At 63.3% G+C, this 49,987-nt stretch carries 37 protein-coding genes and 1 pseudogene; 19 read left to right on the top strand and 19 right to left on the bottom strand.

Annotated elements, in window-relative coordinates; translation table 11 throughout:
* Positions 1-180: 180 nt before the first annotated feature.
* The 4 genes from ACVOMF_RS07930 to hflK all read right to left on the bottom strand — a co-directional run bounded on the left by ACVOMF_RS07930 (position 181) and on the right by hflK (position 4,060).
* A complete protein-coding gene (locus ACVOMF_RS07930) occupies positions 181-1,473 on the bottom strand; it encodes an adenylosuccinate synthase (RefSeq protein ID WP_481508789.1) in 1,293 nt (430 codons plus the stop codon).
* A gap of 245 nt (positions 1,474-1,718) precedes the next feature.
* The gene (locus ACVOMF_RS07925; RefSeq protein WP_282273391.1) at positions 1,719-1,904 is read right to left on the bottom strand and encodes a DUF2065 domain-containing protein; all 186 of its coding nucleotides are present in this window, start codon (positions 1,902-1,904) and stop codon (positions 1,719-1,721) included.
* Between the two features lie 189 nt (positions 1,905-2,093).
* A complete protein-coding gene (gene hflC, locus ACVOMF_RS07920) occupies positions 2,094-2,957 on the bottom strand; it encodes a protease modulator HflC (protein WP_481508788.1) in 864 nt (287 codons plus the stop codon).
* The gene (gene hflK, locus ACVOMF_RS07915) at positions 2,954-4,060 is read right to left on the bottom strand and encodes an FtsH protease activity modulator HflK (RefSeq protein ID WP_481508787.1); all 1,107 of its coding nucleotides are present in this window, start codon (positions 4,058-4,060) and stop codon (positions 2,954-2,956) included. The genes hflC and hflK overlap by 4 nt, the downstream gene beginning before the upstream one ends.
* A gap of 296 nt (positions 4,061-4,356) precedes the next feature.
* On the opposite strand from hflK, the gene ACVOMF_RS07910 reads away from it, so the two are divergent.
* Complete coding sequence (locus ACVOMF_RS07910) at positions 4,357-5,352, top strand: oxidoreductase (RefSeq protein WP_481508786.1); 996 nt, start codon at positions 4,357-4,359, stop codon at positions 5,350-5,352.
* Positions 5,353-5,442: 90 nt separating this feature from the next.
* Positions 5,443-5,826 (top strand): twitching motility response regulator PilH, encoded by a 384-nt coding sequence (gene pilH / locus ACVOMF_RS07905; RefSeq protein WP_062166594.1) that lies wholly within the window; start codon positions 5,443-5,445, stop codon positions 5,824-5,826.
* A 293-nt stretch (positions 5,827-6,119) separates the two neighbouring features.
* On the opposite strand, the gene ACVOMF_RS07900 is transcribed toward pilH, so the two are convergent.
* Together ACVOMF_RS07900 and ACVOMF_RS07895 are read right to left on the bottom strand one after the other, a co-directional pair.
* Complete coding sequence (locus ACVOMF_RS07900; RefSeq protein WP_481508785.1) at positions 6,120-7,019, bottom strand: DnaJ C-terminal domain-containing protein; 900 nt, start codon at positions 7,017-7,019, stop codon at positions 6,120-6,122.
* A gap of 126 nt (positions 7,020-7,145) precedes the next feature.
* Positions 7,146-7,583, bottom strand: coding sequence for an Hsp20/alpha crystallin family protein (locus tag ACVOMF_RS07895; RefSeq protein WP_481508784.1), 438 nt, complete (start codon positions 7,581-7,583; stop codon positions 7,146-7,148).
* A gap of 151 nt (positions 7,584-7,734) precedes the next feature.
* Here ACVOMF_RS07895 and ACVOMF_RS07890 point away from each other — a divergent pair, with 151 nt between their 5' ends.
* Positions 7,735-8,217: a redoxin family protein gene (locus ACVOMF_RS07890; protein WP_481508783.1), complete on the top strand. Its 483-nt coding sequence runs from the start codon at positions 7,735-7,737 to the stop codon at positions 8,215-8,217.
* A gap of 157 nt (positions 8,218-8,374) precedes the next feature.
* Here the strand turns inward: ACVOMF_RS07890 and pbpC are convergent, their stop codons facing one another.
* The 3 genes from pbpC to prpF all read right to left on the bottom strand — a co-directional run bounded on the left by pbpC (position 8,375) and on the right by prpF (position 17,356).
* Positions 8,375-10,738 carry a penicillin-binding protein 1C gene (gene pbpC, locus ACVOMF_RS07885; protein ID WP_481508792.1) on the bottom strand — a complete coding sequence of 788 codons (2,364 nt, stop codon included), beginning with the start codon at positions 10,736-10,738 and terminating at the stop codon, positions 8,375-8,377.
* A 255-nt stretch (positions 10,739-10,993) separates the two neighbouring features.
* Positions 10,994-15,901, bottom strand: coding sequence for an alpha-2-macroglobulin family protein (locus tag ACVOMF_RS07880; protein WP_481508782.1), 4,908 nt, complete (start codon positions 15,899-15,901; stop codon positions 10,994-10,996).
* A gap of 225 nt (positions 15,902-16,126) precedes the next feature.
* Positions 16,127-17,356, bottom strand: a complete 1,230-nt coding sequence (prpF, locus tag ACVOMF_RS07875) for a 2-methylaconitate cis-trans isomerase PrpF (RefSeq protein ID WP_481508781.1) — start codon at positions 17,354-17,356, stop codon at positions 16,127-16,129.
* 85 nt (positions 17,357-17,441) lie between these two features.
* On the opposite strand from prpF, the gene ACVOMF_RS07870 reads away from it, so the two are divergent.
* From ACVOMF_RS07870 to ACVOMF_RS07845, 6 genes are all read left to right on the top strand, one after another.
* Complete coding sequence (locus ACVOMF_RS07870; protein ID WP_481508780.1) at positions 17,442-18,680, top strand: UDP-N-acetylglucosamine 2-epimerase; 1,239 nt, start codon at positions 17,442-17,444, stop codon at positions 18,678-18,680.
* Between the two features lie 482 nt (positions 18,681-19,162).
* Positions 19,163-19,639, top strand: coding sequence for a hypothetical protein (locus ACVOMF_RS07865; protein WP_481508779.1), 477 nt, complete (start codon positions 19,163-19,165; stop codon positions 19,637-19,639).
* Complete coding sequence (locus ACVOMF_RS07860; protein WP_481508778.1) at positions 19,636-21,063, top strand: radical SAM/SPASM domain-containing protein; 1,428 nt, start codon at positions 19,636-19,638, stop codon at positions 21,061-21,063. The genes ACVOMF_RS07865 and ACVOMF_RS07860 overlap by 4 nt, the downstream gene beginning before the upstream one ends.
* Positions 21,060-23,105, top strand: coding sequence for a glycosyltransferase (locus ACVOMF_RS07855; RefSeq protein WP_481508777.1), 2,046 nt, complete (start codon positions 21,060-21,062; stop codon positions 23,103-23,105). Before ACVOMF_RS07860 ends, ACVOMF_RS07855 begins: the two co-directional genes overlap by 4 nt.
* Positions 23,102-23,836, top strand: a complete 735-nt coding sequence (locus tag ACVOMF_RS07850; protein ID WP_481508776.1) for a class I SAM-dependent DNA methyltransferase — start codon at positions 23,102-23,104, stop codon at positions 23,834-23,836. The genes ACVOMF_RS07855 and ACVOMF_RS07850 overlap by 4 nt, the downstream gene beginning before the upstream one ends.
* 507 nt (positions 23,837-24,343) lie before the next feature.
* Positions 24,344-25,312 (top strand): IS5 family transposase, encoded by a 969-nt coding sequence (locus ACVOMF_RS07845; protein WP_481508775.1) that lies wholly within the window; start codon positions 24,344-24,346, stop codon positions 25,310-25,312.
* Positions 25,313-25,544: 232 nt separating this feature from the next.
* On the opposite strand, the gene acnD is transcribed toward ACVOMF_RS07845, so the two are convergent.
* From acnD to prpB, 3 genes are all read right to left on the bottom strand, one after another.
* Positions 25,545-28,160: a Fe/S-dependent 2-methylisocitrate dehydratase AcnD gene (acnD, locus tag ACVOMF_RS07840; protein ID WP_481508774.1), complete on the bottom strand. Its 2,616-nt coding sequence runs from the start codon at positions 28,158-28,160 to the stop codon at positions 25,545-25,547.
* Between the two features lie 296 nt (positions 28,161-28,456).
* Positions 28,457-29,614, bottom strand: a complete 1,158-nt coding sequence (prpC, locus tag ACVOMF_RS07835; protein WP_481508773.1) for a bifunctional 2-methylcitrate synthase/citrate synthase — start codon at positions 29,612-29,614, stop codon at positions 28,457-28,459.
* Between the two features lie 149 nt (positions 29,615-29,763).
* A complete protein-coding gene (gene prpB / locus ACVOMF_RS07830; RefSeq protein WP_481508772.1) occupies positions 29,764-30,648 on the bottom strand; it encodes a methylisocitrate lyase in 885 nt (294 codons plus the stop codon).
* Positions 30,649-30,770: 122 nt separating this feature from the next.
* Here prpB and ACVOMF_RS07825 point away from each other — a divergent pair, with 122 nt between their 5' ends.
* Positions 30,771-31,994, top strand: a complete 1,224-nt coding sequence (locus ACVOMF_RS07825) for a citrate/2-methylcitrate synthase (protein WP_481508771.1) — start codon at positions 30,771-30,773, stop codon at positions 31,992-31,994.
* 161 nt (positions 31,995-32,155) lie between these two features.
* Here the strand turns inward: ACVOMF_RS07825 and ACVOMF_RS07820 are convergent, their stop codons facing one another.
* The 4 genes from ACVOMF_RS07820 to pdxH are packed head-to-tail and all read right to left on the bottom strand — an operon-like array spanning position 32,156 to position 34,360.
* On the bottom strand, positions 32,156-32,959 hold the full coding sequence (locus ACVOMF_RS07820; protein WP_481508791.1) for a cobalamin-binding protein: 804 nt from the start codon (positions 32,957-32,959) through the stop codon (positions 32,156-32,158).
* Positions 32,959-33,303, bottom strand: a complete 345-nt coding sequence (locus ACVOMF_RS07815; protein WP_481508770.1) for a YqfO family protein — start codon at positions 33,301-33,303, stop codon at positions 32,959-32,961. The genes ACVOMF_RS07820 and ACVOMF_RS07815 overlap by 1 nt, the downstream gene beginning before the upstream one ends.
* Complete coding sequence (aac(6'), locus tag ACVOMF_RS07810; protein ID WP_481508769.1) at positions 33,303-33,764, bottom strand: aminoglycoside 6'-N-acetyltransferase; 462 nt, start codon at positions 33,762-33,764, stop codon at positions 33,303-33,305. Before aac(6') ends, ACVOMF_RS07815 begins: the two co-directional genes overlap by 1 nt.
* Complete coding sequence (pdxH, locus tag ACVOMF_RS07805) at positions 33,761-34,360, bottom strand: pyridoxamine 5'-phosphate oxidase (RefSeq protein WP_481508768.1); 600 nt, start codon at positions 34,358-34,360, stop codon at positions 33,761-33,763. Before pdxH ends, aac(6') begins: the two co-directional genes overlap by 4 nt.
* 42 nt (positions 34,361-34,402) lie before the next feature.
* On the opposite strand from pdxH, the gene ACVOMF_RS07800 reads away from it, so the two are divergent.
* On the top strand, positions 34,403-35,236 hold the full coding sequence (locus ACVOMF_RS07800; RefSeq protein WP_481508767.1) for a kinase: 834 nt from the start codon (positions 34,403-34,405) through the stop codon (positions 35,234-35,236).
* A 128-nt stretch (positions 35,237-35,364) separates the two neighbouring features.
* Here ACVOMF_RS07800 and ACVOMF_RS07795 read toward each other — a convergent pair whose 3' ends face one another.
* Complete coding sequence (locus ACVOMF_RS07795) at positions 35,365-35,568, bottom strand: dodecin family protein (protein ID WP_282265844.1); 204 nt, start codon at positions 35,566-35,568, stop codon at positions 35,365-35,367.
* A gap of 99 nt (positions 35,569-35,667) precedes the next feature.
* Between ACVOMF_RS07795 and ACVOMF_RS07790 the strand changes: the two are divergent.
* From ACVOMF_RS07790 to mdtD, 5 genes and pseudogenes are all read left to right on the top strand, one after another.
* A pseudogene (locus tag ACVOMF_RS07790) lies at positions 35,668-36,192 on the top strand (shikimate kinase); the annotation flags it as partial.
* Positions 36,193-36,207: 15 nt separating this feature from the next.
* Positions 36,208-37,317 carry a 3-dehydroquinate synthase gene (gene aroB / locus ACVOMF_RS07785; RefSeq protein WP_481508790.1) on the top strand — a complete coding sequence of 370 codons (1,110 nt, stop codon included), beginning with the start codon at positions 36,208-36,210 and terminating at the stop codon, positions 37,315-37,317.
* Positions 37,318-37,600: 283 nt separating this feature from the next.
* Complete coding sequence (locus ACVOMF_RS07780; protein ID WP_293716036.1) at positions 37,601-37,852, top strand: WGR domain-containing protein; 252 nt, start codon at positions 37,601-37,603, stop codon at positions 37,850-37,852.
* 62 nt (positions 37,853-37,914) lie between these two features.
* On the top strand, positions 37,915-38,988 hold the full coding sequence (gene hemE, locus ACVOMF_RS07775) for a uroporphyrinogen decarboxylase (RefSeq protein ID WP_481508766.1): 1,074 nt from the start codon (positions 37,915-37,917) through the stop codon (positions 38,986-38,988).
* Positions 38,989-39,220: 232 nt separating this feature from the next.
* The gene (gene mdtD, locus ACVOMF_RS07770) at positions 39,221-40,642 is read left to right on the top strand and encodes a multidrug transporter subunit MdtD (protein WP_481508765.1); all 1,422 of its coding nucleotides are present in this window, start codon (positions 39,221-39,223) and stop codon (positions 40,640-40,642) included.
* A 9-nt stretch (positions 40,643-40,651) separates the two neighbouring features.
* Here mdtD and ACVOMF_RS07765 read toward each other — a convergent pair whose 3' ends face one another.
* On the bottom strand, positions 40,652-44,203 hold the full coding sequence (locus tag ACVOMF_RS07765) for a hybrid sensor histidine kinase/response regulator (protein ID WP_481508764.1): 3,552 nt from the start codon (positions 44,201-44,203) through the stop codon (positions 40,652-40,654).
* A gap of 46 nt (positions 44,204-44,249) precedes the next feature.
* The gene (locus ACVOMF_RS07760; protein WP_481508763.1) at positions 44,250-47,786 is read right to left on the bottom strand and encodes a hybrid sensor histidine kinase/response regulator; all 3,537 of its coding nucleotides are present in this window, start codon (positions 47,784-47,786) and stop codon (positions 44,250-44,252) included.
* A 183-nt stretch (positions 47,787-47,969) separates the two neighbouring features.
* Here ACVOMF_RS07760 and ACVOMF_RS07755 point away from each other — a divergent pair, with 183 nt between their 5' ends.
* The 3 genes from ACVOMF_RS07755 to ACVOMF_RS07745 are packed head-to-tail and all read left to right on the top strand — an operon-like array spanning position 47,970 to position 49,800.
* Positions 47,970-48,656 (top strand): YceI family protein, encoded by a 687-nt coding sequence (locus ACVOMF_RS07755; RefSeq protein ID WP_481508762.1) that lies wholly within the window; start codon positions 47,970-47,972, stop codon positions 48,654-48,656.
* Complete coding sequence (locus tag ACVOMF_RS07750) at positions 48,653-49,231, top strand: cytochrome b (protein ID WP_481508761.1); 579 nt, start codon at positions 48,653-48,655, stop codon at positions 49,229-49,231. The genes ACVOMF_RS07755 and ACVOMF_RS07750 overlap by 4 nt, the downstream gene beginning before the upstream one ends.
* Complete coding sequence (locus tag ACVOMF_RS07745; protein ID WP_481508760.1) at positions 49,228-49,800, top strand: YceI family protein; 573 nt, start codon at positions 49,228-49,230, stop codon at positions 49,798-49,800. Before ACVOMF_RS07750 ends, ACVOMF_RS07745 begins: the two co-directional genes overlap by 4 nt.
* Positions 49,801-49,987 lie beyond the last annotated feature (187 nt).

Raw genomic sequence — 49,987 nt, 5'->3', positions numbered from 1 at the left:
GCATTGGGCGCTACCGGTAATGCACCTGCCGACCATGGGTCGGCACTACAGGTTTGGCTTTATCGGTAATGCCCCTGCCGACCATGGGTCGGCACTACGGGTTTGGGCTTGTCGGTAATGCCCCACAACGACAACGCCCCGCTTTCGCGGGGCGTTGGCTGTTACATCACGGCGCGGCTATCAGCCCCACGGATCCTGCAGGATCATGGTGTGGTCGCGGTCCGGGCCGGTCGAGACGATCGACACCGGGCAGCCCGCCAGTTCTTCCAGCGAACGCAGGTAGGCGCGCGCGGCCGGCGGCAGCTTGTCCCACTCGGTGATGCCGTGGGTGTTTTCGCTCCAGCCCGGGAACTCCAGGTACACGGGGGTGCATTCTTCCCAGCCCTGGGCGTCCAGCGGGGCGTATTCCGAACGCTTGCCACGGTATTCATAAGCGATACAGACCTTCAGCTTTTCCATGCCATCGAGCACGTCGAGCTTGGTGATGCACAGGCCGGAGATACCGTTGATGGCCACGGCGCGCTTCAGCGCGACGATGTCCATCCAGCCACAGCGACGCGGACGGCCGGTCGATGCGCCGTACTCGGCGCCACGGTCACGGATGCCCTGGCCGATTTCATCGTCCAGCTCGGTCGGGAACGGGCCGCCGCCAACGCGGGTCGCGTAGGCCTTGGCGATACCCAGCACGTAGTCGATGGCATCGGCGCCAACGCCGGCACCTGCCAGTGCACCACCGACGGTGGTGTTGGAGCTGGTGACGTACGGGTAGGTGCCGTGGTCAATGTCGAGCAGTGCGCCCTGCGCGCCTTCAAACAGCACGCGCTTGCCCTGCTTGCGCAGGTCATGGCAGATGCCGGCAACATCCGACTTCATCGGCTCGACGTATTCGCCGAAAGCCAGGGCTTCCTGATACACGGTGTCGAAATCCACCGGCTCCACGCCCAGGTACTTGGTCAACACGAAGTTGTGGTAATCCAGCGCGGTACGCAGCTTTTCAGCCAGCTGTTCCGGGTAATGCAGGTCGGCGATGCGGATGCCGCGACGTGCAACCTTGTCTTCATAGGCCGGGCCGATGCCGCGACCGGTGGTGCCGATGGCCTTGCCACCAGCGGCCTTCTCACGCGCCTGGTCCAGGGCGATGTGGTACGGCATGATCAGCGGTGCCGCGGGCGATATCTTCAGGCGCGAACGGACTTCGACGCCAGCGGTTTCCAGCTCTTCGATTTCCTTGCGCAGGGCGGCCGGGGAAATCACCACGCCATTGCCGATCAGGCACAGCGCGTCATCGCGCAGGATGCCGGACGGAATCAGGTGCAGGACGGTCTTCTTGCCGTTGATGACCAAGGTATGGCCGGCGTTGTGACCACCCTGGAAACGAACAACTGCGCCGATTTCTTCGGTCAGCAGATCGACGATCTTGCCCTTGCCTTCATCGCCCCACTGGGCGCCGAGAACAACAACTGATTGACCCATGACGGGTAACTCCTGAATTTGCTGCGGCCGTCGGGGCCGCGGAGGGGGCCGTGCGTTGCGCTGCGGTCCGCCATCAGGGACGCCCCATCGGGGAGCATCCGGCAAACACCAGGGCCATACACGGAAAAAGCCGAACGGGGCACTCCATGAGGAGTAAGCCCGACCGGCTTTTGTGGATTATCCGGGTTTTGACTGACAGCTACCACCCCCGAGACGCCAGGTTGGTATGAGCGTCAGGGTTTGGTTCAGTGGCGGACCCACCAAAGGACCGCCAGGCCGATGAACAGTGCCGCGGCACCCATTCCGCGCAGGGATGCAGCGGGCTGCTCCAACATCTGCGCGGCCATCCGCTTCCACGCCAGCGGCGCGATGAACAGGAACAGGCCTTCGATGATGGCCACCAGGCAAAGGGCGGAAAAGAGGTCTTGCATGCGCTATCGCCATTGCCTTCTCCCCGCGGGAGAAGGTGCCCGTAGGGCGGATGAGGGTGTGGGCGAAGCCCATCGAATGAGGGGCATCAGGGGCGCTCCGCCCCTTGCCCTCAGCACAGAAGCTGCCCTCACCCCACCCCCTCTCCCGCAAGCGGGAGAGGGGCTTAAGCAAAGACTAGAGCGCTGAGATCAGCGATCGCTCTTCATGTACTGCAGGAACGGGTCGTTCTTGTCGAGCACGATCACGCCGTTGCCGTCGGTCATCGAGGCGCGGTAGGCCTCCAGGCTGCGGTAGAAGGCGTAGAACGACGGGTCGGCCGAACCGGCCTTGCCGTAGATCGACGCGGCCTGGGCATCGCCCTCACCGCGCAGCTGCTGCGCATCACGTTCGGCTTCGGCCACGATCACGGTGCTTTCGCGGTCGGCCTGGGCGCGGATGGTCAGCGACTGCTCCTCGCCCTCGGCACGTAGCTTGGCGGCCTCCTGCTTACGCTGGGCGCGCATGCGCTCATAGACGTCGGCAATCACCTGGCTGTCGGTCGGCAGGTCGATCTGCTTGATACGCAGGTCGATGATCTCCATGCCCAAGGCAGCAATCGCCTCGTTGATCGACTTCAGCTGGCCGGCAATCAGCTCGCCACGGTCACCGGATACCAGCGCCTGCAAGGTGCGCGAGTTGATCTGGTTACGCAGCGAGTCGGTGATGATCGGCGCAAGGCGGGCATTGACGATCTTGCTGTCGCCGCCGGTAGCGCGGTAATAGGCGCGCACGTCGGAGATCCTGCCAATGGCGAAGAAGTCGACGCTGACGTCCTTCTGCTCGGCGGTGAAGTAACGCGCCGGGGCGGTATCCAACACCTGGAAGCGGCGGTCGAACACGCGCACGGTCTCAACCAGCGGCACCTTGAAGTGCAGGCCCGGCTTGATGTCGGCACGCACTACCTTGCCCAGGTTGAGCACCATCGCAGTCTGGTCTTCACGCACCACATAGACCGAGCCCAGCAGGCCCAGCAACACTGCGACGACTACGCCGATAACGACTGAATTTTTCATCGGCCGGCCTCCTCACGCGATGCCGAGCGCGAGACCGAACGGTCCGCGTTGCGAATGCTGTCGGTCGCCGCCGGGAAGGCCGGCGCCACCATTTCCGGGGTCAGCTGCGGGGCGTTGCCGGTCTTGCTGGCATCGGCCGGCATCGGCACGTAGATCAGCTGGCGGCCGTCGCCACCGATGACCTTGCGGTTCTCGGCCAGCACCTGCTGCACGGTTTCCAGCCACAGGCGCTTGCGGGTGACTTCCGGCGCGTTCTTGTACTCACCTTGCAACAGGGTGAAGCGGCGGGCGTCACCTTCGGCGCGGGCGACGATGGCCTGCTTGTAACCTTCGGCGGTGGTACGGGCACGTGAAGCCTGGCCGCGCGCTTCCGGTACAACCTTGGCGGCGTATGCCTGGGCTTCGTTGATCAGACGTTCCTTGACCTGCTGGGCACCGTTGACCTCGTCGAACGCCGGCTTCACTTCTTCCGGCGGACGTGCGTCGGGCAGGGTCAGGCCGGTCACGCTGAGGCCGGTTTTATAGGCTTTCAGCGAGGCCTGCAGGCGCTGCTCGGCAACCACGGCCAGCGGCCCACGGTTGTTCAGAACGGTGTTCAGGTCGGCGCGACCAACCTGTTCACGCACGGCGCTCTGTGCGGACTGTTCCAGCATCTGGTCGGCATCAACCGTACCGAACAGGTACTCGCGCGGGTCGTCCACGCGGTACTGCACGTTGACCGACACATTGACGATGTTCTCGTCCCGGGTCAGCACCGGCACGTTGCTGCTGAAGGTCTTGATCTGGGTCGCATTGACCTTGACCACCGATTCCAGCGGCCACGGCAGCTTGAAGTTGGGGCCCGGCTGCAGGATGCGCGAGTACTCGCCGAAGCGCAGGACCACGCCGCGCTGCTGTTCGCCGATCAGCTGGAAGCTGGAGAACAGCAACAGCAGACCCACCGCGACCAGCACCCAGCGCCAGATACCGCCATCAAACAGGTCGCGCAGCGGTCCGGGCAGTCCACCACCCCAACCTCCGCCATTGCCGCCACGTGGCGTACGCGGCGCGCGGTTGTTGTCCGCACCACCACCGCTGTTGCCGCCGGGTGTATTCCAGGCCATGCATGCTCCATCTGTAAGGGCCAGGCTGCGGGGGCTCCCGCCGAGGACCTGACCATCTATCGAATCCCGATTCTAACAAGGCAGACTCTGAACAGGTTCGGGGCTAGCTGAACCAACAAGGTTTGCCTGCAGATCATTCCCCAGGTGACTGATCCCGCAGCACGGGTCCAAGCCGAAGCCGGTCCCGCGGTATACCTGCAGGCCCTGCCAGCACCCAGTTTGAATAGGAATAAGGGCAGACCAGCCATTTCACAACAGTTATGGTTGCACTCCCCCGTTCCAATGCAGGCCTACCGATGTCCCCTACCGCCCCGTTTACCGCCTTCCGTATCCACAACGACGACGCCGGCTACCGCAGCGGGCCTGAACAAGTGGCTCTGGACCAGCTGAGCCCTGGCGAGGTGGTGATCCGCGCCCGGTGGTCCTCGGTCAACTACAAGGATGCGCTGGCTGGCACCGGCAAGGGCAAGATCCTGCGTCGCTTCCCGCTGGTCGGCGGTATCGACGTGGCCGGCGAGGTTGTCGCCTCCAGCGACCCGGCCTTCCGTGAAGGCGACCAGGTGCTGACCACCGGCTGCGGCCTGAGCGAAACCCGTGACGGCGGCTACAGCCAGTACGTGCGGCTGGAATCCAAGTGGCTGATCCCGCTGCCAGCCCAGCTCAGCCTGCGCGAGGCCATGGTGCTGGGCACGGCCGGCTTCACCGCCGCGCTGGCACTGCTGCGCATGACCGACAACCGGCAGACGCCGGCCCACGGCCCGCTGGCTGTCACCGGCGCTACCGGCGGGGTCGGCTCGCTGGCGGTGGATATCTTCAGCCAGGCCGGTTACGAGGTACACGCGATCAGCGGCAAGGCCGAGGCGGCGGACTATCTGACTGCCATCGGTGCCAGCCAGATCCTCGGTCGCGATGCCCTGGCCACCACCCGGCCGATGGAATCGGCGCGCTTTGGCGGTGGCCTGGACAACGTCGGCGGCAGCATGCTGACCAGCCTGCTGGCGCAGACCAGCCCCTACGGCAACGTGGCGTCGGCCGGTCTGGCCGCCTCCGGCGAGCTGGACATGACGGTGATGCCCTTCATCATCCGCGGCGTCTCGCTGCTTGGCGTGGCCTCGGCCGGCACCGCCCGCGACATCCGCGAGCAAGTCTGGCAGCGGCTGGGCAGCGACTGGAAGCCGCGCCACCTCGACCGCATCTGTACCCGCGAAGTCGCGCTGGATGGGCTGCCCGAGGTGTTCGCCACCATGCTGGACGGCAAATCCTTCGGCCGTACCGTCGTAAGAATCGACTGATATCGGTTATGAGCCGCCCTGGCGTGAGGTGCGTCACTTCACGCCGGCGGCGCGCCAGCACTACACTGCCGCCACTACTTGGGGAAAAACATGGCGCGTATCCTGATCGTCGACGATTCACCATCGCAGTTGATGGGCATCCAGCGCATTGTGGAAAAGCTGGGGCATGAGATTTTCACCGCAACTGATGGCGCCTCTGGGGTGGAGGTTGCCAAGCAGGTGTTGCCGGACCTGGTGCTGATGGACGTGGTGATGCCGAACCTCAATGGGTTCCAGGCAACGCGCACGCTCAAGCGCGAGGCGACCACGCAGCACATCCCGGTAATCCTGGTGACCACCAAGGATCAGGACACCGATCGTTTGTGGGGCATGCGCCAGGGGGCGAAGGCTTACATCACCAAGCCGTTTACCGAAGACGATCTGTCGGCGGTGATCGCGCAGGTATTCAGTGCCGAGGCGCCGCCGGTTGGGTGATGCTGCTTTCTTGGGGAAAGCTTTTCGGAAAGGCGGGCTTTGCCCGCCTTTCTTGTTCTTGGTTGTTGGGTTTGCTTTGGGTTTGCTTGCTAGAAGCTTGCCCTCACCCCAACCCCTCTCCCGTAAACGGGAGAGGGGCTAGTGCACTAGCAACCGACGTGATCCGAGCCCCTCTCCCGCGCGCGGGAGAGGGGTTGGGGTGAGGGCAAGCTTCTAGCTAAAGATTTAAACCAACGGAAAAAAGAAAAGCGGGCAAAGCCCGCTTCTCGTCAACAGCACATACCAAGCAGGACTCAGTCCTCGCCAAACGCCTTGGCCAGGTCCTTGTACGCCTTGCGCTGGGCTTCATTGCTCGCCACCGGTGCCACAACTTCCAGCTCAACAATCTGGTCGCCATCCGGGCTGCCCGGCAAGCCGCGGCCGCGCAGGCGCAGTTTGCGGCCGCTGTCCGAATCGGCCGGCACCTTCAGCTCGACCGAACCACCAAGCGTCGGCACGCTGATGCTGGTTCCCAAGGCGGCCTGCCACGGGGTCACCTGCAAGGTGTACAGAATATTGCGGCCGTCCACCTCGAACTGCGGGTGCGAGGCGTATTCGACTTCCAGCATCAGGTTGCCGCCGCCGCTGCCCTGCCCGCTCAGGCGGATCACCTGGCCCGGGCGGATGCCCTTGGGCACGCGCACGTCGAGCTGGCGACCGTCCACTGTGATGCGCAGGCTGTCGCCGTTGTAAGCAGCCTCCAATGGCACCGACAGCTTGGCGCGGGTGTCGCGCATCGGCTGCGGACCGGCACCGCCGAAGCCAGGGCCAGGACGACGTCCGCCAGCCCCCGCACCGCCGCGCTGGCGGGCAAACAGGCTCTCGAAGAAATCGCTGAAACCGCCGTTGGCGTTGCCACCACCGAACACTTCCTCGAAATCAAAGCCCTGCCCACCGCCAAAGCCCGGCGGGGCGTTGAACTCCTCGCCAGGGCGATAACCCTGCGCGCGCAGCTGGTCATAGGCCTTGCGCTTGGCCGGGTCGCGCAGCGCCTCGTAGGCCTCGTTGACCGCCTTGAACTTGTCCTCGGCGCCAGCTTCCTTGCTTACGTCCGGGTGGTACTTGCGCGCCAGCCGACGGTAGGCCGTCTTGATCTCGGCATCACCGGCGCTGGGCTCAACCCCAAGCGTGGCGTAGTAATCCTTGAATTCCATCCTCACACCTCTGAAAAAAAGCTGGCCCGACACCTTGCGGCAACGGGCCATCGAGCAATCGGCAGGCGCCGTGGCCCCATTCTACCGGGCCACGGTGCCTGCGCAGGTGGAAGTTCACTCACGCCATCAGGCGCTGGGCTGGCCCTGCACCACCTGGATGCGGCGCGGTGCCGCCTCGCTGCGCTTGGGAATGCGCACTTCCAATACGCCATTGTGGCTGTGGGCAACAATGCCCTCGGCGTCGGCGCTGTCGGGCAGCACGAAACGACGATTGAAAGCACCCGGGCCACGCTCGCTACGGGTCAGACGCTGGCCTTCGGCCAGTTCCGGCATGCTGCGCTGGCCGCTGATAGTCAACACACCCTTTTCCATCTGCACTTCAATGCTGGCGGGGTCAACGCCGGGCAGATCGGCCGAAACGACGAAACGGTTGGCTTCCTCACGGATATCAACCGCAGGCACCCAAGCTGATACGGTGCTGTTGGTGACGGTTTCGAGCAGCGGCGACAACAACTGATGAATCTCGGACTGGGTCGGCCACTGGCGGTAACGTACGATGCTCATGATGTCCTCCTGCAAGATGTGGAGACTGGCATGCCGGAATGGCGCTGCCTTTCCCATGCCAAGGACGTATTGTGTGAAGAACGCCTTTTCAAGTTGCAGACGCGGCGTCTGCACTGCCGCTTTAAACTTAAATTCAGCCTAGGAGCCCCCAATGTCCATCAATGTCGGCGACCGTATTCCGGAAGTTACCCTCAAGCGCCTGCGCGAAGGCCTGGAAACGATCGACACCCATGCATTGTTCGATGGTCGCAAGGCCGTACTGTTCGCCGTGCCTGGCGCGTTCACCCCGACCTGCTCGGCGCGCCACCTGCCCGGCTACGTCGAGCACTTCGAAGACTTCCGCAATCGCGGCATCGAAGTGTTCTGCATGGCGGTCAACGACCCGTTCGTGATGCAGGCCTGGGCCAAGAGCCAGTCGGTGCCGGACGGCTTGCAGATGCTGTCGGACGGCAATGGCGACTTCACCCGTGCACTCGGCCTGGAAATGGATGCCAGCGCGTCGGGCATGGGCATGCGTTCGCGTCGGTTTGCGTTGTATATCGAGAACGGTGTGGTCCGCGCTGCGTATATCGAACAGCCTGGGCAGTTCGAGGTCTCCAGCGCTGAGCATGTGTTGGCCAATCTGCCGGCTTGAAGACGCGATAATTCCCTGTAGTGCCGAGCCATGCTCGGCTGGGGCGTTACCGCCGATTTTGTAGCCGCGGCAAGGTCCCTGCCGAGCATGACTCGGCACTGCATGGCATGGCTGGGAAAGCTTTTGCCGAGCATGGCTCGGCACTACATGGCGCCTCTTAGTTCACTACGCGGAAGCGGACGCGCGTCCATGTGCCGTCGGCCGCCAGCGCCGTCAGGGTGTGTTCGCCTGCGTCATTGAAATCACGGGTGAAGGTGCGGGCACCTTGTGTCTGCGCGATCCAACGGCCATCGAGCAGCCATTCAATCGAGGATTCGCTGCCCAGTGCGCGCAGTTGCAGACGCGGACCATGTTGTGCACCCGGCGGGCGAGCCAGCGTGGCCAGGTCATTCAAGCCTTCGATATGCAGCACGCCATCCGATTGCCTGCCGTCGCCGGCGCAATCAGGCGCCAGTGGCGGCAGGCTTTGTGCCTGTCGTTGTGCCACGGTCAGCCAAGGCGAAGCCATCGCTGGCCAGCGCGCAATCTCACGATCCTCGATCTGTGGATGGCCTTCGCAGCCGGGCGACAGCCGCTGGCCTGTCGTTGCATCCACCTGATAGCGCATGCGCCCGGATTGCCAGAACCTTGCCTCGCGCTCAGGGAAGCTTGGCGGCACCACGCCGTCCAACACCCAGGCGGGGAAACGGCGCTGGCACATCGCAGGCGGGGTCTGCTCGGCGGCAATGCCCAGCGGCCAGCAGATCTCGACTTCGCTGACGCTGTCGGGCCGCGCGCGCACGGCGTTGTCACCGGCCTGACGCGGCAGACTGTCGATGACCTCGAACATCAGCGGCAAGGCCGTCACCGCACCGTATTGGCCCGGCAAGGGGGTGCCATCCGGACGACCGACCCAGACGCCGACGGTATAGGAGCGCGTGCTGCCGATTGCCCAGGCGTCGCGGTAGCCGTAGCTGGTGCCGGTCTTCCAGGCCACGCGCGGGCGATTGCCGGTATCGAACGTGCCTACTCCATAACCGGGGCGGGGATTGGATTCGAGCACATCGCGCACGATCCATGCGGCACCCGGCGATATCAGCCGGCGCTCGATGCGAGGGTCTTTCGGCGTGTAGCGCACGCGACCGGCGATACCTTCCCGGTTGAGCGCGGAGAACGCACCGACCAGATCCTCCAGGCGCGCCCCGGTACCACCGAGAATCAACGCAAGGCTGGGCTGCGTGCCATGCGGGAAACGCAGATTGATGCCGGCGTTGCCCAACCGTGCAGCGAACCGCGATGGGCCAACCCTGTCCAGCAGATCCACCGACGGCACGTTCAAGGACAAACGCAAGGCAGTAGCAGCACCGACCGGCCCGTTGAATGCCGCATCGAAATTGCCGGGACGGTAGCCGCCAAAGCTCTGCGGCGCATCGACGATCAGGCTTTCCGAGTGGATCAGACCATCGTCCAGCGCCATTCCGTAAAGGAATGGCTTTAGCGTTGAACCCGGCGAGCGCCAGGCCTGCACCATGTCCACATGGCCAAGCCGCGCCTTGTCAGCAAAGGTGACCGACCCGACATAGGCGCGCGCTTCCAGCGTGTTGTTGTCCATCACCAGCAGCGCGGCCGAGGTGCGTTCCGGCAGTTGTGAGAAGTACGAGGAAACACGCTCTTCCAGCGTGCGTTGCAGACCGCTGTCGATGCTCGTTTCAATCTGTGGAACACGCGGATAAGTGCTGCGCATGCGTTGCGCCAGCAAGGCGGCATGCAAAGGCTGTTGCAGTGAGCGTGCCACCACCGGCTCGATGCGCGCGTCGGCGACATCATCGGCCGACCACACCTTGAGCTCGGCCATGCGCGCCAGCACCTTGTCGCGGGCGCGCTGCGCGGCTTCCGGGTGCCGATCAGGACGCAGCCGGCTCGGCGACTGCGGCAACACCGCCAGCAATGCGGCCTCGGCCTGCGACAGATGCGTGGCCGACTTGCCCAGATAAGCCCAACTCGCCGCTTCCACACCTTCGATGGTGCCACCGTAAGGTGCGCGCTCCAGGTACAGGTCGAGGATCTGTGCCTTGCTCAGGTGTACTTCCAGCTGCAGCGCACGCAGCAGCTGTTTGAGTTTGCCCCAGGGCGTGCGCGTATGCGGATCGAGAATGCGCGCGACCTGCATGGTCAAGGTCGAGCCGCCAGAGACGATGCGTCGCTCCAGCAGCATCTGCTTGCCGGCGCGTGCCAGCGCCCACGGGTTGATGCCAGGGTGGCGCCAGAACCAGCGGTCCTCGTAGGTCAACAAAGCCTGCAGATACAGCGGTGAGATGGTCTTTGCATCGGCCGGGTAGCGCCACACGCCTTCGGCATCGGCGAAGGCACGCAGCGGTGTGCCGTCGCGCGCCACCACCAGCGTACTGGTGTCGCGTGATTTCGGCAGCGGCAACGGGAATGCCTGGTCCAGGACCAGCAGCAAGGTCAGCAGTGCGGCAAGCGCCCAGCGCAGGTTGCGGAGCGTGAAGACGGTGCGCACGCTGTTGCCAACGTGTTTCAGCCGGGAGGTGCGCGTTTTCAATGGGGATGATTCTTCAAACATTGCCTGTGGAGCTGGGGCGGAACGGCTTGGCCGCAGAAGAGCTTACCCCTCCCCAACCCTCCCCTTGCCGTTGGCAAAGAGAGGGAGCAGGAGCAGCTGCCTGACGCCGCGATTGTTGACTGTGGCGCTGCAGCGGAATGGCTTGGCCGCGGAAGAGCTTACCCCTCCCCAGCCCTCCCCTTGCCTTCGGCAAAGGGAGGGAGCAGGAGCCGGTTACGGCTGCACCACCGTGATGGTGCTGGGGTTGGAGCGGCCAACCCCGCGCATGTCGGGACGGTACATGTCCTCGGCCAGCGGCGGCGGCACCATGTACGTGCCCGGGGTGACCGCACGCACCAGATAGAACACGTGCGCGGTGCTGCCACGCGACAGCTTCAGCGCGGCCACATAGCGGTCGTCGCGGAACTCCTCGTGCTTGACGTCGGCAGCGCTGGAGCGGTCACTGACCTTGATCTCGCCCACCACCACGTCGGCCCATTGCTTGGCATCGCCAAGGTTGAAGTTCTCGATCTCCAGGCCGGCCGGCAGCAGGTCGGTGAGCAAGGCATCGGGCATGTTCGCGTTGGAAGTGACGCTGAGGCGCACGATCAGGGCCTCGCCTTCCTTCAACGGACGCGGCGTCCACGGCTTGCCGTCGGTACCGAACCAGGAACGCTCGATGCCGATCACGCTGTTGTCCGGTGCTGGCGGCTGGCGCGGAATGCCGACAACGTCGAGGCTGGCGAACATCGGCGCTTGGCCCTGCGGCGAGAACCGCACGCCCTGTGCCAGCTGCGCCATGTCGAAGACGCGGCCGAAGGCCTTGCGTGCACTGACGTCTTCGACTTTGTCGCCGACTGCCAACTCGCCGGACACCAGCTTCTTCTGGTTGACCATCAAGGCCTTGCCAAGACGCGCCAGCGCCACCTGCTCCTGCGTGCTCAGCCACATCCAGCCGCTGTTGCGACGCGCGTCCAGGGTGCGACCCAGATCAATCACACGTGCGTCGTACTCTGGCTTGGACAGGCCGCGCTCGTGCAGCAGGGCGATCATCAGCGCTTCATCGCGCAGGCGGCTGCCGTAGTCACCGAAATACTCCGGACGGCTCGCACTGGACTTGGCAAAACCAGCGGCAATCGCCGCCTGGCCGCGCTTGCTGTCACCCTGGATCGCCAGGGCCGCCCCCAGATGCACCAGCGACAGGCCGGTCACCGCCTTGCTGCGCTCGTTGTCCCACAGCGTGCGCAGCGTGCCCAGTGGCGCGCGGTTGACCCGTGCCAGCACATAGCCGGAATAGGCCTGGTTGGCAAACTTCAGGCCATCGCGGCCGTCGCTGCCATAGAACTGGTTGCCGCCACTGAGCAGGTCTTCGCTGATCCGGTTCAAGGCCTTCTGCAGCACGTTCTCCGGCACCGCAAAGCCTGCATCCTTGGCGTCGAGCAGGAACTCGGCGACATACGGCGTCAACGCCGGATTGATGTAATCGTCATCGCCCCACATCGAGAAGTTGCCGTTGGACACCTGCATCGACGCCAGCCGGCCGAACGCACCTTCCATGCGCTCACGACGGACCTTGGCGTCCAGACCATCGGCACCGAGCATCGCCGACGTGGCCTCATCCAGCATCAGTGCTGCATAACCCTTGCTGGTGGTCTGTTCGGCGCAGCCATAGGGATAGTTCAAGGCACCCTGCAGGGCCGAGGCGAACGGGATCGGCGGCAATGCACTGACCAGCATGCGCGCATTGACCGAACCGCCCATCAAGCCATTGGCAAAGCTGCTGTCCAGGGTAATCGGCGCCAGCGGATCCAAAGTGCGGGTCTGCGAGCGGAGTACCGACGGCCACGCCGCACGCACCGGCAGATCGTAGCGACGGTCCACCTTGAAACCATTGCCGTCCACCCGCACCCGCACCTTGGCCACGCTATAGCCTTCCTGCGCGGTCAGCGGGAAGCTCAGCGTGCTCTTGGCGTCCGCCGCCAGTTGCACCGTGCGGGTCGACTCACCGATGCCGAGCGGGCCTTCACCGTCCACGCGCACGTTGAACTCGCCAGGCTTGCCGGTGAAGTTCTGCACGTCGAGGGTGACCGTGCTGCGATCGCCCGGTGCCATCACCCGCGGCATGCTGGCCTCGGCCAGGATCGGCGCGCGCACCAGCGTTTCCACATCGCGGTTGCCGTAGCGGTCGGCCGAATAGACCATCGTCGAAACGCGCAGGGTGCCGTTGAAATCCGGCACCTGCAGGCGCACCCGCGCATTGCCCTTGGCATCCAGCGCCACCGGCCCGGAGAACAGGTCCACGGTCTGCACGCGGGCGGTCGGCCGCTTGGCCTGCGGCAGTGCCGCCAACGCCATGTCGCCGCCGAACTTCAGCTTGCCACTATTGCCCTCGAAACTCTCGATCACGCGGCCATAGATGTCATAGGCATCCACGCCCAACCGACGCTGCGCGAAGAAGTGCCCGGGTGCATCCGGCACCGGGAAGCGGGTGATGTTGAGGATGCCCACGTCCACCGCCGAGACGGTGACGTGTGCCGGCTTGCCGGCCAGCTCGGGCGCGCTGACGGTAACCGTCATCGGCTGTTCCGGGCGCATCTGCTTGGGCGCGATCAGGCCCACCGCGACGCGGCGGTCGCGGCGATCCATCGGCACATGCGCCACGCCAACGGCACGCGCCGGGGTGATCTTGCTCGGCGCGCTGCCACCACGGAACACCAAGGCGGTGATGTAAACATCGTGCCGCTCCCAGTCCTTGCTGACCGGGATCTCAAACGTGCTGCCCGGCTTGGCGTCGATGTCCTGCACGTACAGCATGCGGTCGCTTTCCACCATCAACACGCCACGGCCGGCATGCGGCGGGGTCAGCGTGACCTTGACGGTGTCACCGGCGCGATAAGCGGTCTTGTCCAGCGACAGCTTGACCTTGTCAGGGCGGGCATCCAGCCCGCGGTTCTGATCGTCCCAGCTCCAACCAGCGCGGAACGGATAACGCATTGTCAGGCCGGTGGCCGGATCGAACACGTCCACCCGGTACTCGCCCCACTCCACCGGGAAATCGAATCGCGCCGAGGTGGCACCGGCGTCGATGGTGCGGCTTTCCTTGTTCTCGAAGCGGCGGGTGAAGTCGTAGTCCCAACGGTTGTCGGTATAGGTCCAGTGGTAGTCGCGCAGTTCGCGCACCAGGGTGACCTTCAGCCCCTTGGCCGGCTGCGGCTTGCCGTCGGCATCCACCCGCATCAGCTCGAAGCGGGCATTGGCGTTGGCATCCGCACCGTCGGTATCGTTGAACAGCGGGCGCAGGGCGACCAGTGCAGATGCCGGCCACATCACCCGCTTCAAGGTGCGGGTAACGGTGCGGCCACCGGTTTCATAAACGCTGCCGGACAGCAGCGCAGCCACGGTGGTGGCCTTGCCTGCCTCGGCCGGCAAGGCGACGTCTTCGCGCAGCTTGCCGTCCTTGGGCAGGGTGGTATCGATCACGTCATTGGCTTCGCGCGGCAGCTGCACGGTCGGGTCGCCGAAGAACCAGCCCGGCATCGACTCGACCGGGTGCTGCTCCACCGCCACCGCCAGTCGCGCGGTGAAGCGGTTGCCGTCGGCCGGTGCGCCATACAGATACGCCGCATCAGCCTGCAGCTTCAGTGCCTCACCCGGCTTCAGCGTCTTCTGCGCGCTGGTCAGGTCCAGCTTCATCCGCTCGGGCAGGAACTCCTCGATACGCAGGGTCATGCCCTGCACCGCCTCCTTGCTGGCCGGATCGGTGCGGAACTCAACGGTCCAGCGACCAGTCGGTGCTTCCACCGGGATGGTCTGCTCGAATGCGAAATAGCCCTGCTCACCCGGCTGCAGGCGGGTCTCGCGGAAGGTCTTGCCGTCCGGCTGCTTGAGCCGCAGGAACACCGGCTGGCCGCCGGTGGCCGGCCCGGCCAGGGTCTTGCCGTCGTTGTCACGCAGCAGTGCGGAGATGCGCACGGTCTCGCCGGGGCGGTACAGATCACGCCCGGACCAGGCGAACACGTCGAAGTTGGCGTTCTGACGCCCGGCCACGGCGAACTCGCTCAGGTCCAGCGCCGGCTGGTTGAACGGCAGCATGGTGGTGTCGCTGCCACTACTGGCAACCAGCACATGAGCCGCATCCAGCGTGTAGTTGAGCAGCGCATTGCCGTTGCCGTCGGTCTGGCCCTTGAGAATGACCTCGCCCTTGGCGTCGATGACCTTCAGCTCGACCTTCTTGGCCGGCGCGCCGTCGGCCAGCGATGCGGTATGGACGAACAGCTTGTCCTTGTAGGCGCGGGTATGCAGACCGATATCGCTGACGGTGAAGAACGAGGTATCGAACTCGCTGTCGAAACTGCCGGTGCGCTTCATCACCGCGAAGTACAGGCCGGGCTGCTGCAGCTCCTTCACGTCCTGGATCGGCAGATAGGTCAGCACGCGCTCGTTCTGCTTGCCGCCGAGGATGAAGCGGTTGACGTAGACCGGCTCGGCCAGCTGGTTGAGCGGGGTCTTGTCACCGTATTCGCTGTCCAGCTCCCAGCTGCCACGGCGACCGCCGCGCTGGTACTGGCTGAAGAAGGTGGGCAGGTCCTTTTCGCGCACGCGCAGGAACTCCACGTCCACCTCGGGCACGTTCACCGATACCACCGGCAGGCCGCGGCTTTCGCGGGCCGGCAGCACGCTGCCCTGCGAGGCGAAGCCTACTGCAGGATCCAGCTCGCCGGTGAATACCTTCTGCTTCACTTCCGTGCCCAGCCGGTTGCCATCGGCCGCCAGCAGGTCGGCCGAGATGATCAGCGTGTATTCCTTGGCCGCCTCCACATAGGGATAGCGCAGGGTCTTGCCGTCATCGGACAGCGACCAGCTGCTGTCCTCGTTGCCGACCTTCTCCTCGAAGCGCAGCAGCTTGTCGAAGTCCTGGGTGCCGACCAGCGGGCGCGAGAACTCCACCGCCAACGCAAGCCCGTCACCGCTCTTCTGGTCCGGGTATGCGCGCAGCATGGCAAAACCCTTGACCTCTTCCTGCTTGGTCTGGATCGCCTCACCGCTGGCCCCGGGCAACTGCCCGGTTTCGTTCCTGCTGCATCCTGCAACCAGGGCCAGCGCCACCAAGGCGGCCGCAGCCCAACGAATACGCTTCAACATCCTGTTTCCCATGGCGTCCTCCCGCAGATCGCCGGAGTATAACCAGCCCGCATGTAAGGGCTTGTGTAGCGACGCGCGCCCTGCAGGGATTTGTCTGGAAACCCGCTATGCGCGCTACACCCGTTACATGTGGGTCCTCGAAACCGCAAAAAAGAAAAGGGCTACTGAACCCAGTAGCCCTCGCTCTTGTTTTGCCATGCCTGTTGCACTGGACGGAGCGCGATGTCAGAACGCATCACCCGGTACGCGGACCCAGCCTTCCATCAGGATGCGGGCGCTGCGGCTCATCACCGCCTTGGTGACGGTCCATTGGCCATCGACCAGCGCGACCGCGGCACCAACGCGCAGCGTGCCGGACGGATGGCCGAAGCGCACCGCGTCACGCTGGCCGCCGCCAGCGGCGAGGTTGACCAGCGTACCCGGCACTGCCGCTGCCGTGGCAATGGCGACCGAAGCGGTGCCCATCATCGCGTGGTGCAACTTGCCCATCGACATGGCGCGTGCATTGAGGTCGATGTCGGCGGCATGGATCTGCTTGTTGCCGCTGGACAGGTAATCCTGCGGGGGCGCCACGAAGGCGACCTTGGGCGTGTGCTGGCGCTTGAGTGCTTCTTCAGGATTCTTGATCAAGCCCATGCGCAGGGCGCCAGCAACGCGGATGGCTTCAAGCTTTGCCAGTGCCGCCTTGTCTTCATTGATGGCCGGCTGCAGCTCGGCACCGGTATAGCCGATGTCCGCGGCATTGACGAAGACCGTGGGGATGCCGGCAGTGATCATGGTCGCCTGCAGCGTGCCGACACCCGGCACATCGAGTTCGTCGACCAGGTTGCCGGTGGGAAACATCGCGCCGCCACCCTCGCCTTCACCCTCATCGGCCGGGTCCATGAACTCCAGCACGATCTCGGCGGCCGGGAAGGTGACACCATCCAACTCGAAATCACCGGTTTCCTGCACCTGTCCGTTGCTGACCGGCACGTGGGCAATGATGGTCTTGTTGATGTTTGCCTGCCAGATGCGCACTACGCAGATACCATTTTCCGGCACACGAGCGGGATCAACGTAGCCTGCATGCAGCGCGAACGCGCCAGCACCGGTAGACAAATTCCCGCAGTTGCCGGACCAGTCGACGAAATCGGTGTCGATCGACACCTGCCCGTACAGATAGTCCACGTCGTGATCGGGCTTGCTGCTGGGCGAGATGATCACGCACTTGCTGGTGCTGGAGGTGGCGCCGCCCATGCCATCGGTGTGCTTGGCATACGGATCGGGTGACCCGATCACCCGTTGCAATAGGTGATCACGTGCAGGGCCCGGCTGTTGGGCGCTGGCTGGCAGGTCTTCCAGGCGGAAGAACACGCCCTTGGAGGTGCCGCCGCGCATATAGGTTGCCTGGATTCTGATCTGGGGTGTGTGGAACACGACAAGCCTCCGCGAAAAGAAGACAATAATACTCATTTCCACTAGTCGAGCATTAATGCAGATAGTCGAGCATTAATACAGAATCGGCCCATAGCCTGTCCGCAAGGCTATTCAAACGGTGATGAAGTCCCCAAGTTTCGCCAGACCGACGATTTGGCGCAGGAATACGCGTCTCGACCAGAAACATTACATACAGCAAAGATTGAGGTACTCTCGCGGGCACTCGCTCTCTACAGCAGAATCATACCTATCAGCAACGGACAAGGGGACCGTCGGCATGACCTCAGCCCGATTGTTATTGTTCGCCGGCATGCGACATGAGGCGTTAAAAGTTGCGCTTCTAGCCGATAATGTTCGGATACCATTGCTGTGGTGCTGGAGCAGCCAGTGGTCAGCGCCATCGACAGACGCAGCACATTTACCCTGGCAGGTTTTCCCGGCACTTCAACACCCGCTGTGTATAAGTGAGTTGGTGGACGCCTTATTTGACAGGCCATGCTGGATAATCCAAGAGTACTCTCTCTCCGCAGTTTTGGTACGGGGCGACACCGCGACCGCTCATACAGGCGTTTTGGCTGGTCAACGCCAGGACATAGCGCTAATGCATCTTGAAGCAGGTTTACGCGATGACAGTCTCCACAAGCCTTTTCCCGAAGACATCTACCGCAGCCTTGTCAGCGCAATTGCGGCCCCGTATTTAGCACGAAGCCTGCGGCCCCGGCAGCACTTACTGGAAGAATGCATAGCCCCGTATTCCGGGACCTGCAACAAGAGCACAGCCATCGACCAGCTACCGATGCCAAATCGCCGGCATAAAGGCAAGGCTCTAGACCTGCTTGCGGACATACATCGGCGCAAGCGCCTTGGCAATCCGACGCACCGACTGGCACACCGCCTGCACAAACTGACAGAACAAAGTGCGCACATTGCACTGACAAGCCTCCCCAATCTGCGCTGGGCCGATCGCGCACAGGCGCCACTCTCGGATCTTCGATGGCTGCCGCTGATCTCGCCCGCGCAATGGATCCATACGACGAGTATCACCAAACTGGTTTTGAACGGCTCCGGGGGCACCTGTGAGGAACCACCTTATTTGGGCATGCCTCTTCTGATGTTCCGCCAAGCAACGGAACGTCCAGAGCCTTCGCTGAGCCGCCACACCCTGCCACTACCATGTGATTCGGCGGATATGACAAGCACGATCATCTCAGCTCTGCGCTGCGCACAAACCATACATCCCGGACCTGCACGATTTTATACCTCTCCACATGACTGTGGCTGTGCCTCTGCAAAGGCAGCCCCCTTTCATCGAGGACTTCCTCCACGTAGCCAAGATAGCCACCACCCACAATGCCGCTGATACTCACAAACTCGACAAAATCTATTGACGCTATGGCAGCGCTGAGTACCGACTTGGCCAGAGAGAACAATGAGGCGCTTCCACGAGGTGCAGTAGGTCGCTTCAATGGTAACGTGGCTGAGTTTGGCTACCCTGAGATAGCTGGCTACTGGCTTGGATGGGCTGCAGATCATCCCTCAGTCAGCGAAGCTGCTGGCGAGAACGTCATTTCCTGGCTCACCTCAGCACAAGAGCCTGAGGGTACCTGGCCAACCCGACTCGGCAGCAGCGATATCGAGTACCAGCGAACACGTTACCTTTTCGATCACGCAATGCTCTGGCACGGGGTAGCTCGCTGGGCCGACCGGCGCGCGAGTACCACCGCTAGAATCCTGCATCCACAGGTAACCGCGGCACTAGTTTGCTTCGCTGACGACACACAGCTGCACAGCATACTGGGACCGGCGATACCACGCTGGTCAGGGCAGTCAGGTCCATTCCTGTTGAAAGCACTTGCTCGGATCAGACATGTAGAGCCTCTCCAACAGAAAGTAAATGAAAAAATTCGAAACCTGACAGCGTTGGCGCTCAACACTCCGCATCAACATGCGCATCCTCAACTGTATGCGATAGAAGGACTCTGGCTGCTCGATGAGATAGAGATAGCCAATCAAGCACTGCATTCCCTGTTGGTTGCCCAAGGCGGAATCGAGAGTCTACGCGAGTCGATCGGCCAGGGACCACGACGCAACGACGTAATTGCACAAACGCTACGTGCTGCACTATTGCTGGGCTGGCCGATACGGGGGAACCGGCAATGGGCTCGCACATATGACAGGCTTGTGAATGCTGTCCCGACCAATGGTCGCCTGCCTTTCTCCAAAAATCAAAAGCAATCCCCAACCTGGACAGCCATATTTGCCGAACAGGCAGTACGTGCATGGCAAGGAGCAGGGATCAGCAAGGATGAGCTCGCATGAAGCCTGATGATCTAGCAACGCTTCGCACCCATTCCTTGCCAAGGGTATTGTGGATCGAGCTGACATCTCGCTGCCCATTCAAGTGCATTTTTTGCACCCGCGCGAGCCTTCGCGGCAACGGCGAACACATGAACTTCGAAACATACCGACTGTTGATCGAAACACTGATACGTCCCCGTATCATTCGCCTCAACTACGCTGGCGAATCTGGACACTATCCGCGGCTTGCTGATGCGATCCGGCTGGCGGCAGCGACCGGGGCAGAGGTCGAACTTGTCAGTGCACTGGCATCACTCAACCCCACCCGACTCCAGGCTGCACTCGAATCAGGACTGAACAGACTTACCGTTTCACTACACACTCTGCACGATAATCGCTTCAACGAAATCTATGGATTTTCCTCGATTGCAGCGATGCACGAGCGTCTGCAGCAGGCTCTGAGCTGGCGGAACAAAAGCCGCAGCAGACGATTCGCGCTCGACCTCGCCTTCGTCGCAATGAATAGTAATCTGGACGAGTTGCCTGCGATAGCTGCCTTTGCACAGGCCAATAACATCGAAGTACTCGCGGTACACCCACTTATCGAGCGCAGCCCGCTACCGATGGGACCCAGCGCCGAGCATGCGGCTGACGGTAGCCTTGAATATGGCTTTGCAGGCAACCTGCGCACAGCAATTGAAACAGCGCAGGCAATCGCGCCAAGCGTGCAACTGCAGATATCCTCAAACGAGCTGCACCACCCGCCGACATCGGTTGGCAGTGAAGCAATCGCATGGCCGTGGCCACTGCCAAAGGAGGTCAAACTGGCAGGATGCAGTCAGGATCCTTTTGAAACCGTCCATATCCTTGCTGACGGAAGCGTGGTTCCATGCGAAGTTACCGAACGCGAATCGATGGGAAATTTGCACCAGCAATCTCTCCATAGTATTTGGCACGGCGAACGATACAGAAATTTCCGAAAAGCACATCTGCAAGGAGATCATCGCGCGTGTAACGCGTGTATTTACAAAACTGCTCACCGTCCACAAGCGCCTACCACGTCACTCGCTGGCGCCAGCGCCAGCGAGAGTCAGCTAATCCGCGGCTGGCACCCGCTCGACGACAGCAACACCCGCTGGAGCACAGCCGAGGCCGCCCTTCTATTGAATCGTCCTTCACAAGCACGCCATTTCCACCTTAGCGGCGTCTTGGCTGCACAGAATGAAAAGGATGGTTTTTTTGAACTGTATCTTGACGGAAAACTCGCTTATCGCCAAAGCGCCACTCCCGGTTGCCAGATCGATCTACACCTTGAACTTCCCGCTGGGGAGGACACATTGTACGCAGAGCTCAAGTGCACCAAGGCCTCGTCCCCCGCTGCACTGGCACTTGGCCGCGATTCGCGAGAGTTGGGATTCGCCCTATTTGAGGCACGCTGTTCTTGAAAACATCAACCGCCACAGACCTGGAAATACTCATCCCCGAGCGCGGCCGTCCAGACCTCTTGGAGCACTCGTTAAAAGCAGTTGAAATTGCCAAGAACAGACTGAAGATCAACTGCTCTGTACATGTGCTCATCAACGGCGCTGACATCCAAGACTATCGCACGCTGCGGACCACTTACGCCAACGTTCACTGGCGACACGAGCGTCGTCCGCTCGGCTACCACTCTGCAATCGCCGCATTACTCAGAAAAGCACGCGCACCATGGGTCTATCTACTCAACAGCGACATGCTTCTGGAGCCAGATGCCCTCGTCAAGATAATGCAATGGAGATCGCCTGATGTATTCGCCATCGCCAGTCAAATCCTCCCATACGACACCTCCCAGCGACGCGAGGAAACCGGCTGGACAGTACCTGTTGTAGACAAGGACGCGCGTCTGGAACTTCACGACCTCATAGTGCCGGACGAAGCTGTACGCAGCCATGTATATGCAGGCGGGGGAGCTTCACTATTCCAACGCGCGCCTTTGCAGCGCTACGTCACTGAAAGCACAGCTTATGCACCGTTCTACTTCGAAGATGCAGATTGGGGGCTACGGGCTTGGGCCGACAATTTACTGGTGCTTCATTGCCCAGCATCCCGCGGCGTACATATGCAACACGCCACAATTGATAGATACCATTCCCAGGCGGAAATAAAACGGATATCTCAACGCAATCTAGACTACTTCCGCTTTCGCTACGGCGACTTGTTCGCAGCTTCCCGTGGCGGACCACTGTTGCATGAACGATTGCGCCGAATACTATGGCGGCTCGATACCGAGCATCGTCGGGCAAGAAGAGTCGCACTCAAAAGCAATATCAAGCACTTTGCCCGATGGCTGCACTGCGGCCGCTACCCAACGCCACAAAGACGAAGGCCGGGCTGTTTGCAAGCTTTACTCGTATCACCGTTTTCAATACTTCCACCCGCACATGGCGGCGCAAGACGCATTGTGGAATTGATCCGCGCCAGCAGCCCCATGATTGATTGGACCCTACTGCAAGATGAGGCCACCAGTCCAGCTGACGCGGCAACCAATGACGATCATATCTTCCGCCAAATCTACTCAATCCCGCATCGACCCGATACTGGCAATGAGCTAGAAAAACGCTGGGCAGCGCACGCACACGAAGGAATGTCGGGCGCACTGGCATGGCTGCTGTCCACGCAACCACCGGACGTCCTCTGCTTCGAGCATGTTGAGTGCGTCGGCCTTATCGAAGCACTGCCACCGGAAGTGCCCTTTATCTGGACACTACACGATGCTGGTCGCGATCTTCCCAAGGCAGCAAGAGACCGGGTACAAGCCAGCATCGATCGTGCTACGGCACTAATCGTCACCGTCGCCAATGACCTTGGTTTTTGGTCACATCCAGTGCAGATCTCCATAGAAAATGGTGCATCCCTCAAACATCTCTCCCCACCCAATTCAGCTCGCCCGCCTGGAGACCCGGAGCTACTGTTGATGGTCGCGCCTCTAAGGTACCCTCCAAATCATGCCGGCCTACGGGACTTCCTCACACATTGCTGGCCGACGTTGATACGAGAAAGACCAAGCTTGCGGCTGCGAGTGCTTGCCGGGCGCTGCGAAGGCATGCAGAGCCCACCATTTCCGATACCACCGGGCGTGGAAATTATAGGTGAGCATGTCGACCCTACCCCACAATATGCAACCTGCACATTAGCAATTAATGCACAAGGAGAAATTGAGGGGTCTTCTATAAAGGTACTTGAAGCCTTGGCACACAGCAAGGTAATGGTCACCACCGCCAGCGGTGCTCGCGGGCTTGAAGACCTTAACTCACCAGCATTGGTCCGTGCAAAGTCAACTTCAGCAATGGCGCCTATCATCCTAGAGCTATTGAACAATTCAAAAAGGCGGGAAGAAATGGAAGCGCGCGCGCTCACCGACATCACCCCGTACTCTTGGGAGAATCGGGCAAAAAAGCTGATCGCATTACTGCAAACCATCACACGAGCCAACACCGCGCGCCAATGAACAACTACGATCACATTGCCCCGATATACTCGATCGATATGGGCGCGAATATGACTTTCGATGACATCACCTATTATGTTCAGATCGCAAATAAAAACAAAGGTCCAATCCTTGAACTGGGGTGTGGCACCGGACGCATACTGAGCAAGTTGATCGATGCCGGCATCGACGCCATTGGCATTGATGCATCCCTGCCAATGCTATGCCATGCGAAAGGAGAATGCGCACCGTCCACCGGGCTGCTGCAAATGGACATCCGCGCGATCGCCCTGAGAAGCCACTTCAAACTGGTGTTGATGCCCTACTCCCTTTGCACCTATCTCTTAAGCGACTCCGACTGGCAGCGCTGCGCTGACGGTATTCGAGCCGCACTGACGCCTGGTGGTCATGTACTATTGGACGCATTCATTCCGCAGCCGCAATCCGGAGATGGCCATTGGCGCCGTGACTACGCAAGACACAGCACAACGGGCTGGTTAGTTCGCCACAGCCGAATTCAACAGTGCACCGGCGGCACCAACATAATCGAGCGTCGCTACCGGCTCCATGGTTCGTTCGATGGGTACACGCTCCAAACCAAGGAACGCATTCGTCCGTTCTCACCAGAACAACTGCAAGTGTTGGGTGAGCGCTACTTCGGCCCTCTGGTGCAAATCGATTACGACTACCAAACAGACGCAATCCGCAACAGGAACGCCCGCTTCTGCACCGCGCTGTTCGCATTAAAGTAGCGTCATTGAGAATACTTGGACAAATAGCTTAAATTTCTTTCCTGATTGAACCCGAACGACCGAACACGGGCTAGGAATCAGGGCTTTCCCGACCGGGCTGTACACTGCAGGAGGGAGCTCCGTCCTGCAGGCAAAGAGGCCATCTCTGCCAGCAATTGCCGCCACGTCCTCGATAGGTTCGATACCGAAATAGGCATGGGGACGACATGCTTGATTATTGCTTACACGCTCCTCTTGATTGCGCGAAAACTGGAAGTTTCTCGGCGAGAAATATCACCGCCTCTATGCTCTACAACCAAACAAGATTCCCTTAACCAGTGCAGACGCTGTCACAATAGACTTATTCACTGCGGTCGCGCAGACAGGCACCGCTTATCAGCGCAACGTCGGCCTCGCCGCCCTGAGAATGAGACCAGAATTTACCCACTTGCTACCATTAAGGAAGGTCTGAACAACGCCCCCGAAGCTGTCAGACTGCAAACCTCGATTTGAGAGCCTGACCGCCCCATGCAACTGACCTGTGGCGACGCCGAGCAACAAGGCGGACGCAAGCGCACACGGCGCGAGATATTCCTGTCCGAGATGGAGCAGGTTGTGCCGTGGAAAGCTCTGTTGGCGTTGATCGAGCCGCACTACCCAAAGACACGCGGCCCAGGCCGGCAACTGTATCGGCTTGAAACCCTGCTGCGTATCCACTTGCTGCAGCAGTGGTATGCACTGAGCGATCCGGCCATGGAAGAAGCGCTGTGCGATACCCCGGTAATGCGCCAGTTCACTCAACTCGGCGGGTTGGAAGAAATTCCCGATGAGACGACCATCCTCAACTTCCAGCGTCTTCTGGAGAAGCATCAACTGGCAGCAGCAATGTTCAAACAGATCAATGCGCACCTTGCGCGTAAGGGTATGAGCCTGCGCGCCGGAACCATCGTAGGTGCAACGATCATCAACGCGCCATCGTCAACCAAGAATGACTACGGCAAGCGTGGCCCGGAGATGCATCAGACCAAGAAGGGCAGTCAGTGGTACTTCGGGATGAAGGCGCATATTGGCGTTGATGAGCACTCCGGGCTCGTCCACCATGCGCATTGCACTGCAGCCAACGTCGGTGACGTGACCCAGGTGCAGCACCTGTTGCATGGCGGCGAAGAAGAGGTCTACGGCGACAGTGGCTACACCGGCGCAGCGAACCGCGCGGAGCTGCAGGACATCAAAGCAGCGTTCTTGATAGCCGAGAAGCCTTCCAAGCTGCGCGTGATCGAGAACAAATGCGGCTTGAAGCATGCACGACGTTGGGAGCACTTCAAGGCAAGTGTGCGTGCCAAAGGCGAGCACCCGTTCCGGGTGGCGAAGCGCCAGTTTGGTTACATCAAGGTGCGCTATCGCGGCCTGACCAAGGACGCAGCGCAGGTACTTGCGCTGTTCGCGCTGTCGAATTTGTGGATGGTGCGGCGGCAATTGCTACCGACGGCGGGGTAGTTGTATCTGCAGGACGGGGAAAGCCGTCCTGCAGCGCAAAGATTGAACAGGAAGTTACTGCTTCCCGACTTGTAGCACGTGGTGTCGACTCGATCGTGGGAAATCAGCGTGGCCTAGCCGATTGTTCAGACGTTCCCCAAGCCCTAGGACAAGAAGTAGTCGCAGGCAAGCCGAATGGAGAATGCCTGCCCCACCTCAACCTGTACTGCTTCCAGCATCCGAGCCAGACCGGTCAAACTGCAACACTCTCTAGGAAATCCTGCGCAAACCGCTGCAACACACCGCCAGCCTCGTAGATCGCCACTTCTTCGTCCGAATCCAGGCGGCAGGTCATCGGCACCCTGACCACTTCACCGTTGCGGCGGGTGATGACCAGGGTCAGATCGATACGCGGGGTGCGCAGGCCGATCACGTCATAGCTCTCGGTGCCATCGATGCCCAGCGTGTTGCGGTTGGTGCCCGGCTTGAACTCCAACGGCAGCACGCCCATGCCGATCAGGTTGGTGCGGTGAATACGCTCGAAACCTTCAGCCGCAATCGCCTCCACACCCGCAAGACGCACGCCCTTGGCGGCCCAGTCACGCGAGCTGCCCTGGCCGTAGTCGGCACCGGCGATGATGATCAGCGGCTGCTTGCGTTCCATGTAGGTCTCGATTGCTTCCCACATGCGCATGACCTTGCCTTCCGGCTCCACCCGCGCCAGCGAGCCCTGCTTCACGCTGCCATCCTCGTTGCGCACCATCTCGTTGAACAGCTTGGGATTGGCGAAGGTGGCGCGCTGCGCGGTGAGGTGATCGCCGCGGTGGGTGGCGTAGGAATTGAAGTCCTCTTCCGGCAAGCCCATCTTGGCCAGGTACTCGCCGGCCGCGCTGGACAGCAGGATCGCGTTTGACGGCGACAGGTGGTCGGTGGTGATGTTGTCCGGCAACACCGCCAACGGCAGCATGCCACGCAGCGTGCGCTCACCGGCCAATGCACCCTCCCAGTACGGCGGGCGGCGGATGTAGGTGCTCTGCGGACGCCAGTCGTACAGCGGGCTGACCTTCTCGCCATGCTCGACGCGCACGTTGAACATCGGGTTGTAGACCTTGCGGAACTGCTCCGGCTTCACTGCCGCCTTCACTACAGCGTCGATCTCGGCATCGCTTGGCCAGATGTCTTTCAGGCGCACTTCCTTGCCGTCGGCATCCACACCCAGCACGTCCTTCTCGATGTCGAAACGCACGGTACCGGCGATGGCGTAGGCGATCACCAGCGGCGGCGAGGCCAGGAAGGCCTGCTTTGCATACGGGTGGATGCGGCCATCGAAGTTGCGATTGCCCGACAGCACAGCGGTCGCATACAGGTCGCGATCGATGATTTCCTGCTGGATCTTCGGGTCCAGCGCACCGCTCATGCCGTTGCAGGTTGTGCAGGCGAAAGCGACGATGCCGAAGCCCAGTTGCTCCAGATCCGGCAGCAGGCCGGCTTCTTCCAGATACAGCTGCACCGCCTTGGAGCCCGGTGCCAGCGACGACTTCACCCACGGTTTGCGGGTCAAACCGCGCGCGTTGGCGTTGCGCGCCAGCAGCGCGGCGGCAATCACATTGCGCGGGTTGGAGGTATTGGTGCAGCTGGTGATGGCAGCGATGATCACCGCGCCATCCGGCATCAGGCCTTCGGCTTCCTCGCCCTTGCCGCTGAGCAGCTTGGCTTCGTCGGCGATGCCACGCTCGGCCAGGTCCGACACCGGCAGGCGCTTGTGCGGATTGCTGGGGCCGGCCATGTTGCGCACCACGCTGGACAGGTCGAACTCAACGACGCGCTCGTACTGCGCGGTTTCCAGTGCATCCGCCCACAGACCGGTGGTCCTGGCGTAGTTCTCGACCAGCGCGATCTGCGCTTCCTCGCGGCCGGTCAGGCGCAGGTAGTCGATGGTCTGCTGGTCGATGTAGAACATCGCCGCGGTAGCGCCGTACTCGGGGCACATATTGGAGATGGTGGCGCGGTCACCGATGGTCAGTGCCGCAGCGCCTTCGCCGAAGAACTCAAGGTAAGCCCCAACCACACGTTCCTTGCGCAGGAACTCGGTGATCGCCAGCACTACGTCGGTGGCGGTGATATTCGGCTGCGGCCTGCCGGTCAGCTTGACGCCGATGATGTCGGGCAGGCGCATCCACGAGGCGCGCCCCAGCATCACGTTCTCGGCTTCCAGGCCGCCGACGCCAATGGCGATGACGCCCAGCGCGTCCACATGCGGGGTGTGGCTGTCGGTGCCGACGCAGGTATCCGGGAAAGCCACCCCGCCCTGCTGGTAGATCACCGGTGACATCTTCTCCAGATTGATCTGGTGCATGATGCCGTTGCCCGGCGGAATCACATCGACGTTCTCGAAGGCCAGCTTGGTCCAGTCGATGAAGTGGAAGCGGTCTTCGTTGCGGCGGTCTTCGATGGCGCGGTTCTTGGTGAACGCGTCCGGATCGTAGCCACCGCATTCCACTGCCAGCGAGTGATCGACGATCAGCTGCACCGGCACCACCGGGTTGACCTTGGCCGGATCACCGCCCTTGTCGGCAATGGCGTCGCGCAGGCCGGCCAGGTCGACCAGTGCGGTCTGGCCGAGGATGTCATGGCAGACCACGCGCGCCGGGAACCAGGGGAAATCGAGGTCGCGCTTGCGCTCGATCAGCTGCTTGAGCGAATCGGTGAGCGTGGCCGGATTGCAGCGGCGCACCAGGTTTTCGGCCAGCACGCGCGAGGTATACGGCAGCGTGGCGTAGGCACCGGGCTGGATGGCATCGACTGCGGCGCGCGCATCGAAGTAGTCGAGCGTGCTGCCTGCGAGGTGTTTGCGGTAATCGGTATTCATGGCTGGCCTGTGAGGGTCTGGGCTTGCTGGTGTTGCGGTGGAGTGCTGCGAAGATGCGTGTGATTGCAGCAATCCCACAGCAACACATGAAATCTGGCATTTCCCTTCTCCCGCCTGCGGGGGAAGGTGCCCTAAGGGCGGATGGGGGGAGCTCTTGCTTGAGCTCCAGCTTTGCTTCGCTTTTTTCTACGGGCTTGAAGCGGGCTGTACGTGCTAGAAGCTTCCCCTCACCCCACCCCCTCTCCCGCAAGCGGGAGAGGGGCTTTTAGGCATCACGCATCATCTATGCTTCGGCATCAGCCGCGCTTATCCAGCGGCACGAAGATCTGATCCTCCGGCCCGGTGTAGTTCGCGCTCGGGCGGATGATCTTGCCGTCGATGCGCTGCTCGATGATGTGCGCGCTCCAACCCGCGGTACGTGCAATCACAAACAACGGGGTGAACATCGCGGTCGGCACGCCCATCATGTGGTAGCTGACGGCGCTGAACCAATCCAGGTTCGGGAACATCTTCTTGATGTCCCACATCACCGACTCAAGACGCTCGGCGATGTCGTACATCTTCATGTTTTCCTGCTCGGCGGACAGCTCGCGCGAGACATCCTTGATCACCTTGTTGCGCGGGTCGGACACGGTGTAGACCGGGTGACCGAAACCGATCACCACTTCCTTGCGCTCGACGCGGGCCTTGATGTCGGCTTCGGCTTCGTCCGGGGTTTCGTAACGCTTCTGCACTTCGAAGGCGACTTCATTGGCGCCGCCGTGCTTCGGTCCACGCAGTGCGCCGATGCCACCGGTGATGGCGCTGTACATGTCGCTGCCGGTGCCGGCGATGACGCGGCAGGCAAAGGTCGAGGCGTTGAATTCGTGTTCTGCGTACAGGATCAGGCTGGTGTGCATGGCCTTGACCCAGGAGTCGCGCGGCTGCTCGCCGTGCAGCAGGTGCAGGAAGTGGCCGCCGATCGAGTCATCGTCGGTCTCCACGTCGATGACCTTGCCGTTGTGGCTCCAGTGGTACCAGTACAGCAGCATCGAACCCAGCGAGGCCATCAGCTTGTCAGCGATGTCGCGTGCGCCCGGGTGATTGTGGTCGTCCTTCTCCGGCGACACGCAGCCCAGCACGGAAACGCCGGTACGCATCACGTCCATCGGGTGCGCCGACGGCGGCAGCTCTTCCAGCGCGGCCTTCACCGATGCGGGAATGCCACGCAGCGCCTTCAGCTTGGCCTTGTAGGCACGCAGCTCGGCTTTGTTCGGCAGCTTGCCGTGTACCAGCAGGTGGGCAATTTCCTCGAACTCGCTGGTGTTGGCCAGGTCCAGGATGTCGTAGCCACGGTAGTGCAGATCGTTGCCGCTGCGGCCAACGGTACACAGAGCGGTGTTGCCGGCAGCGGTACCGGACAGGGCGACGGACTTCTTCGGCTTGAACGCCGGTGCGGCGGTGGATTCAGACATGGTGTGAACCTCGATCAGATGCGGGATTTTGAAGCCCCTCTCCCGCCGGGAGAGGGGTTGGGGTGAGGGTGCAGTCAGCCACAAAGACTTCGTCGTACCCTCATCCGGCGCTACGCGCCACCTTCTCCCACAGGGAGAAGGAAGTGCTGTTACTTCTTCGCAGCAAACGTCTTGTCCAGGCTGCGCTCGAATTCGTGGTAGCCGATGCGGTCATACAGCTCCTCGCGGGTCTGCATGCTGTCCACTACATTACGCTGGTGGCCGTCACGGCGGATGGCTTCGTAGACGTTCTCGGCCGCCTTGTTGGCCGCACGGAACGCCGACAGCGGGAACAGCTGCATCGCCACACCGGCCGTGGCCAGTTCATCACGGCTGAACAGCGGTGTCGCGCCAAATTCGGTGATGTTGGCCAGCAACGGCACCTTCACCGCGTCGGCGAAGCGCTTATAGGTCTCCAGGTCGTAGGCAGCCTCGGCAAAGATGCCGTCGGCGCCGGCTTCCACGCAGGCCAGCGCACGCTCGATAGCCGCGTCCACGCCTTCCATCTGGATGGCATCGGTACGCGCGATGAGGAAGAAATCGGGGTCGGTCTTGGCATCGGCAGCCGCTTTCACGCGGTCGACCATTTCACCCTGCGAGACGATTTCCTTGCCGGGGCGGTGGCCACAACGCTTGGCGCCCACCTGATCTTCGATATGGCAGGCAGCGGCACCGGCCTTGATCAGCGACTTCACCGTACGCGCGATATTGAACGCGCTCGGGCCGAAACCGGTGTCGATATCGACCATCAACGGCAGGTCGCAGACGTCGCTGATGCGGCGCACGTCGATCAGCACGTCTTCCATCGTATTGATGCCCAGGTCCGGCAGGCCCAGCGAGCCAGCGGCAACGCCGCCGCCGGACAGGTAGATGGCGCGGTAGCCGGCGCGCTTGGCCAGCAGGGCGTGGTTGGCATTGATCGCGCCCACCACCTGCAAGGGGGATTCGGCGGCCAGTGCGGCGCGGAATGCAGCGCCGGCGGAAGAACGACTCATGGGATGGCTCCTGGCTTGTGGCTGGGCGGTGGCGAGCATGCCATTCCGCTGTGACGACTAATCTGTCACCATCAGATTCATTGATCAATCTTGATTCAATAAATCAACCTATTGAATACGCCATGCCCGACGCCCTCGACCCCGAACTGATACCCGCCAGTGAAGCCTGTGCCCTGCTCGGCATCAGCGCCGCCACGCTGTACGCCTATGTCAGCCGCGGCCTGCTCAGCTCGCGGCCTGGCACGTCGGCGCGCAGCCGCGTGTACCTGCGGGCGGAAGTAGAGCGCCTGGCGCAGCGCAAGCAGGCCGGCCGCGGTGCCGAGCGCGGTGCCGCGCAAAGCCTGGACCGCGGCCTGCCGGTGCTGGAAACCCGTATCTCGCTGATCCGCCCGGATGCGCCCTACTACCGGGGCCGCTCCGCGGTAGCTGCCGCGCAGGCCGGTGCCACGCTGGAAGACATCGCGCGACTGCTGTGGGAATGCGAGGAACAGGACCCGTTCGCGGCGGCCGCCCTGCCCTCGTGGCCGCCGCGTATCGCCAGCCTGGCGCTTGATGACGGCCTGCCGCCGGTGGAGCGCACAATGGCCTGCATTCCGCTGCTGGCCTTGGAGCAACGCCAATCGCTCAATGCAGCGGCCTCCGTGCGCCGTGAGGTCGCTGCGATGCTGCTGCGCCAGAACGCAGCGTTGCTGGTCGGCACCGAGCCGGATGCACGGCCAGTGCACCGCCTGCTCGCCGATGCATGGATGCCTGGCGATGCAGCCTTCGCCGAACTGGTGCGCTCGGCCTTGGTGCTATGCGCCGACCACGAACTGAATGTTTCGGCGTTTGCAGCGCGCGTGGTCGCCTCCACCGGCGCACACCTGCACGCGACAGTGAGCGCTGGGTTGGCTGCCCTGTCCGGCCCGCGCCATGGTGGCGCCACCGCTCGTGCGCATGCCCTGTTGGTGGATGCCGAGGTCAGTGGATCACCCAGCGCCTTCATTGCCGAGCGTTGGCGACGTGGCGATGAGTTGCCCGGCTTCAATCACCTGCTCTACCCCGATGGCGACCCACGCGGTGCGGAGGTACTGCGCCAGTTGCGCGAACGCTGTAGCGATTCGCCGCGCATGCGCCACGTGGAAGCGGTGCTGGCGGCGACCGAGGAAGTCAGCGGCCAGCGACCGAACATCGACGGCATGCTCGGTGCCATCTGCTATGTGCATGGATTGCCGGGCGCGCATGCCTTGGTGATGTTCGCTACCGCACGCCTGACCGGCTGGCTGGCGCATGCGCTGGAACAGCAGGCGTTGGGTACGTTGATACGACCACGTGCGCGGTATACCGGGTTGGCGCCGAGGGGGTGAGCTTTTACCCCCCCTTTTTGCGTAGCAAAGGGGGTGAAGAAGGCCTGCTTGCGCGCCACTGGCGCGCGGCCTGATGAACGACCGAAGGCTATGCCTTCGGGCCGGGCGGGTTGGGGAGGGGTAAGCTTTTACGGCCCCTCTCGCATTGCCAGCTTCGCGGCTTACGCCGCTCCCACAACACGCGAGGACCACTGATTGATGATCTGCGCAATCGCCTGCACGCCATCGGTCAAGGCCGCCGGCCCGGGCTGCAGGATCAGCGGTGACTTGATCTCGTGCAACTCGCCATCGCGCACCGCGTTGATCGCCTCCCAACCCGGTCGCGCAGCCACCCGCTCCGGACGGAACTTCTTGCCGCACCATGAGCCGATGATGATGTCCGGATTGCGCGCAACCACCGGGTCGCCGTTGGCGAGGATGCGCGCCTTGGCCAGCGGCTCGCGCGACAACTCCGGAAACACGTCGATGCCGCCGGCGATTTCCACCAGCTCCGCACCCCATTGGATGCCGGTGATGATGGGCTCATCCCATTCCTCGACATAGACGCGCGGGCGCTGCGGCAGCTTTGCCGCCTGCCCGGCAATTGCATCCAATCCCCGCTGCAGTTCGTCCGCATAGGCATTGGCGCGCGTGGTCACACCGACCAATCCACCCAGCCGGCGGATGTAATCAATGATGCCGGCCACACTACGGTGGTTGGCAATCCACACTTCCACACCGTTGCGTATCAACTCGGCAGCGATATCGGCCTGGATGTCGGAGAAACCAATCGCCAGGTCGGGCTTCAGCTTGAGGATCTCGCCGACCTTGGCGCTGGTGAAGGCGCTGACCTTGGGCTTGTCGCGGCGTGCCTCGGGCGGTCGCACGGTGAAGCCACTGATGCCGACGATACGGTCCTGCTCGCCCAATGCGTAAAGCGTTTCGGTCGGCTCTTCGGTCAGGCAGACAATGCGGCGCGGGCCAATCATGGTGCGGCGAACTCCGTTGTATCGACGAATACGGCAGGGCTGTTCCAGGGATGATTGGCGGCAATGCCATCATCCAGAATCCGTTGCAACCGCTGCGAGTCACGCGGAATGCAGAACTCCAGTCGCACCGTGGACGCGCGCACCAACTCGCCCGCCCCACCAATGGCGCTCTGCGTACCTTGCAGCACACGGAACTGCTCCTGCCCCGGTGCCGACTCCCACATGCCGTGTACGTAGCCTCCGGCAGCCAGATCGTCCACTGCAAGGATGCCCTGCTTCAGCGCCTCCAGCTGCGCCGGCGGCACGAATACGGTGACCCTGTAGATCGGATACAGCTGCATCAGCCAATCGCCTGCAGTGGCATGTGGTAGTAGACAACGCGCTCGGTTTCGGTGAAGCCGCACGCCTCGTGCGCCACCTGCGCCGATACATTCGCCAAGCCCGAATCCGATGCCAGCTCGGTACAGCCCTGATCACGCGCCCATTGCGCCACAGCATCAATCAACAAGCGCCCAAGGCCACTACCGCGTGCCGATGCATGCACAACCCAGCCTTCCAGAAAGCCAACCGGAGAGCTGTCGGTACCGTTGACATACTCATGGCGGACACTTGCTTCAGCCATGCCCAGAACCCGCCCATCGGCCGCGCAGACGAGCAGGCAGGTGCTACCTGCCGATTCGGTCAAATCCAGCAGGTCAACCAGTTCTGTTTCGCTGTCTGGCCACAGTTCCAGGCGCAGCTCGGCCCAGTCCTGCCAATCCCCGGCTTGGGCACGCCGCACACTGCAGCCAGCGTTGTTCACGGGAACAACATCCGCTTGCTCCACTCCCCCGCCGCATCGGCCTCGTAGCACCAGCGCTCATGCAGACGGAAGTCCGCGCCGTACCAGAACTCGATGCGCCGCGGCACCACACGCACCCCGCCCCAGCCATCTGGACGCGGCACATCGCGGCCTTCAAAACGTGTCTCGAAGTTGGCCAGGCGCTGCTCGAACTCCTCGCGCGACGCCAATGGCTGCGACTGCACCGAGGCCCAGGCGCCAATCTGGCTCATGCGCGGGCGGCTGGCGAAGTAGGCATCGGATTCGGCAGCCGATACCAGCTGAGCATCACCTTCGATCCGCACCTGGATGCCAGCCTCGCGCAGGCTGCGCCACAGGAACAACAGCGCCGTTGCCCGATTGTCGTGCAGCTCGCGGCCCTTGCGGCTGTCCAGGTGGGTATAGAACACAAAGCCGCGTTCGTCGAAGGCCTTCAGCAACACCGTGCGCGCCGACGGGCGGCCATCAATGTCAGCGGTAGCAACCGTCATCGCGGTGGCATCGATCTCCTTGCCAGCCTTCGCCTCTTCAAACAATGCGGCGAAAGTCGAAAGCGCTTCTGCGTAAAGATTGGTCATGGTCCTGCTTCGTAGGGCACGTGTTTGGGCTATTGTGGCGGCATGTCCCCCGTTCCGCACAGTTTTTCCCAACGCCGCTTTGCGCCGGCACTGGTCGCACAGGCGTTGGACGATGCGCTGGCCAGTACCAACGGCACGCCGGTACTGGCAATCAGTGGTGTGCAAGGCAGTGGCAAATCCACGCTGGCCGCGCAGATCGTGGATCTGGCGCGCACGCGCGGCCTGTGCGCGGCGGCGGTGTCCATCGACGACACCTACCTGACCCGCGCGCAACGGCAACGGCTTGCTGATCGCGTGCACCCCTTGCTCGCAACGCGTGGGCCGCCGGGCACGCATGACCTGGCACTGGCGATGGCCACGCTGGATGCGGCCAAGGCCGGGCAAGGCTTCCTGCTGCCGCGCTTTGACAAGCTCGCCGATGAGCGGGTGCCGGAAGCACAGTGGAAGAAGATCGAGCAACCGCTGGACCTGCTGGTGTTCGAGGGCTGGTTCCTGGGCACGCCGGCAGAAGCCGACGATGCGCTGCAGGTGCCCTTGAACGCACTGGAACGCGAGGCCGATGCCGACGGCCGCTGGCGGCGCTGGTGCAACCAGTCACTGGCTGAGCACTACCCTGGCTTGTGGCAGCGTTTTGACCGGCTGTGGATGCTGCAACCGCCAAGCTTCGCCGTGGTCCCGCAGTGGCGCTGGCAACAGGAGCAGGCGCTGCAGCAGGCATCACCTGGCCGCAGCAGCATGACAAGGCCGCAGCTGGAGCGTTTCGTGCAGTTCTACGAGCGCATCAGCCGGCAGGCGCTGCGCACCCTGCCCGGCATCGCCGACCGGGTCATTGCGCTGGATGCGCAACGGCAACCGTTGGCCAATACAGCGGGCTGAGGCAGCCGCGCAAACTGCACGACGACCGCCTCAGCCAAACGGTTCGACAGCGCCGCCACCGCCGAACCGATGCAGAGGCGCGCCCAGCTTGATCAGCAGGCGCCCACCACGCGATTACTGCAGCAGCATCACTGCACCAGGAACGTGATCCGCAGATTGACCCGCCACTCGGTGACGTTGCCGTCACCGTCGGTGACAACCTTGGTTTCGTTGATCCACGCGCCCTGGATGCCCTTGACCGTCTCGGCCACCTTCTTGATGCCGCTACGCACCGCATCCTCGATGCTGGTCTTGGAGGACGCGTTGACTTCAATGATTTTCGCCACTGACATGTCCAACTCCTTGGTTGCACCACGAACCATTCGTGGAGCTGCCGAGCTTGGCTGCTACCGTGTTAAGGCACTGACACGAGGTGCTAGCATCTTCCAACAATGAATCCCGCCCCCAATCTCATTCTGGTCGGCCCCATGGGCGCCGGCAAAACCAGCATCGGCCGTCGCCTGGCCGAGCGTTTCGGGCTGGTCTTCGTGGATGCCGACCAAGCCATCGTCGACGACGTGGGCTCCAGCATTCCGGCCATTTTCGAGAACGTCGGCGAAGCCGGTTTCCGTGCCCACGAAAAACGGGTCCTCTCCTGTCTGCTGGACGGCAGTGGCCAGCTGATCTCGACCGGCGGCGGCAGCGTGCTCGACCCTGAGAACCGTGAGCGTATCCGCGCTCGGGGTTTCGTGGTCTACCTGCGGGTCAGCGTGGCCTCACAGCTGGCCCGCCTGCACCGCGACAAGACCCGGCCGCTGCTGCAGCGAGAGGACCGCGAACAGGTGCTGCACGCCATGGCCGAGCTCCGCGACCCGCTGTACCGCGAGGTGGCCGACCTGATCATCGATACCGACCTTTACACCCCCGCCGACGCCACCGCGCACACCGTGACCCGGCTTGCCGCGCAATGGAAGATCCTGGAACCGACCCGCATGACCGCCCCCACCCGCACCGTCGCCGTCGGCGGCGAACACCCCTACCAGATCCATATCGGCCCGGGCCTGCTGTCCAAGGCCGAAACGCTGGTCAGCACCATCCGTGGCCGCCATGTACTGCTGGTCAGCGACGACACTGTCGCACCGCTGTACCTGAGCCAGGTGCAGACCGCGCTGCTGGCCGCCCGCCCCGATCTGAAGATCGGCCAGCACATCATCCCGGCCGGCGAGGCCTCCAAAACCCTGGACAATTTCAGCGGCGCGATCAACGCGCTGGCAAGCCTCGGCGCTACCCGCGACGCCTGCGTACTGGCGCTGGGCGGCGGCGTAGTGGGCGACCTGGCCGGCTTTGCCGCGGCCTGCTGGATGCGCGGCGTGGACTGCGTGCAATTGCCCACCACGTTGTTGTCGATGGTCGACTCCTCGGTCGGCGGCAAGACCGCGGTGGACATCCCGCAGGGCAAGAACCTGGTTGGCGCCTTCCATCCGCCGCGTGCGGTGATTGCCGACACCGCCGCCCTGCGCAGCCTGCCGCTGCGCGAGCTGCGCGCCGGACTGGCGGAAGTGATCAAGTACGGTGCCATCCGCGACCCGCTGTTCTTCCAGTGGCTGCAGGCCGAACGCGAAGCCCTGCTGGCCGGTGACGACAGCGCCCTGGCCCAGGCCATCGCCCGCAGCTGCGAGCACAAGGCCGAGATCGTCGCCCGCGATCCGCTGGAAAAGGGCGAGCGTGCCCTGCTCAACCTCGGCCACACCTTTGGCCATGCCATCGAGACCGCACAGGGTTACGGCGCGCCGGGCAACGACAACCTCAACCATGGCGAGGCGGTGGCGGTAGGCATGGTGCTGGCAGCGCAGTTGTCGGCCGCACTGGGCATGGCCGATGCGGCCGATACCGAGGTCCTGCGCGAACTGCTGCAGGCCTACGGCCTGCCAACCCGCATCCCCGCCGGCCTGGATGCCGAGGCGCTGCTGGGGCATATGCGGCTGGACAAGAAGAACATCGCCGGCCGCCTGCGGCTGGTGCTCTGGCGCGGCATCGGCAAGGCCGAGGTGGTGCCGGATGTGGATGAGGCGGCAGTGTTGGCGGTGCTGCGGCAGGGCTGAGCGGCAATGCTTGAAACCCCTCTCCCCACGGGGTGAAAGGGGCAGCTTGCGAACCACTGGTTCGCTGCCCATTGAACGACCTTGCGCTGGCGCAAGGGCCGGGGGCGTGTAGCGGGGGTTGGGGTGAGGGTCCGGGCGAAGCCTGATGGCGTCAAAAGAGCATGGGGCTTCGCCCGCACCCTCATCCGCCCTTCGGGCACCTTCTCCCACAGGGAGAAGGATGGCGCGGGCTTCACCCGCCCAAAACCAGCCCAAAACCCGCACAACGGCTACAATCGCCGCCATGCGCGTCCTACTGCAACAGCCGCCCAGCGGCAATGAAGCCCCCCGCTACGTTCAACTGTCCCTGGTGCCGGATCTGCTCGGCGGCTGGGAGTTGCTGCGTGAAAGCGGCCAGACCGGTGGCCGCATCCAGCTGCGCCGCGAGCTGTTCCTGCAGCACGACGAGGCCGTGCATGCCTTCGAGAAGGCCCGCGACGGCCAGATCAAGAAAGGCTTCCAGGTGATGTTCACCGCCGGCCAGCCCGCGCCCTGATTCCCGCATTTCCGGCAGGTGCGCCGCAGCGCGCCTGTGGTTCCTACCCCCAGGAGTTCCATGTGACCAGCCCACTTCGCAACGACCGCTTCCTGCGCGCCCTGCGCCGCGAGCCCGTGGACTACACCCCCGTCTGGTTGATGCGCCAGGCCGGCCGCTACCTGCCGGAGTACCGCGCCACCCGCGCCCGCGCCGGCAGCTTCCTGGGCATGGCCAAGAACCCGGAAGTTGCCTGCGAAGTGACCCTGCAGCCACTGGAGCGCTTTGACCTGGATGCCGCCATCCTGTTCTCGGACATCCTCACCGTGCCCGATGCGATGGGCCTGGGCCTGTATTTCGTCGACGGCGAAGGCCCCAAGTTCAAGCATCCGGTGCGTGATGCCGCCGCGGTCGCCAAGCTGGCGGTGCCGGACATGGAAACCGAACTGCGCTACGTGATGGACGCCGTGCGCCTGATCCGCCGCGAGCTGGACGGCAAGGTGCCGCTGATCGGTTTCTCCGGCAGCCCGTGGACGCTGGCCTGCTACATGATCGAAGGCGGCGGCAGCAAGGATTTCGCCCGTATCAAGGCAATGGCGCTGAACGAGCCCAAGGCCCTGCACCAGTTGCTGGAGGTGGTGACCGATGCGGTCATCGCCTACCTGTCGGCACAGCGCGCGGCCGGTGCGCAGGCCCTGCAGGTGTTCGACACCTGGGGCGGCGTGCTGGGCCCGGCGATGTACCGCGAGTTCTCGCTGCGTTACCTCAACCGCATCGCCAGCGAACTCAAGCGCGGCGAAGGCGCCGAGCGCACCCCGCTGATCCTGTTCGGCAAGGGCACCGGCCAGTACGTGACCGAGCTCGCCGCCAGCGGTGCAGAAGGCGTGGGCGTGGACTGGACCATCACCCTGGAAGACGCCGCCCGTGCCGCCGCTGGCAAGGTCGCGCTGCAGGGCAACCTGGACCCGACCACGCTGTACGGCTCGCCGGAGGCGATCAGCCGCGAAGTCGGCAAGGTGCTGGACAGCTATGCCGCCGGCAATGGCGGCTCGCGCGAAGGCCATGTGTTCAACCTGGGCCACGGCATGTCGCCGGACATGAACCCCGAGCACGTCGCCGTGCTGGTGGATGCGGTGCATCGCCTCAGCCGCCGCTGAGGCAAAAGCTCACCTGTAGTGCCGAGCCATGCTCGGCAGTGGCACTGCACGTACGCCGGGCGCTACTAGTAAAGCCCCTGCCGAGCATGGCTCGGCACTACAGGGCCGGATGCTGCGGGTAAGGCCTCAGCCGAGCATGGCTCGGCTCTACAGCCGGCCCCGGCGTCACATGCGCGGCATCTGCACACGCATCGGAGGACAATAAGCGCCTGCTCCAGCGCGAGTCGTCTTGATGCCCCCAGCTCCCCCCATCCCGCAGCCCGCCAGTTCCGCCCAGAAGCCGCTGCTATGGCTGGTGTCGCTGGCCATCTTCATGCAGATGCTGGACTCGACCATCGTCAACACGGCCTTGCCGGCGATGGCGCGCAGCCTGGGCGAGAGCCCGCTGCAGATGCAGTCGGTGGTGTTCAGCTATGCGCTGGCGGTGGCCACTTTCATCCCCGCATCGGGCTGGATCGCCGACCGCTTCGGCACCCGCCGCACCTTCCTCGCCGCAATCGTGTTGTTCACCCTGGGCTCGCTGGCCTGCGCGCTGTCACCCACGCTGCAATGGCTGGTGGCCTCGCGCGTGCTGCAGGGCATCGGCGGCGCGATGTTGCTGCCGGTCGGTCGCCTCGCGGTGATGCGTTCGGTGCCGCGCGAACAATTCCTGTCGGCGATGAGCTTCATCGCCATCCCCGCCCTGATCGGCCCGCTGCTGGGCCCCACCCTCGGCGGTTGGCTGGTGGAAGTTGCCTCCTGGCATTGGATCTTCCTGATCAACCTGCCGATCGGGGTCATCGGCTTCATCGCCGCGCTGAAAATCATGCCCGACCACTACGGCCAACGGAACCAGCGCTTCGACCTGGCCGGCTACCTGATGCTGGCGTTCGGCATGATCGCCTTGTCGCTGGCGCTGGATGGCGTCTCGGCGCTCAATTCGGCACATGCACTGGTACTGCTGCTGGCGGTGGTCGGCATCGCTGCGCTGGCCGGCTATTGGCTGCATGCGGCCAGCACCAGCAATGCACTGTTTCCGCTGAGCCTGTTCAAGGTGATCAGCTTCCGAATTGGCATCCTTGGCAATCTGTTCTCGCGCATCGGCAGCGGTGCGATGCCGTTGTTGATCCCGTTGCTGCTGCAGGTCGGCATGGGCCTGAGTCCGATGACCGCCGGCATGATGATGATTCCGGTGGCGCTGTCGGGCATGGCTGCCAAGCGTGCGGCCGTCAGCCTGGTGGAGCGCTTTGGCTACCGCCGCATCCTGATGATAAACACGGTCTGCGTCGGCCTGGCGATGGCGAGCTTCGCGTTGATCACCGCCGAGCAACCACTGTGGTTGCGGCTGACCCAGCTGGCGATCTTCGGCGCGGTCAACTCGATGCAGTTCACCGTCATGAATACCGTAACCCTGCGCGATCTGGACACGCACCAGGCCAGCAGCGGCAATAGCTTGTTGTCGATGGTGATGATGCTCGCCACCGGTTTTGGCGCGGCCACCGCTGGCAGCCTGCTGGCAGCTTTTGGCGACCATTTGAGCGGCCACGGCGCGACCGCCGCGCTACACGCCACCTTCCTCTGCGTCGGTGCGATCACACTCAGCTCGACGCTGGTGTTCTGGCAACTGCCCGACAACCGCCCGCATCCGCGGGCGGTGGAAGAAGTTGCCGAGTAAACCCGCCCTTCAGTCCGGCGCAGCCTGCTGCCTGCGTTGCGCCTCCAATACGCCGGTGATGGCCTCCAGCAACATCTGTGCGGTCACCGGCTTGCGCAGGAAGTCGGCAAAGCCGGCCTCGCGCGCCAGCGGTTCGGCCTCGGCATCGGAGCGCGCGGTCACCGCGATCAATGGCATGTCGTAGCCCATTGCCTTCAACTGCCGCGCGAGCCCGAAGCCATCGATGCCGGGCAGGTCCAGATCCAGCAAGGCCACGTCGAACTCATGGTTGGACAGTTCCGCCAATGCCGCCAGGCCATGCGCGGCATGCACCGCGCTATGCCCGTGCACCTCCAGCAGGCCGCGGATCACCGCAGCAATGGTCGGGTCATCCTCAACCAGCAACACCCGCTGCGCTGGCAGGTTCATCCAGGCACCACCGGCGGCATCATCATCCATCGAGGTCGGCGGCACCTCCCAGGCCAGCGGCAGGTCAACGATGAAACAGGTGCCCTCGCCCAGGTTGCTTTCCACATCGATGCTCCCGCCCATCGCTACGCTCAACTCATTGCAGATGGCCAAGCCCAGGCCGCTGCCGCCGTAGCGCGCGGCGGTGCGTGCACCATCGGCCTGTTCAAAGCGGCGGAACAGACGTTGCTGCTGCTCGGCGCTGATACCTGGGCCGGTGTCACTGACCTCGAAACGCACACCCTCGCCGCCGTCCTGCAGGCGTACACGCAGACTTACCGAACCATGGCTGGTGAACTTGATTGCATTGCCAAGCAGATTGAGCAGTATCTGCCGCAACCGCATCACATCGCCGATCAGACGCGTCCGTGGCGCAGCCGCGTTGTCGAACTCGAATGCCAGCCCGCGCCGTTGTGCCAGCGGTTCCATCAGGCCGCGCACGTCTTCCAGCAACTGTCGCAGCTCCAAGGGCTGGTTCTGCAGTTCCAGCCGTCCGGCTTCGATGCGGGCAAGATCCAGCGCATCGTTGACCAGTCGCAACAGGTGTTCGCCCGCGCGGCGGATCGATTGCGTATAGCCGCGTTGGCGCTCATCCAGCGGTGTTGCCAACAACAGTTCGCTCATACCTAGCACGCCGGTCATCGGTGTGCGCACCTCATGGCCGAGCGTTGCCAGGAACCGGGTCTTGGCCAGAGACGCCTGTTCGGCCAGCTCCTGTTTGTGGCGGGCCAACTGCCATTCGTTGCGGCGGCGCAGACGCCGCTGGTACAGCCAGGCGCCGCCCAGGATCAGGGCTACAGCGAGCACGATGAAGGTCATCACCCCGGCCGGACTGCGTGCCCACGGCGGCTGCACGCGGAAGGCCAGGGTCTGCACCGGCGACCAGACGTTATCCGAGGTGGCTGCCTGGATTTCCAGCTGATAGCGCCCCGGTGGCAGCCGCGAGAATACGCGGTCGCCGGACGCGCCCACGTCCACCCAGTCCGGGTCATAGCCGGCCAGACGGAAGCGATAGGTATTGGTAGCCGAGTCGGCGAAGGACAGCAGGCGTGCAGCGATCCGCAGGTCACGGTCGCCGTCGAGAATCTGCAAGGGCGACTCCAGCGTGATATCGCGTTCCTTGTCACCACGGCGCACGCTGACACGCTCGATGATCAGCGGCGGTCGCCGGGTAGATGGCTTCACCTGGGCCGGATCGAACAACACCACGCCATCGGGCGTGCCGCCAGCCAGCTGACCGCTGCGTGCCTGCACCAGCGATCGGCGGCGGAACTCCTGCCCCGGCAAGCCATCGTGCACGCCATACATGCGCACCGAACGGTTGGCCGGATCGATGCGGATCAGACCGCGCGCACTGATCGCCCAGGCCACGCCTTCGGCGTCCGCCAGCAGGCCGGTCGCAGCCAGCATCGGAAAGCCCTGCTCGACGCCGACGCGATCAAGCAAGGTCATGCGCTGCCCATCCCACAGATAGCGATCCATGCGCCCGAGACCGGCAATCCACGCCACACCCGTATCGGTGACATGGAAGGTGGAGACACGCCCGGCTGGCCCGCCCGGCACCGGCGCGAAGCGCCCACGCTGCGACTGCCAGGCATGCAGGCCGGTGCCTGTCGCCAACCACAGCTGATCACCCGGGCCACACTGCATGTCTTCGATCAATGCTTCGGGCACGCCCGCTTGCCCTGGTTTCAGCTGCAGCAGCACGTGACCAACGGCATCGCGCTGCTGCATGCCGCCGTCTTCGGAATAGATCCAGATCCGGCCGCCATCACAACTGCGCACGATATCGGCATCACCCAGCATCGCAGCGTCCTTGCCATCATTGCTATGCCAGCGCTGCACGCTGCCGTCACTCGGGTCGTAGCGCACCAAGGCGTCCAGACTGCCTATCCAGACCTTGCCGTGTGCATCTTCAACCAACGACTGCGGCCAGTTCTTGCCATCGATCGCCTGCAGATGGTGCTGCACTTCGCCGGTGCCGGGGTCGAGCCGATCCAATGCGCCACGCGTACCCACCACCCAGATACCGCCGGAGGCCGATGGCGCCAGGGCCAATGCATAGGGATTGCGCAGCGAGGAAGGATCATCCAGATGCCGCGACAACACCGAGAACTGCCGCCAGCTCGGTGGCAGATGCCATAAGCCGGCGTTGGTGCTGGCAAACCACAGCCCGCCTTCGCGGTCCTCGTAGGCGCTGGACCAGTTGGGTTTGACGATCCCCCGTTCCTGCGCGCTGTACAAGGGCACATTGCGCACCACATTACTGCGGATGCGGCCCAGCCCGGAACGGGTATCCAGCCAGTAACTGCCGTCGGTCGAATATTGCAGCATGTTGAACACATCGCCGGGTGCCGCCCCTGTCCAACTGGCCGCTTCGAAGCGGCCGTCGGCATGGCGCTGGACCACGCCTTCGTTGGTGGCCACCCACAGCCGGCCTTGTCTATCCACCTTCAGGCCGTTGATACGTGGCGACGGCAGCAGCGCATTGCTGACCCGGTCGAAGCCGGCGCCATTCCAACGCGCCAAGCCGCCTTTGGTACCCACCCAGAGACTGCCATCGGGCGTCACAGCCATGTAGGTGACCGCCGCCGCCGGCAAGCTGTGTTCGTCACCGGCTATCGGCATGAAGCGGCGGATATTGCCGTCCGGATCCAGCCGGTGCAGGCCACCGGTGGCGGTACCAAACCACACGCTGCCATCGGGCGTGGAGGCGATGGCCCAGATCGTATTGCTGCCGATCTGCGGATGGGTCTGCTGGTCGAAGAAGGTGAACTTGAGCCGGTCCGGCGACAGCATCACCAGCCCGGCGTTCTGTGTGCCAATCCACAACCGGTTGCTTTTATCAGCGTGCAAACTCCACACCACGTTGTCGCGCAGCCCGTTCTCCGCGCGCCAGATGCGGTAATTGCGGCCGTCATAGCGGGCAAGACCGTCACGACTGGCCAGCCACAGGTAGCCGGTGAGGTCTTCGGCAAAGGCATTGATGTTGCTGGAAGGCAGGCCATCGGCCACGGTCAACTGCCGTGGCTGCGGCGTTGCAGGCACTTCGGCAAGCGCCGTCGCTGACACCAGCAGCAGTCCGCTCAGCAACATCCCTGCAAACCATTTCATCAAACCCAGCCTCCTGCCGCGCCTTCCGGCGCGTTTGTGATGGTCCCTATTGTGCCTGTCCGGGTGCCATCGCCACCGCATCAGCAATCGCATCGACCAACATCTGTCCTGTTACCGGCTTACGCAGGAACCCCGTCATACCCGCAGCGCGGGCCAATTGTTCGGCCTGCGCGTCGGCGCGCGCGGTCACCGCGATCAACGGGAAGCGGTGGCCGGACCCGCGCAGCTGATCGGCCAGCGCAATGCCATCCAACGCTGGCAGATCCAGGTCCAGCAGACCCACATCGAATGCCTGATCGCCCACCTCGGCCAATGCAGCCAGGCCATGCGGTGCGTGTGTCACCTGATGGCCGCGCGCGGTCAGCAGACCGCTGATCACCTGGGCCACGGTCGGATCGTCCTCAACCAGCAGTATTTTCAGTGGCCGCAGCCCGACCGCTGGCTCGGCAGCAGCAGCCCCGCCACTGCTCGAGTGCTGCCATGGCAACGGCACTTCAAGCACAAAGCGCGCGCCTTCACCCAGGCGGCTCTCCACGCGGATGCTGCCGCCCAGCGCTATCGCCAGTTCCTGGCAGATCGCCAGGCCCAGACCACTGCCGCCGTAGCGCGATGCAGTGCGGTTACCGTCAGCCTGCTCAAAACGCTGGAACAAACGGCCCTGCTGCTCGGCACTGATGCCAGGCCCGGTGTCACTGACACTCAGGCAGATACCGCCATGCCCCGGCAGCAGCTGCACACCCATCGCGACCTTGCCGCGCTCGGTGAACTTGATTGCATTGCCCAGCAGGTTCATCAGGATCTGCCGCAGGCGCATGGCATCACCCATCACCATCACCGGCGTTGCAAACGGCGCGGCAGCCTCGAACACCAGCCCGCGACGCTCGGCCATCGGTGCCATCAAGGCGCTGACTTCCTGCAGCAGGCGCCCGAGGTCGAACGGACGGTTGTCGAGTTCCAGCTTGCCTGCCTCGATACGCGCCAGATCCAGTGCGTCATTGACCAAAGCCAGCAGATGCGTGCCAGCCTGCTGGATCGCACCTGCAAAGCGTTGTTGGCGTTCATCGAGATCGGTACCCAGCAACAACTCGCTCATGCCCAATACGCCGGTCAACGGTGTGCGTACTTCGTGACCCAAGGTTGCCAGGAAGCGTGTTTTGGCCTGTGAGGCCTGTTCGGCCAATTCCTGCTTGTGCAGCGCCAACTGCCATTCATTGCGCCGCCGTTCACGCCGCTGGTAAGCAAGCACAGCCGCCGCCGCCAGCAAACCGAGCAACATCGCCCATGCCGCCAGTGCCCAGTTGCTGCGCCACCACGGTGGTGCGACCTCGATCTGCAATGTCTGCGGTGGAGTCCACGGACCGTCAGCCGCTGCGCCTTGCACCTGCATCAGGTAGCTGCCGGCAGGCAGGCGCGATACCAGGCGTTCACCATCACTGCCCAGATCCACCCAGTTCTGGTCGTAGCCTTCGATCTGGACACGAAAACGATGCCGCGCAGGATCAACATAGGACAGCAGGCGTCCGGTCACCCGTAGATCGCGGTCTTGTGGACCTAGGTGAATCAATGCTCCCTTCAGCCGCTGCTCGCGTGCAGCATCGTCGCGACGCACGCCTATCGACTCGATTACCAGCTGCGAGCCCACCGGTGCGGCGATCTTTGCATCGGGATTGAAACTGAGCAGGCCGGTGGCAGACACCGCCAATGCGCGGCCGCAGCCAGCATGCGACGGTGGCCGTGCCGTGAATTCGGTATCGGTGAGGCCGTCACCTTCCTCCAGCACCCGCACCCGTGCCGCGCCCGGCTGCCACCACAGCAGCCCACGCGTCGTGGTTGCCCACAACTGACCACTGCAGCCAACTACCAGCCCCCCGATCGCTACCGCGGGCACGCCTTCATCAGCACTCAAGCGCTGCAGCAGGGAAAACCCATTCGCGTCATGACCGTAGTGTTCCAGCGCGCCATCACGTGCCACCCAGGCGCTGCCATCGGCCAGGAACACAAGGTCATAGACCATCCCCGCCGATACACCCGGCACGGTGACGAAACGCTTGCCGTCGAAACGCTGCACACCAGCACCGCCAACCAGCCACAGGCTGCCATCGGTGCCCTGCCGCAGTTGTTCCACCAGTTTTTCCGGCAAACCGGAGGCCGTGCCCTGCGGGTAGGCCGCCAGCAGGCGACCATCGGCCGCACGGTGCTGCAAACCGTAATCGATGATGGACAGCCACATGCTGCCATCGGCCGCCAGCCGCATCAGATCGGCACGATTGGTCGGATCGTCGCCGATCCCAAAATCGATCCGGCGCACCTGGCCATCCGAGGGCCGATAGAGCGTTACTCCGCCCGCACGCCCCAACCAGATCACCCCATCGCTGCCGCGCTGCACCGACCAGATGCTGCCCTGGCCCAGTTGGGTGTCGTTGGCCAGCTGTGACAGCTTGCCCGCTGCATCCAATTGGTACAGGCCGTGGCCGCCGACCACCAGAAAACCATTGCCATCGGCGGCCGAATTGATCAGGTACAGGCTCTCCAGCGACTTGCCATCGAGCTGGTAGTGGCTGGAGAACCGTGACCAATCCGGGCGCAGATAGGCCATACCCTGGGTCAACATGGCGGTCCAGATGCCGCCTTCATGATCCTGCAGCAGATCCAGCACACCGCTGTTGGCGGTCAGGAAGCCACTGCCGCCATCACCTTCCAGCAACTGCAGATTGCGCGCATCGCCGCGGTACAGCCCGGCGGAACTGCCCATCCAATAGCGCCCATCACGGTCGTGCAGGACCATGGCTGCGCGCGCCTGCGCCGCCTGCGGCCATGGCGCGGCTGACACCGTGCCGTCGTCGAGCACCCGGTACAGACCGGCATCGGTGCCCGCCCATATGCCTCCATCACGGTCGCCACTCAGGCGGATCACATCCTTGTCTTCGAGCAGTGGCGAACGCACAGCCGCAAAGCCGGCCCCGGGCCGCCAGCGTACAAGGCCACTGGTGGTACCCACCCACATGCTGCCGTCCTTGCCGGGCAGCATGGCGTAGATGGTGTCATCCGGCAGGCTGCGCGGATCGTCGGGCTGGTGCTGGTAACGGCTGATCCGTCCATCGGCATGCATCAGGCAGATACCGCTGCCACTGGTCCCCACCCACAGGTCGCTGCCCTGCATGGCCAGCGCCCATACCTGATGTCTGCAGATCGCCTCCAGCTCGGCGAAGCGGGTGAAGCGCTGGCGGTTGGCATCCAGCATCGCCAGCCCGGCACCGTTTGCACCTACCCAGACCCGGTCCTGCGCATCGATCAGCATCGTTTCCAAGGTGTTGCCCGGCAACGAGCCCGACACCTGCGGGTCGTGTCGCCATACCCGCAACTGGGTACCGTCGTAGCGTGCAAGGCCGTCATCGGTGGCTGCCCAGACGTAGCCGTGGCGATCCTGGCCCAGCGCAAGCACGGTCCGCGACGGCAGTCCTTCGGCCACACCCAGACGCCGCATGCGCGGTGTCTCGGCCAGATCCAGCGCTGCCGCCCAGCACGGCCACAACAATAGCAGCGCAAGTACGGCCAGCGGTACACCCCGAAAAATCCTTTTCATCAACGCCCGACACTCCCCATCGCAACCCGCTTGCATCAACCGCCAACCGTCACGACTTTAGCGCCGCCCCCGGCCACGGGCAAAGTCACCGGAACCGGCTACGTAACAAACCGTTGCGCAATATGCGCACAAACCATCACCTGCATCCGCCTAGAATCCCCTATCCCGACCTGGAGCCGGACCTTGCTGCCACGCCTGCTACTGCTGATCTGCGGCCTGCTGTCCTTTGCCGCCAATGCTGCCAACGAGCGCTACCGGCTCGACCCAGTGCATACCCGGGTGCTGTTCGCCATCGAGCATGCCGGCTTTTCGCATGCGCTGGGTACGGTATCCGGCAGCGAGGGCGTACTCGACTTCGACCCGCAGGACTGGGCCAATGCCAGGCTCGACGTCGCCGTGCCGGTCACCCGCCTGGACCTGGGCGATGACAAATGGAACCAGGCCACGCTGGCGCGCAACCTGCTCGATGGCGAGCGCTTCCCGCAGGCACGCTTTGTTTCCAGCCGGGTAGAGCCGGTTGATGCCACCCACGCCCGCGTATTCGGCCAATTGACATTGCGCGGGGTCAGCCGTGAAGTCGCGCTCGACGTCACCCTCAATGCACTCAAACGCCACCCGCTGCCGCCGTTCCGGCGTACCGCCGGATTCTCGGCAACCACCACACTCAGCCGCGCCGACTTTGGCATCAGCGCCTGGCCGTCGGTGATCGGCGACAAGGTCGAGCTGCGCATCGAGGCCGAAGCCGTACGCGATGCCGCTGCCGAAGCACCGCCTGCCACCACCGAACCGACACCCACGCCGGACAGCAGCCTTCAAGACGCCGCCGACGCGGCCCTGAAATCAGCAACAGAGACGGAAAATCACCCATGAGCCTTGAAAACACCGCGCAACGCTGGGGCAGCCTCAGCAAAAGCCTGCACTGGCTGATCGCCGTGCTGATCCTGGCCCTCGGCATCGTCGGCCTGACCATGGGCGAGTTCCCGAAGACGCCGAAGTACTTCTGGATCTACACAATGCACAAGTCCATCGGCATCACCGTACTGGTGCTGGTGGTGGTTCGCCTGGCGTGGCGTCTGTATGCCGGCGCGCCGGAACCGGTGCCCGGCACCCCGAGCTGGCAGGAACGGATTGCCTCGGCCACGCATTGGCTGCTGTACGTACTGATGTTCGCCATCCCGCTGTCGGGCTGGTTGTACGACTCGGCCAGTGGCCTGCGTCCGTTCAAGCTGTTCGGGCTGGTCGAAATGCCCAAGCTGGTTGCCCCCAGCGAGCAGGCCAGCCAGTTCTCCCATGCCATCCACGAGTGGGGCTTCTGGGCGTTGATCCTGCTGGTACTGGCGCATGCCGGTGCCGCGTTCTATCACCACATTCATCTACGCGATGCCACGCTGGCACGCATGCTGCCGCAAGGCTGGCTCAACCTTCCGCAAAAGGATTCCGCATGAACATCAAGCTCAGCTCCCCCGCCGCTGTTGCCGCCGCCCTGGCCGGCATGCTCGCCGTCGCCCCGGCCATGGCCGCCGACTACCAGCAAGCGCCGGGCGCCGGCTCCATCCTGGTGTTTGCCACCAAATATGACGGTGAAGTGTTCACCGGCAGCTTCCCCGGCTTCCAGACCCAGGTCAGCTTTGACCCGGCCAATCCGGCTGCCGGCAAACTGGACGTGACCATCCCGCTGGTTGGTGCCAAGAGCGGCAATACCGATCGCGACTCCACCCTGCAGGGCGCGGATTTCTTCAACGTCGCACAGTTCGCCCAGGCCCGTTACACCGCCAATGGCTTCCGCGCCTTGGGCAACAACCAGTACGCCGCCGACGGCACGCTGGAGCTGCGCGGCGTCAGCAAGCCGGTGACGCTGACCTTCACTTGGGCAGCGGGCGCGCAGCCGGTGCTGACCGGCAAGGCCACGGTCAAGCGCCTGGACTTCGGCGTGGGCGGTGGCGATTGGGCCGACACCAAGACCATTCCGAACGAAACGGCGATCAGCACCATCGTCAAGCTAAACGCCAAGTAAAAGCTGTCCTCACCCCACCCCCCGCTCCGCGCCCCGGCCCTTGCGCTGGCACAAAGGCGTTCGATGGGCAGCGAACCGGTGGTTCGCAAGCTGCCCCTCTCACCCCGCAGGCGGGAGAGGGGCATGCAGTGCCCGGCCCACAAAAGGAAAGGCAAATAAAATGAAACCCCCACCCACCAAAGCAAAG

This window comes from Stenotrophomonas sp. STEN022 (assembly GCF_056760155.1).
Note: the sequence above shows the minus strand (reverse complement) of the source record. Positions and strands in the feature narration are given on the sequence as shown.

Bases quoted from the DNA above. Each gene is read 5' to 3' on its own strand.
- ACVOMF_RS07930 (WP_481508789.1), bottom strand. From the start codon at position 1,473: ATGGGTCAATCAGTTGTTGTTCTCGGCGCCCAGTGGGGCGATGAAGGC.
- ACVOMF_RS07925 (WP_282273391.1), bottom strand. From the start codon at position 1,904: ATGCAAGACCTCTTTTCCGCCCTTTGCCTGGTGGCCATCATCGAAGGC.
- hflC (WP_481508788.1), bottom strand. From the start codon at position 2,957: ATGAAAAATTCAGTCGTTATCGGCGTAGTCGTCGCAGTGTTGCTGGGC.
- hflK (WP_481508787.1), bottom strand. From the start codon at position 4,060: ATGGCCTGGAATACACCCGGCGGCAACAGCGGTGGTGGTGCGGACAAC.
- ACVOMF_RS07910 (WP_481508786.1), top strand. From the start codon at position 4,357: ATGTCCCCTACCGCCCCGTTTACCGCCTTCCGTATCCACAACGACGAC.
- pilH (WP_062166594.1), top strand. From the start codon at position 5,443: ATGGCGCGTATCCTGATCGTCGACGATTCACCATCGCAGTTGATGGGC.
- ACVOMF_RS07900 (WP_481508785.1), bottom strand. From the start codon at position 7,019: ATGGAATTCAAGGATTACTACGCCACGCTTGGGGTTGAGCCCAGCGCC.
- ACVOMF_RS07895 (WP_481508784.1), bottom strand. From the start codon at position 7,583: ATGAGCATCGTACGTTACCGCCAGTGGCCGACCCAGTCCGAGATTCAT.
- ACVOMF_RS07890 (WP_481508783.1), top strand. From the start codon at position 7,735: ATGTCCATCAATGTCGGCGACCGTATTCCGGAAGTTACCCTCAAGCGC.
- ACVOMF_RS07880 (WP_481508782.1), bottom strand. From the start codon at position 15,901: ATGTTGAAGCGTATTCGTTGGGCTGCGGCCGCCTTGGTGGCGCTGGCC.
- prpF (WP_481508781.1), bottom strand. From the start codon at position 17,356: ATGAGTATTATTGTCTTCTTTTCGCGGAGGCTTGTCGTGTTCCACACA.
- ACVOMF_RS07870 (WP_481508780.1), top strand. From the start codon at position 17,442: ATGAAGTCCCCAAGTTTCGCCAGACCGACGATTTGGCGCAGGAATACG.
- ACVOMF_RS07860 (WP_481508778.1), top strand. From the start codon at position 19,636: ATGAAGCCTGATGATCTAGCAACGCTTCGCACCCATTCCTTGCCAAGG.
- ACVOMF_RS07850 (WP_481508776.1), top strand. From the start codon at position 23,102: ATGAACAACTACGATCACATTGCCCCGATATACTCGATCGATATGGGC.
- ACVOMF_RS07845 (WP_481508775.1), top strand. From the start codon at position 24,344: ATGCAACTGACCTGTGGCGACGCCGAGCAACAAGGCGGACGCAAGCGC.
- acnD (WP_481508774.1), bottom strand. From the start codon at position 28,160: ATGAATACCGATTACCGCAAACACCTCGCAGGCAGCACGCTCGACTAC.
- prpC (WP_481508773.1), bottom strand. From the start codon at position 29,614: ATGTCTGAATCCACCGCCGCACCGGCGTTCAAGCCGAAGAAGTCCGTC.
- prpB (WP_481508772.1), bottom strand. From the start codon at position 30,648: ATGAGTCGTTCTTCCGCCGGCGCTGCATTCCGCGCCGCACTGGCCGCC.
- ACVOMF_RS07825 (WP_481508771.1), top strand. From the start codon at position 30,771: ATGCCCGACGCCCTCGACCCCGAACTGATACCCGCCAGTGAAGCCTGT.
- ACVOMF_RS07815 (WP_481508770.1), bottom strand. From the start codon at position 33,303: ATGCAGCTGTATCCGATCTACAGGGTCACCGTATTCGTGCCGCCGGCG.
- pdxH (WP_481508768.1), bottom strand. From the start codon at position 34,360: ATGACCAATCTTTACGCAGAAGCGCTTTCGACTTTCGCCGCATTGTTT.
- ACVOMF_RS07800 (WP_481508767.1), top strand. From the start codon at position 34,403: ATGTCCCCCGTTCCGCACAGTTTTTCCCAACGCCGCTTTGCGCCGGCA.
- ACVOMF_RS07795 (WP_282265844.1), bottom strand. From the start codon at position 35,568: ATGTCAGTGGCGAAAATCATTGAAGTCAACGCGTCCTCCAAGACCAGC.
- aroB (WP_481508790.1), top strand. From the start codon at position 36,208: ATGACCGCCCCCACCCGCACCGTCGCCGTCGGCGGCGAACACCCCTAC.
- ACVOMF_RS07780 (WP_293716036.1), top strand. From the start codon at position 37,601: ATGCGCGTCCTACTGCAACAGCCGCCCAGCGGCAATGAAGCCCCCCGC.
- mdtD (WP_481508765.1), top strand. From the start codon at position 39,221: ATGCCCCCAGCTCCCCCCATCCCGCAGCCCGCCAGTTCCGCCCAGAAG.
- ACVOMF_RS07765 (WP_481508764.1), bottom strand. From the start codon at position 44,203: ATGAAATGGTTTGCAGGGATGTTGCTGAGCGGACTGCTGCTGGTGTCA.
- ACVOMF_RS07760 (WP_481508763.1), bottom strand. From the start codon at position 47,786: ATGAAAAGGATTTTTCGGGGTGTACCGCTGGCCGTACTTGCGCTGCTA.
- ACVOMF_RS07750 (WP_481508761.1), top strand. From the start codon at position 48,653: ATGAGCCTTGAAAACACCGCGCAACGCTGGGGCAGCCTCAGCAAAAGC.
- ACVOMF_RS07745 (WP_481508760.1), top strand. From the start codon at position 49,228: ATGAACATCAAGCTCAGCTCCCCCGCCGCTGTTGCCGCCGCCCTGGCC.